The following is a 57,671-nucleotide window of genomic DNA, read 5'->3' as shown; positions in this document are numbered from 1 at the left end:
TGACGGTCGGTGCCGTAGCATCAACAATTTCTACGCCGACATTACCGCCGACGATTGGACCGCTTGGAATATCATCACCAGCGTCGTTGCTACTGACGTCTTCAATGGTAATCAGCTGGCCTTTTGACGGCGTACCGGTAGAGGATTGCTCGGTAATTTCAGCCCCCAGATAGCGGCCTGCATCCGTTGCTGCAATGGTATAGGTATTGTTGCCGTCGTTGTCGATACTCTTCCTATCGGCACCTTTACCGTCGCTGGTGGTAAACCACTTGATGGTCGTTTTACTGCTGTCAACGTCACCTTCTTGATCGATAAAATTGTAATGGAGCAAAATTTTATCGCCCGGCGACATCGCGGCGGAGGAGCCACTTTCATGACCGTTTGAGAAAGAAACGCTGTGCTGTGTTTGACTGGCCCCCGTACCTCTTAATACGGGTATGGTCCCGATCAGCTGACCGGCGGAATCGGTCATATCAGCCAAAGCAACGTGTGAGCAGCCGGCAAATAACAGGCTGGCCAGAAGGGTTTTATTAAACTTTGTCATATCAATATCACTCTGTAAGTTTGTATTCAGTTAATGTATAAAGCAGATTTTTCCAGGACTTAATTGCCTGAGAGACTTTTCAAAAGCTTGGAGCCAGCATCGGATAATTCAAAATCAACTTTCAAATCAAATCCCTGAACGCCGCTTTGTCCTGCCGACGTTAATACCGTGGTGGCCTGTGCATTGGTTTCAGGAATAACCAGGTTTTGGTTATCCGTATTACTGGCGGCATAACCGCCTTTATCACCTTGCGGATTAATGCCGTCAAACAGCCACTTATAATTCACCAGGGAAATAATCGGTGTTTTGTCTGTTTCGGAAATCGTTTCCCGGTCGGTAGGATCCCACTGACCATTTTTATTACTGTCATAGGCCACTCTGAATTTATATTCGTGACCTAATAAAAGATGATTGCCTTTTGTTGCCGTCAGATTCACATCGGGATTCTGTGTATCAACAATAGCCGTGACGATTTCTTTATTTCCGGCATTAAAATCTACAAGAACCTGATTCGTTTGCTGGTTCTCATGATCAACCGGCGTGGCGATAATAGAGAAAATACCCGGCAACGTACTGGCGATGGTGGATTTGCCTTTATCGGGTAAATTCACGTAATAAAGGCCGCCGGTATTTTTATCGCAATCCTCTTTGGAAGCGTGGATTTTAATTTCATGCTCATGGTTTTTATCTGCAACGGCATAAGCGTGGAAATTCATATTCAGATTTTCACCGGTCAACGCCGTCGTTTCGCCTTGCAAACCTGACACCTTGGCACCGCTGGCTTCAAGATCAACGGTGTCTTTGCCGTTTGCGTTGCGTTTCACGGCTTTGTCACTTTGAGTGTCGTTCTTGATTGCCAACTGATAGCTGACCGGAGCTTCGGAAACTTTAATTTTCACCACGTTGGACTGTTTGCTGTCGCCTTTATCATCGCTAAACGTGACGGCTAAATCGTATTCGTTAGCGTGCGGGTCTTTCGAACTGACCCAAGCCGGAAACGTCAGCGTCCAGTGGTTATTGTTACCGGCACTGATATTCGATTTCGGCGACAGCGCCGGTAAGCCCAGCGTATTTTCGGCTGAATATCCGCCGACCGGCACCCAGCGTGCGGAGACGATTTTCCGGTGAGATTTAATATCGGCATTCAATGTCCAGTGACAGCCTTCGTAGGCCTGTGCCTGGTCGGGGTCATCAGCCAGAATACATTGCGGCGCCGTGTTCGTGGGTTTGAGATATACATCAATATCGAGATCTTTAACTTCGCGATATTCCAGAACGATATCGTTGTTACGATCGACAAAATCCATCCGGCTGCCTGCCAGCGTGCGCATATCGGCAACCGCTGACGCATCCAGTTGTTTCGAAAGCGGCGTACCGATGTGGTAGTCAAAACTGATATTCGCGGTCAGTTCGCTCTCATCAGAATTACCTTGTTTATACCCTGCACCTATCGTCACTAATGGCACCGGTGTGTAGTCAACGCCGAGCGTGACGGAAGAAGGATCTTCCTCAAGATTATCGGTGCCGAAAAGCGCAACCTGATCGCCATAATATTGTTCATAAACCAGTGATGAACCTAATTGCGGATACGCTGGCAAATAGGTCTGGAGCCGGACATCCCAACCCTGTGCCGGGCGCTCTTCGTAATTATCGAAGTCTTTTGACGTTTTCCATTGCGAGAGCGGAATATAATAATTCCCGCTGAGTTTTAAGAAGTTCGTCCAGACTTCAGAACCAATACTTCCCCGGCGATGACCACGACTGATGTCGTAGTCATAAAAAGCATTAACACCGAGCAACCAGTCTTTATTCACGTTATAACGAACGCCTGCGCCGATATTAGCAATATTTCGGCCGTCTTTGCTGTGCGCTGAGAACTGATTGAAAATCAGCGTACTTTCACCGGCATACCAGGGAATTAAATAATCCAGTGATGAACCGTCCAGACTGCCGTCATCACCGACATTCAGCGTCGTTTTGACATGACCATAAGGTGACAGCAGTTGTTCAGCCTGTGATTGCACAGCCTGCGTTGCTGCGCCTTTACCGTACTGATACAGCTGACTTTTAGTTCCTTCGACGCTCAGGTTTTGGAAACCCTGCTGCGCTTCGTTTGTTAAAATTTGCTCAGATTTTTTCCCGATACTTTGGCTGTCGTTTTCACTATTACTGGCCGGAGCCTTGTCTGAAAATACATCCTGGCTGCCGAGCGTTGGAAGGATGAAACCTTCTTGTGCGCAGACAGGAAAGCTCATCAAAATACAAAGTGCGATCTTTATATATTTAAATGGCATGTATTTTTTCATAATATAATATTAACTTTAATTAGTTTGAATATTGTCAAATAATTACACGCGTCCAATTATGGACGGTTTGTTTTCCCGGAAGTCTTATTCCGGGGGCATTGTCTTTATTCTTGTGTTTTTTACAATATAAACGTGCTGGAATATATTGCCTGAGGTTAAATCATTTCTTAATTATCTAGCTGGTGAATGAATCATACCCTCATTCATTTTTATTTTGTATGTCCACAAATGGACGTGGTACTTATTTCCCATAAGGGCTGCGGATCCTGTTCACATAAACCAGCATTTCAACGTGTTGCTAAAACAACCAATAGCTAATAAAGTCAAAGACTCATTTACGGCTGTGCAACACGCCAGAACCTTCTTCGTGAGACGTTGATTTCCATGCCTGCTCCCGCTTTACCCGAAAGTTCGTCTTCAAACATCACACTGCGAATTCTCTCCATTCTGGTGTTCAACTTTGCCAACTACCTGACGATCGGCCTGCCGCTGGCGATTTTGCCCGGTTATGTCCACGACCATCTGGGCTTCAGCGCGTTCTGGGCGGGGCTGGTGATCAGCCTGCAATATTTCGCGACGCTGCTGAGCCGGCCGCACGCGGGGCGTTACGCCGATAAAGTCGGGCCAAAGCGGGTTGTGATGCTCGGGCTAAGCGGCTGTCTGCTCAGCGGCGTGTTTTATTTGCTTGCGCTATGGATGGACGCCTCGCCGGTGGCCAGCCTGACGCTGTTATGTCTCGGGCGTTTACTGCTGGGTGCGGGGCAAAGTTTTGCCGGAACCGGTTCGACGCTGTGGGGCATTGGCGTGGTCGGTTCGCTGCATATCGGCAAGGTGATTTCGTGGAGCGGGGTGGTGACGTATGGTGCGATGGCGATTGGTGCGCCGCTTGGCGTGGGGATTTTCAGCCTGGGCGGCCTGACGTTATTGTCTGTGTGTATCATTTTGGTCGCGCTGACGGCGCTCCTGGCGGCGTGGTGTAAACCGCCGGTGGCGGGGAAAGGCTCCGCGCAAATTCCGTTCACTCAGGTGCTGGGAAAAATTTTGCCCTACGGCATGATGCTCGCGCTGGCGTCCACCGGTTTTGGTGTGATCGCCACGTTCATCACGCTGTTTTACGATGCCAAAGGCTGGTCCGGTGCGGCGTTCTCGCTGACGTTTTTCAGCGCGGCGTTTATCGGTATGCGGTTGCTGTTCCCGAACTGCATCAACCGTTTTGGTGGTTTACGCGTTGCGCTGGCCTGCTTTGTGGTGGAAATTGCCGGGCTGATCCTGGTCTTTTTTGCGCCGACGTCGCTGGTCGCCATGGGCGGCGCATTCCTGACAGGTGCGGGCTTCTCGCTGGTCTTCCCGGCGCTCGGCGTGGTAGCAGTTAAAAAATTGCCACAGGAAAATCAGGGCAGCGCACTGGCGACCTATTCTGCGTTTCTCGATTTATCACTGGGAATTACCGGCCCGCTGGCGGGAATACTGATGGCGCAGGCCGGTATTGACTCGATTTATCTGGGGTCGGCGCTGCTGGTATTCATCGCTTTGGCGCTGGTTCTGCGGCATTTACCGCGCGAAGCCCGCGCCTCCGTCTGAACAGATTAAACGCCGTGGATACGCCCCATATGAAGCGTATCTACAAACTCGCCGTCGCGCATGGCGTAGCACGGGCTGCGGCCTTCAATGCTAAAACCATGCTTCTTGTACAGCCCGATAGCGGCCTCGTTATCGGCGTAGACCGTCAGCTCGACGCGTTTCACATTCAGCCATTTGTCGCAGAGTTCCAGCGCGGCTTCGAGCAATTTGCTGCCCACGCCACGCCCCTGAAAGCCGCTATCCACGCCCACGCCGAAAGACGCGACATGGCGGCGGCGCCAGATATCTTCGACCATCAGCGTCAGATTGCCGACGAGTTTGCCGTCAATACAGGCGACCAGCGCAAATCTGCCGGGAGACTGATTGGCCAGACGGTCTTCCCATAGCGAGGCGGGTGGATAAGGAAGCCGGAGGGTGCCGCTGTAAACAGGAACCTGAGCGTACAGGTGTTGAAGCGCTTCGGCGTCTCTGGCTTCAGCGTGGCGGATGACTATTTCGCTCATGGCGACACTCCTCTTTTTGTGGTTACTGTTTGAATATCCTCTACATTTATCAGGAATTGGATAAGAGTCAATCGAATGTTAGGTGAAAAATAATGCTTTACAAGTGCGAATGATAATGATTATTATTGCCATGCGTTCCGGGGATGGCCTCACACCAAGGTCAAACGGGTCCCCATGAATGCACGACATTGCTCACATTGCTTCCAGTATTACTTAGCCAGCCGGGTGCTGGCTTTTTTTTATCCTTTTTTCCTTCATATTTCCGGCTGGTAGTGCGTTGGCTGTACTCGCTCACCCCGGTCACATACTTATGTATGCTCCCGGGGATTCGTTCCCTTGCCGCCTTCTCCCAACCTGAACTATTTTGGAAAAACTTTTTTCTTATCTTTCCCACAACACGAACTATTTCGAAAAAAACGCATCTTTCCTTTTTCTAACTCTTCCACAAATCCTTTGGATTTAATCATCTGCATTTGTTCATATTTTTTGAACAGAGGGGTGAAGTTTTTACGCTTTCTTATTCTCAGGCGTTGACTAGACTAGAGAAAACATTGAGGAGAGTTGAACATGATCTACTTACGTCAGGCACAAGAACGCGGTCACGCAAGTCACGGCTGGCTGGAAAGCTGGCATACCTTCTCTTTCGCCGATTATTACGATGCAAACTTTATGGGCTTCTCCGCGCTGCGGGTGATCAATGAAGATTTCATCGATGCGGGGCAGGGGTTTGGTAAGCATCCGCACAAAGACATGGAAATTCTGACCTACGTGCTCGAAGGTACCGTGGAACATCAGGACAGCATGGGCAATAAAGAGCAGATTCAGGCGGGTGAGTTCCAGATTATGAGTGCCGGAACCGGCGTGACGCACTCCGAGTACAACGGAAACAGCGACCGTAAGCTGCATCTTTATCAGATTTGGATCATTCCGGATAAAAAAGGTCTGGAACCGCGTTACGAACAGCGCCTGTTCGACGCGCCGCAAGGCCGCCAGCTGGTGCTTTCGCCCGATGCCCGCGACGGCTCGCTGAAAGTGTTCCAGGATATGGAGCTCTCCCGCTGGGCGCTGAAAAAAGACGAACAGTCGGTTTATACGATCCGGGCTGAACGCCGTGTATGGATCCAGGTGGTGAAAGGCACCGTGTCCATTAACGGCCAGAAAGCCGGGCCGAGCGACGCGCTGGCGATCTGGGATGAAACGGCGTTGTCCGTGCATGCCGATGAAGACAGTGAAATTCTGCTGTTTGACCTGCCACCGGTCTGATGATTTCTGGCACCCCTGTTGAAGGCGACTCCGGTCGCCTTTTTTGTTTTTGTCCCATAGTCCTTTTCCCCGCATTTGCATTGCTGAATTTTTCCGCTTCGTGATGCTATTCACACCCGCAACAAATCGACCGGCAATTTTTTGACCCTCTTCGCACATTACTTTCGGCACGATGGAAACCGGTTTCCAAAGAGACTCAAATACCCTCAGCAAGAGAAACGGGCAGAACATAAATCATCTGGGAGTAAAGCAAAAATGAAAAGAATCATGCTTTGTTGTTCGGCGGGGATGTCGACCAGTTTGTTAGTTCGCAAAATGAAAGAGGTCGCAGCGCAGCGCGGCGAAGACGTGCAGATTGACGCATTCGGGGCCAGCGAGTTTGACGAAAAATTCCGTGATTATCAGGTGGTGCTGCTCGGGCCACAGGTGCGTTATATGCAGGGCGATTTGTCGGCGAGAGCGGCGGAATTCAATATTCCGGTCGAAGTGATCAACATGATGGATTACGGCATGCAGCGCGGCGATAACGTGCTGGACTTCGCCTTCGGCCTGATCGCACAGGAAGGAAGCCGCGTATGAGTGGCCTTTATCAGGCGATGGTTAACGTCATCGAAAAGCACATCACGCCACTGGCGGGCAGCGTGGGCCAGCAACGGCATGTGATTGCGATCCGCGACGGTTTTATTGCCGCACTGCCTTTCATGATTATCGGGTCGTTCATGCTGGTTTTTATTTTTCCGCCATTCTCGCCGGATACCACCAACGGTTTCGCGCGCGGCTGGCTGGATCTCTCGCTGAAATATCGCGAACAGCTGATGCTGCCGTGGTATCTGAGCATGGGCGTGATGACCTTTTTCATCTCGGTCGGTATCGGCGCGAGCCTCGGTAAATATTACAAACTTGACCCGATCATGACCGGTTTGCTGGCGTTTATGGCCTTTCTGCTGGTCGCCGCGCCGTATCACGACAAACAAATTTCGACGCAATACTTCTCAGGCGAAGGCATTTTTACCGCGATACTGACGGCCATTTACGCCGTCGAAGTGTATGCGCTGCTGAAACGCCGCAATATTACGATCCGCCTGCCAAAAGAAGTGCCGACCGGTGTGGCGCGTTCGTTTGAAATCCTGATCCCCGTGGTGGTGATTGTCGCTACACTGCATCCGCTGAACCTGTTTATTCAGTCCACCACCGGCATGATTATTCCTGAAGCGATTATGCATCTGCTGGCGCCGCTGGTTTCCGCGTCGGATTCCCTGCCTGCCATTTTAATTTCCGTATTTATCTGCCAGGTGCTGTGGTTCGCCGGTATTCACGGTGCGCTGATTGTCACCGGCATTATGAACCCGTTCTGGATGACCAATCTGGCGCTGAACCAGACCGCATTGCAGGCGGGAGAACCGCTGCCGCACATTTATCTGCAAGGTTTCTGGGATCACTATCTGCTGATTGGCGGCGTCGGTTCGACCCTGCCGCTGGCGATTTTGCTGTTGTGCAGCAAGGCCGTACATCTGCGGACGATCGGCAAAATGGGCGTGGTACCGAGCTTCTTTAACATCAACGAACCGATTCTGTTCGGCACGCCGATTATCATGAATCCGGTGTTTTTCCTGCCGTTCACGTTGGTGCCAATGCTCAACGCCGTTTTCGCCTATACCGCCACAAAACTCGGCTGGGTCGCGCAAGTGGTGTCGCTCACACCCTGGACAACGCCTGCGCCGATTGGTGCGTCATGGGCCGCAAACTGGGCATTCAGCCCGGTAATTATGTGCCTGTTCTGTATGGTGTTATCAGCAGTGATGTATTACCCGTTCCTGAAAGCGTACGAACGTACCTTACTGAAACAGGAAGCGGAAAAGGCCGGTGCCCAAACGGCGGGTAACGCCGTACCGGTAAACAGTTAAAACGCAAAGCAACGGACAGCGAGGATGACGATGAAATACGCATTTCCCAAAGAGTTCTGGTGGGGCAGCGCCAGCTCTGCACCGCAAACGGAAGGTGAAACCCTGAGCCACGGTAAAAGCGCGACGGTCTGGGATCACTGGTATTCGCAGCAACCGACGCGTTTCCATAACGACGTCGGCCCGCAGGACACATCGACGTTTTATAAAAACTGGCGCGAGGACATCGCGCTGCTAAAACAGCTCAACCACAACACGTTCCGCACCTCAATTTCCTGGGCGAGGCTGATCCCCGGCGGAAAGGGCGAAGTGAACCCGGAAGCCGTGGCGTTTTATAATCAGGTGATTGACGAAATGCTGGCGCAGGGCGTGCAGCCGTTTATCAACCTGTTCCATTTCGATATGCCGATGGCGATGCAGGAAATTGGCGGCTGGGAAAACCGCGACGTGGTGGAGGCTTACGCAAAATATGCCGATACCTGTTTTGCGCTGTTCGGTGACCGCGTGAAACACTGGTTCACGTTCAACGAACCGGTCGTGCCGGTGGAAGGCGGTTACTTGTATGATTTCCACTATCCGAATGTAGTGGATTTCAAACGCGCCGCGACGGTGGCGTATCACACCATGCTGGCGCATTCGCTGGCGGTGAAAGCCTACCGCGCCCGCCAGCAGGGCGGCGAAATTGGCATCATTCTCAACCTCACGCCGTCGTACCCGCGTTCGCAAAATCCGGCAGATTTGAAAGCCGCGAACATTGCCGACCTGATGTTTAACCGCAGTTTTCTGGATCCGGCGCTGCGCGGTGAATATCCGCAGGAACTGGTGGAATTGCTGAAAAAACACGGCCAGCTTCCGGCGTGTCAGGAAGGCGATGCGGCGCTGTTGCAGCAGGGCGTGGTGGATTTACTGGGGATCAATTATTACCAGCCACGCCGGATCCAGTGCCGCGACAGCATGGTGAATCCTGAAAGTCCGTTTATGCCGGAATGGTTCTTTGATAACTACGTGATGCCGGGACGCAAAATGAACCCGCACCGTGGCTGGGAAATTTACGAGCAGGGGATCTACGATATCCTGACCAATCTGCGCGAAAACTACGGCAATCCGCGTTGTTTTATTTCCGAAAACGGCATGGGTGTGGAAAATGAACTGCGCTTCGAACAGGCGGGGCGGATTGACGATGACTACCGCATCGAGTTTGTCAGCGGACATCTGAAATGGTTACACCGCGCCTTGCAGGAAGGCAGTGGCTGTCTTGGCTACCATATGTGGACATTTATCGACTGCTGGTCATGGATGAATGCGTACAAAAACCGCTATGGTTTCGTGCAGCTGGATCTCGCCACCCAAAAACGGACGGTGAAGAAAAGCGGCGAATGGTTCGCGAACGTGTCTAAAAACAACGGTTTCGATTAACAAAGGAACGGCATGGCAAACATAAACGACGTCTCGCGGCTGGCGAACGTGTCGAAAGCGACGGTTTCCCGTGTCCTGAGTGGCAGCCGCGGAGTAAAAGAGGAAAGCCGCCTGGCCGTGATGCAGGCGGTGGAAACGCTGCAATACAAACCGAGCGTGATAGCGCAGTCGCTGTCTACGCAGTCCACCGGCTGTATTGGCGTGATTTGTGCGGCAGAAAACATCAACCAGTCGACCGGATATCTGCACGCGCTGGAAAAAGAGTTACGGCTGAACCAGAAATATTTGCTGTTGAGATTCGCCACCGATGCGGCGGGTCTGGCGCATTCTGTCAACGAAATCGGCAGAGGGTTATGCGATGCGATGATCGTTATCGGCGCACGTTTTGAACTGCCGCCGTTGCCAGAAAACGTCATTACGATTGATTGTCTGGATGAAGATTCCGAGCGGAGCATTCACTTTGACCGCAGCTTTGCCGCCGAAACCGCCTGCCAGTATGTGTTGCAGCAAGGGCGCAGGCAGATTGCGCTGATAAACGCAGCAAACGGCGAAACTGCCGGACAAATCTTGCAGGGATATCATCAGGCGCTGGAAAAATTCCTGCTGCCGTACGACCGGCGGCTGGTTCACAGTGGCGAACAGGCGCTGACGCAACTGCTGGCGCAAAACGTTCCGTTCAACGCATTGCTGGTGCCGGACGATGCCTGCGCGCAGGATGCCCTGCGGCAACTCGCGCAACACGGGCGCGCCGTGCCCGCCAGCGTGATGGTTTTCAGCCTCGACAGCACGTTGCCGCCGGGGATTTCCGCCGTTCCGGCCATCACGTATCCGCTGGAAACGCTGGCACAAACCGCCATGGCGCTGCTCGCCGGGCAATTTTCAGCGAACGCGGGCGCACCGGTGCGCGGGCAGCTTTCTATCCCTTTCTGACCCACATCTCATGTCGCGCAGCAACGGATACCCGCCTGCGCGATTGTTTGCTACCATTACGCTCTGATCCCCTTAATCCAGTTCATTGAAAAACGTGAAGAAAAAAAGGCCCGTACTCCAGGATGTTGCCGACAAAGTGGGCATCACCAAAATGACGGTCAGCCGTTATTTGCGCAATCCCGAACAAGTTTCCAGCGCCTTGCAGGAAAAGATTTCGGCTGCGCTCGATGAACTGGGTTACATCCCAAACCGCGCCCCGGATATTCTCTCGAACGCCAAAAGTCGTGCCATCGGCGTGTTGCTGCCGTCGCTGACCAACCAGGTGTTCGCCGAAGTGCTGCGCGGCATCGAAAGTGTCACGGATATTCACGGCTACCAGACCATGCTGGCGCACTACGGTTACAGCCAGGAGCGCGAAGAACAGCGCCTCACCTCCCTGCTTTCTTACAATATCGACGGCCTGATTTTGTCCGAACGCCATCACACCGCGCGTACGCTGAAAATGATCGAAGTCGCCGGTATTCCGGTCGTTGAGATGATGGATTGCGTCTCGCCGTGCGTCGATCTGGCGGTCGGTTTTAACAACTTCGAAGCCGCTCGGCAGATGACGCAGCAGATTATTGCGCACGGGCACCGGCATGTGGTGTATTTCGGCGCTCGTCAGGATGAACGCACGATCATCAAACAGCAGGGTTACGAGCAGGCGATGCGGGAATCCGGGCTGGAACCTTACAGCGTCATGACCAGCCGGTCATCGAGCTACAGCGGCGGCGCGGAATTACTGCGTCAGGCGCAAAAAGACTGGCCGCAAATCGACAGTATTTTCTGCACCAACGATGATCTTGCGGCGGGCGCATTCTTTGAATGTTTACGGCAGGGGTTGAGCATTCCGTCACAAATGGCGATTGCCGGTTTCCACGGTCACAACATGGGACAGGCAATGGAGCCACCGCTCGCCAGCGTACTCACGCCGCGCGAAAGAATGGGGCAGATTTCCGCCGAACGCCTGCTGGCGAGGTTGCGCGGCGAAGAAGTCGTACCGAGAATGGTGGATGTTGGTTTCACCATCTCGGCAGGCGGAAGTATTTGATTTGAAACTACTTCCCCTCTCACGAGGGGAAGGCTGGGATGGGGTGTTGGTTTTGCGCATGGCAGCGTTGCCATTAAAACCCCCTCCCGACCTCCCCCTTCGCAGGGGGAGGAGAAAGTCTTACTTCTGTAATGTTTTCAACGCGGCTACGCAGCGATCGACCACCCCTTCAAACTTATGATCGATATTTACGCGCAACACATCCGGCTCATCTTCGCCCGGTTCTTCGAGCGCATCGAACTGGCTTCTCAGTAAATCCGTCGGCATGAAATGCCCGGCGCGTGCTTTCAGGCGTTCGGCAATCACGTCAAAACTGCCTTTCATGTAGATGAAGACCATGCCTTCGTTGTCTTTTCGCAGCGCGTCGCGGTAGCGGCGTTTCAGCGCGGAACAGACGATCACACCGGTTTCATTTTTATGGCGGAGGCTGTAAGCCGCGTCATTCAGACGTAATAACCACGGCGCACGATCGTCGTCATTGAGCGGCGTACCGCTGGCCATCTTTTGAATATTTGCGCGGGGATGAAGATCATCACCGTCGATGAATTTTGCGTTAATTTCACGGGCCAGTGCCGCGCCGACGGTGGATTTACCGCTGCCTGACACGCCCATCAGAATGATGCTTTGTCCTGCCATAAGTATGATCTCTATCCCAAAATGAACATTTCGACTGCGTAGTGAGTCCTAATATTAGCATGTTACCGGTATCATGATACCGGTAACAAATGGAGATGTGACTAATATCACAAAGGAATGCACTGCTGTTTTAGCGGTCGCGGTCTGTACCCGTTGCACTGTTAATTCCTACAACATGTTGAAAATTAAAAACAATGCGTCACCCCACCTGGCCACGATGCCACGATGCCACGGTGACCGCATGAGGGGAAGAATATGCCAATAGTTATTGTAGCGGTGGGCGTTGCACTGCTGTTGTTACTGATGATCCGATTTAAGCTGAACGGCTTTATCGCGCTGATTCTGGTCGCGCTGGCGGTCGGGATTATGCAGGGTATGCCGGTCGATAAAGTCATTACATCGATTAAAAACGGGGTAGGCGGAACGCTGGGCAGCCTGGCGCTGATCATGGGCTTCGGGGCCATGCTCGGTAAAATGCTGGCGGATTGCGGCGGTGCGCAACGTATCGCAACGACGCTGATCGCCAAATTTGGCCGTGAGCACATTCAGTGGGCCATCGTGCTGACCGGTTTTATCGTCGGTTTTGCGCTGTTCTATGAAGTCGGCTTCGTACTGATGCTGCCGCTGGTCTTCACCGTTGCCGCGGCGGCGCGTTTGCCCCTGTTGTACGTCGGTGTGCCGATGGCTGCCGCGTTATCCGTAACCCACGGCTTCCTGCCGCCGCACCCTGGTCCGACGGCAATCGCGACCATTTTCCATGCGGATATGGGGAAAACCTTGCTGTACGGTTCGCTGCTGGCGGTGCCAACGGTGATTCTGGCGGGGCCGGTGTTTGCGCGCTTCCTGAAAGGTATCGATAAACCGGTTCCGGAAGGTCTTTTCAATCCGAAAACCTTTACCGAAGAAGAGATGCCAAGCTTTGGCGTGAGCGTCGCGACGTCTCTGGTGCCGGTGATTCTGATGGCATTCCGCGCCGTTTGCGAAATGATCCTGCCGAAAGGCCATCCGGTTCTGGCTTACGCTGAATTCTTCGGTGACCCGGTGATGGCAACGCTTATCGCGGTGCTGATCGCCATCTTCACCTTCGGCCTGAACCGTGGGCGTAAGATGGAAGACGTCATGGCAACCGTGACCGATTCGATCAAAATCATCGCGATGATGCTGTTAATTATCGGCGGTGGCGGTGCGTTCAAACAGGTTCTGGTCGACAGCGGTATTGAGAAATATATTGCAGCCCTGATGGATGGCAGCAACTTATCCCCGATCCTGCTGGCCTGGTCTATTGCCGCCGTTTTACGTCTCGCGCTGGGTTCCGCAACCGTTGCGGCGATCACGGCAGGCGGTATCGCGGCACCGTTGATTGCGACCACCGGCGTCAGCCCTGAACTGATGGTGATTGCGGTCGGTTCCGGCAGCGTGATTTTCTCGCACGTTAATGACCCGGGCTTCTGGTTGTTCAAGGAATACTTCAACCTGAGCATCGTCGAAACCTTCAAATCCTGGTCCGTGCTGGAAACCATCATTTCCCTGTGCGGTCTGGCAGGCTGCATGTTGCTGTCGATGGTGGTTTGATTAACTGCTGCAGTTATAAAAAAGGCGAGCCACCGGGCTCGCCTTTGTTTGCAGGCATCTGAATATGCCGCCGCATTACGCGAAAACGACTTTCAAGGTGCCGGTGGCTTGCCGGGACTCAGCGATAACGATTTGTACATCCCGGCCTAACTTATTAAGACATTCAATCATCTTCGCTTCGCTGATCCCACGGAACTGACCACGAAGCAATGCAGATACTTTCGGTTGAGTCATGCCAAAAAGTTTCGCGGCCGCAGCCTGGGTCAGACGTCGGTTTTGCATGAGCTCTCCAATTTTCTGAGCAAGCTGAGCTTTAACCAGCATTTCTTCTGCATCGGGTAAGTCGATGTCGGCGTAAACATTCCCGCTGCTGATTTCAACTTCAATTGGGTCTTTCATTTTAATATCCCCTAAATCTTCAAATACGCCCTGATCCCATCTAAGAACATCTGCGTTGAAAGCATGACCAGAATCAGGCCCATCAGGCGTTCGAGGGCGCTCACGCCTTTGTCGCCGAGCAGGCGCAGGAACAGATTGGATAGCAGCAGGATCCCCATCGATAAACCCCAGGCGATGAACAGGGCCAGCGTGAGATGGCTCATCTGATTCGGATACTGGTGCGAAAGCAGCATCAGCGTGGCGAGAATCGACGGCCCGGCGACCAGCGGGATCGCCATCGGCACGAGGAACGGCTCTTCACCGGCAGGCAGGCCGCTGCTGCTTTTCTCTTCCGACGGGAAAATCATTTTGATGGCAATCAGAAACAGAATGATACCGCCGGAAATCGACACGGTTTCGGTACGCAAATTCAGAAACGACAGAATTTTTTCCCCGGCGAACAGGAAAATCAGCATCAGGATCAGGGCAATCAGCATTTCGCGGATCAGCACCACGCGGCGGCGTTTCGGATCAAGATGTTTTAATACCGACATAAAAATCGGTAAGTTGCCCAGCGGATCCATAATTAAAAACAGCAAAATGGTTGCTGAAATCATTTCGGTCATGACTACCTCAGAATGATGAAATTCGGGTTAAAAACGCGTGTTATAAGCTGTGCTGCTATTAATGGCGGCACTATTGATTAAATTCACTTGCCACTTTTAGTACATTTTGTAAGGTGGTAGACCAGCGCGTTAACAGAGCATGGCGCATCATAAAAAGGCGCCAACGTAGTGCAAACGCGCATTAAGCTTTTTAAGCCGTTATCACCCTCAGGGCAGGACAGATATTATGAAAAATGTAGGTTTCGTTGGCTGGCGTGGAATGGTCGGTTCTGTACTCATGCAACGCATGATTGAAGAACGCGATTTCGACGCTATCCGTCCGGTATTCTTCTCCACCTCTCAGCACGGTCAGGCCGCGCCTTCTTTCACGGGCCAGTCTGGAACCTTGCAGGATGCCTATGATCTGGACGCACTGAGTGCGCTGGACATTATCATCACCTGTCAGGGCGGCGATTATACCAATGAAATCTACCCGAAGCTGCGTGAAATCGGTTGGTCTGGTTACTGGATTGACGCAGCATCCTCTCTGAGAATGGAAGATGACGCGATAATCATCCTCGATCCGGTGAACAGCGCGGTTATTCATCAGGGTATCGACAACGGGATCAAAACCTTTGTGGGCGGTAACTGTACCGTCAGCCTGATGCTGATGTCCCTCGGCGGTTTGTTCGCCAATGATCTGATTGAATGGGCGTCTGTTGCGACCTATCAGGCAGCTTCCGGCGGCGGCGCGCGCCATATGCGTGAACTGCTGACCCAAATGGGTATGCTGCATAACAGCGTGGCGAAAGAGCTGGAAAACCCGGCTTCTGCCATTCTGGATATCGAACGTAAAGTGACGGCGCTGACCCGCAGTGGCACGCTGCCGGCCGACAACTTTGGTGTTCCGCTGGCGGGTGGACTGATTCCGTGGATCGACAAACAGCTCGATAACGGCCAGACCAAAGAAGAGTGGAAAGGTCAGGCGGAAACCAACAAAATTCTCGGCACGTCCAGCATTATTCCGGTGGATGGCCTGTGCGTCCGCATCGGTGCGCTGCGTTGCCACAGCCAGGCGTTCACGCTGAAACTGAAAAAAGACGTGTCGATTCCTGAAATCGAACAAATGCTGGCATCGCACAACGACTGGGTTCGCGTCATTCCGAACGACCGCGAACTGTCTATGCGTGAACTGACGCCTGCGGCAGTGACCGGCACCATGAATACGCCGGTGGGTCGTCTGCGTAAACTGAATATGGGCCCGCAATATCTGTCTGCGTTTACCGTCGGTGACCAACTGCTGTGGGGTGCGGCAGAGCCATTGCGTCGCATGTTACGTATTCTGCTGTAACGGCATCACTGCCATGATTTACGCCCAACGGGACACCAGCACGGTGTCCCGTTTTTATTTCTATCATCAATCACTTCACTGCCTATCCGCATTTTCCCAGCGCAACTCTCTGAATTTCATTTTGCGAAAAATTCATCGGTTTCTGGCCGCTGATTTACCGAACCTTTGTCTATGCTTAGTAGAAGACCTCTGCCTCTTTGAGAAGCAGAAACAGAAACTTATTTGTAAATTGTGAACACAAGAGCCATCACGCATTTTTTGGTAAATCGAAATCTCACCAGATCACAAAGTGAAAAGAAAAATTGGAGCACACTGGGGTTACGTTTCGTATTGAATACCTGAATGATTTTATTGATTTAATTAATCATAGGACGAAATACATGTCTGTACTTCCCGATCAGCACGTCATTAATCAAATTATCTCTGGCCATTACGCTGATCCTTTTTCTCTTTTGGGAATGCATTCCGTCAGTGCCGGGCTGGAAGTTCGTGCGCTGTTGCCGGATGCCGATCAGGTCTGGGTCATTGATGTAGAAAAAGGTAAGCAGGTCGCTGAACTGCGTCGTTATGACGATCGCGGTTTTTTCGTCGGCCTTATTCCCCGTCGTAAAAGTGCTTTCCGCTACAAGCTGGAAGTGCGCTGGGGCGACACACTCCATGTGATTGACGACCCGTATCGCTTCGGCACGTTGTTGCAGGAACTAGATATCTGGTTGCTGTCGGAAGGGACACATCTGCGGCCCTACGAAAAACTCGGCGCGCATCCGCAAACGCTCGATGATGTCGATGGTGTCAGTTTTGCCGTCTGGGCACCGAACGCGACGCGTATTTCCGTCGTGGGTGAATTCAACTTCTGGGATGGCCGTCGCCATCCGATGCGTCAGCGCCGTGAAAACGGCATCTGGGAGCTGTTCATTCCGGCCGTCCAGGAAGGTCAGTTGTATAAATTCGAAATTATCGATTGTCGCGGCAATGTCAGTCTGCGCGCTGATCCGTATGCGTTCGAAGCTCAGATGCGCCCGGATACCGCTTCTTGCGTGAGGAAAATTCCGGACGTTGTGCCTTTTTCAGAAACCAGAAAGAAAGCTAACGCGCTGAATCAGCCGGTTTCCGTGTACGAAGTGCACTTAGGTTCGTGGCGTCGTCATACCGACGATAACTTCTGGCTGAGCTACGGCGAGCTGGCGGAGCAACTGGTGTCTTACGCCAAATGGATGGGCTTCACGCACATTGAGCTGATGCCGGTCAACGAGCATCCGTTCGATGGCAGCTGGGGTTATCAGCCGCTGGGAATGTACGCGCCGACCCGCCGGTTCGGTACGCCGATGGATTTCAAAGCGTTTGTCGACGCCGCGCATGACGCGGGTCTTAACGTGATCCTCGACTGGGTGCCGGGGCATTTCCCGAGCGATTCCTATGGGCTGGCGGAATTCGACGGCACCGCCCTGTATGAATATGCTGATCCGCGTGAAGGCTATCATCAGGACTGGAACACGCTGATTTATAACTATGGCCGCCACGAAGTGCGCAACTATCTGGCGGGGAATGGTTTTTACTGGATTGAGCGTTTTGGCATCGACGGCCTGCGTGTCGATGCGGTGGCGTCGATGATTTACCGTGATTACAGCCGCAAACCTGGTGAGTGGATCCCAAACTATTACGGTGGCCGTGAAAATCTCGAAGCGATTTCCTTCCTGAAATACACCAACCAGACCATCGGACGCGAGCTGGGTGGCGCGGTCACGCTGGCGGAAGAATCCACGGATTATCCCGGCGTCACCATGCCGCCGGACGCCAACGGGCTGGGCTTCCATTACAAATGGAATCTGGGCTGGATGCATGATTCGCTCCAATACATGCAGCTTGATCCGGTTCACCGCAAATACCACCACAATCTCATGACGTTCGGCGTGCTTTACGCCTACAGCGAGAACTTTATCCTGCCGCTTTCGCATGATGAAGTGGTCCACGGCAAGAAATCCCTGCTCGACAGAATGCCCGGCGATACCTGGCAGAAATTCGCCAACCTGCGTGCCTATTACGCTTACATGTGGGCACATCCGGGCAAGAAATTGTTGTTCATGGGCGGTGAATTTGCCCAGGGGCGAGAGTGGAATTTCAACGCCAGCCTCGACTGGCATCTGCTTGACGACCCGACCGGCTGGCACAGCGGTGTGCAACATCTGGTGCGTGATTTGAATCTGACGTATCAGGCCAACGCGCCGTTGTATGAGCTCGATTACAACCCGCGTGGCTTCGAATGGCTGGTGGTCGATGACCACGAGAATTCGATTTTTGCCTTTGCGCGCCGCGATGAAAATGGCGGTGAGATTATTGTCATCAGCAATTTCACGCCGGTTCCGCGCGAACACTACCGTATCGGCATCAGCCGTCCGGGGCGTTATCACGAAATTCTCAATACCGATTCGCACTTCTACCGTGGCAGCAACGTTGGCAACGGCGGTGACGTTTACAGTGAAAACATCGGCCATCATCAACGTGAACATTCGATCAGCGTCACCATTCCGCCGCTGGCGACCATTTATTTGCGAAGAGAAGAGGCGTAATGAAACAGCTCGAAACCGGTCAGGCCTGGCCTTTTGGCCCACATCTCAGAGATAACGGCGTTAATTTTTGCCTGTACTCCGCGCATGCGGAAAAAGTGGCGTTATGTCTTTTTGATGAAACCGGCAGCGAGCAGCATCTGTCTTTACCGGGCCGGACCGGCAATCTGTGGCACGGATTTTTGCCCGAGGCGAAAGCCGGGTTGCGCTACGGTTATCGCGTTTACGGGCCTTTTGATCCGCAAAAGGGCCATCGTTTTAATCCAAAAAAAGTGCTGATTGACCCCAGCGCGCGGGCGATTGATGGCGTGCTTCTCGATAACGCCCGGTTCACTGGCGGAAAGGATGCGCCAGACGATAAGGATAGCGCGGTCGTGGCACCGAAATCGGTGGTCGTCGCCGGGAAGTTTGAGTGGGAAGACGATAAACCACCCGCCACGCCGTGGGGCGAAACCGTGATTTACGAAGCGCATGTGCGCGGGCTGACGCGCCGGCATCCGCACATTCCGGCGGCGATCCGCGGCACTTACGCCGGGCTTGCGCATCCGGTCATGCTCGAATATTTGCAGCATCTGGGCGTCACGGCCATTGAGTTATTGCCGGTTCAGCATCATGCCGATGAGCCGCGCCTGCAACGCCTCGGCCTGCGTAATTACTGGGGCTACAACGTGCTGGCACCCTGTGCAGTTGAGCAAAGTTATGCCAGCGGGCTGGGCGGCGTATCGGCGCTGAGCGAATTCAAATCCGCGGTGAAAGCGCTGCATCAGGCCGGGATAGAAGTGATCCTCGACGTGGTGTTCAACCACAGCGCAGAGCTGGATATCGACGGGCCGTTTATTTCGTTTCGCGGTATCGACAATGCCAGCTGGTACTGGCTCAACGACGACGGGTCGGATAACAACATGACCGGTTGCGGTAACGCGATGCGTCTGACAGAGGACGAAGTGATTGCGTGGACGCTCGATTGCCTGCATTACTGGGTGCGTGAATGCCACGTTGACGGTTTTCGTTTTGACTTAGCGACTCTTTTGGGCAGAACGCCGGAGTTCACAGCGCAATCGCCGCTGTTTGAGGCCATTAAGCAGGACGCCGTGCTTTCGCAATGCAAATTGATTGCTGAACCCTGGGACATCGGCACCGGCGGCTATCAGCTCGGGAATTTCCCGGCACCCTTCGCCGAATGGAGCGACACCTGGCGAGATGAAATGCGTCAGTTCTGGCTGCACGGTGATATCTCAATCGGGCAGTTTGCAGGCCGTTTCGCGGCGTCGGCGGACAAATTCAATCCCGCGCAGCGTGAACCTTACGCCAGCATCAACATGCTGACCGCGCACGACGGCTTTACGCTGCGTGATTTAGTGAGTTTTAACCAGAAACATAACCAGGCCAACGGCGAGGAAAACCGTGACGGGCATAACGAAAATTTCAGCCAAAACCACGGCGAGGAAGGGCTGGAAGTGTCTGCTGAAGTCTTGCAGCAGCGTCGTCTCAGCCAGCGTGCTTTGCTGGCGACGCTGTTTCTGTCACAGGGTACGCCGATGTTGCTGGCCGGTGACGAGCAGGGTAACAGCCAGCAGGGAAACAACAACGCCTATTGCCAGGACAACCCGCTGACCTGGCTTGACTGGGAAAATGCCGACGAAGGCCTGACGGCTTATGTCTCCGCGCTGATTGCGCTGCGCCGGAAAATTCCTGCGCTGACGCAAAACCGGTGGTGGCAGGACGGCGGTGATGACGTGCAATGGTTGAATCAGCAGGGGCAACCGATGAGCTCTGGCGACTGGGAGCAGGGGCCGCAGCAATGGCTGCAAATCTGCCTGTCACGGCGCTGGTTGTTGATCGTGAATGCCTCATTGCATGAAGTTGAACTGCAGCTGCCGCCGGGAAACTGGCAGCCGGTTGCGCCGTTCAATAGCGTGCTTTTTGATGAGGAACCCCGGCGCGTCATGGAAGGCTCGCAATGGCGGGCAGCAGCAAAAACCCTCTGTGTCCTACAAGATTTTGCTCCACAGAGCCGGTAACTATAAAAAGAAGGAGTCAGATATGGCGACATTAGATAATCGGGACCCGGTTATGCTGGCGCGACAATTGCCGCTAAAATCCGTGGCGTTGATTCTGGCCGGGGGACGAGGTTCAAGACTGAAAGATTTGACCTCTACCCGGGCAAAACCCGCCGTTCACTTTGGCGGGAAATTCCGCATCATTGATTTTGCCCTGTCGAATTGCCTGAATTCAGGGATCCGCCGCATCGGCGTGATCACACAATATCAGTCGCATACGCTGGTTCAGCACATCCAGCGCGGCTGGTCCTTCCTCAATGAAGAAATGAACGAGTTTGTAGATTTACTCCCGGCCCAGCAACGCCACAGCACTGAACACTGGTACAAGGGCACCGCCGATGCTGTGTATCAGAATCTGGATATTATCCGCCGCTATAACGCCGAATTTGTGGTGATTCTGGCTGGGGATCATATCTACAAAATGGACTACTCGCGGATGCTCATTGACCATGTGCAGAAGGGAGGAGAATGTACTGTCGCCTGTCTCGAAGTGCCAATTTCGCAAGCCAGTGAATTTGGCGTGATGGGCGTGACCGAAGATTACCAGATCACCAGTTTCGTCGAAAAACCCAAAGATCCCCCCGCGATGCCGGGCAACCCGGATGTGGCGCTGGCGAGCATGGGCATCTACATTTTTAATGCAGACTATTTGTTCCGGATGCTCGAAGAAGACATGGCGAGCGAGGAATCCAGCCATGATTTCGGCAAAGACCTGATCCCTAAACTGACCCGTCAGGGTGTCGCTCGCGCGCATCCCTTCGGGTTGTCCTGTGTGACGCAAAACGATGAATCAACGCCGTACTGGCGTGATGTGGGGACGCTCGATGCCTACTGGCGTGCCAATCTGGATCTGGCATCTGTTATGCCGGAGCTGGATATGTACGACCGCAACTGGCCCATCCGCACGCACATGGAACCCTTGCCGCCTGCCAAATTTGTGCAAGACCGGTCGGGCAGCCATGGCATGACCATGAACTCGCTGGTGGCCGGCGGGTGTATTGTTTCCGGTTCGGTGGTGGTGCATTCCGTGTTGTTCCCGCGGGTGCGCATCAACTCTTTCTGCAATATTGATTCGACGATTATTTTGCCGGATGTGAATGTGGGACGTTCATGCCGTTTACGCAAATGTGTGATTGACCGTGCCTGCCAGATCCCGGAAGGCATGGTGATTGGTGAGAATGCCGATGAAGACAGCCGTCGTTTTTACCGTTCGGAAGATGGCGTTGTACTGGTGACGCGCGCGATGCTGGCGAAACTATAAACACACGTTAGAGAGCAGTATTTTTCGTCATCCCGGTGAACGCCGGGGTGACCGGGATAATCAGGAGCGCGAATGCAGGTTTTACATGTTTGTTCCGAGCTGTTTCCGCTGTTAAAAACGGGTGGACTGGCGGATGTCGCGGGGGCGTTGCCCGCCGCTCAGATCGCTGAAGGCGCTGACGTCCGCGTACTTATTCCGGCTTTCCCCGATATCAAAAAAGGGTTGGGAGAGACCAAAGTCGTTTGCACGCTGGCGACGTTTGCCGGACATGTCACCCTTTCACTGGGCTTCTTCGACGGCGTGGGTATTTACATCATTGATGTGCCCGGTTTGTACGACCGTCCCGGAAGCCCTTATCACGATCAATCGTCTTTCGCTTATGCGGATAACCATCGTCGTTTTGCCCTGCTGAGCTGGATGGCGTGTGAACTGGCGCTGGGCTTTGACCCGCACTGGCAGCCGAATATAGTGCATTCTCATGACTGGCACGCCGGGCTGGCATCGGCGTATATCCGCGCCCGCCATGCGCCGGTGCGCACCGTCTTTACCGTACACAATCTGGCGTTTCAGGGGCTGTTCGGCGGGCACCATCTCGATGAGCTTTATATCCCGCGCGAATTCTTCCAGATGCACGGGCTGGAATTCTACGGCCAGATTTCCTATCTGAAAGCCGGGCTGTTTTACTCCGACCATGTGACGACCGTCAGCCCGACGTACGCCAAAGAAATTACCCGTCCGGAATTTGGTTATGGCATGGAATCTCTGCTAAGGGAACGTGAAATGCAGGGGCGTCTGACCGGTATTCTCAACGGCGTCGATGAAGCGATCTGGCAGCCGCGCGATGACGTCCTGCTTTCTGCCCGTTATGACGCCGACGATTTGCGCTCCAAGGCCATCAATAAAGCCTATCTGCAACGGGCGATGGGGCTGGATGTTGACGATTCGCGGCTGGTTTTTGCCGTGGTCAGCCGACTAACCAGCCAGAAAGGGCTGGATCTGGTGCTGGAAGCATTGCCCGATTTGCTCGAACGTGGCGGCCAGCTGGCGCTGCTGGGCGCGGGCGATGCGGTGTTGCAACAGGCATTCCTGGCGGCGGCGGCCGACAATCCGGGGCAGGTCGGCGTTCAGCTCGGTTATCACGAAGCGTTCTCCCACCGCATCATCGGTGGCGCTGACGTGATCATGGTGCCGAGCCGGTTCGAACCTTGCGGATTAACCCAACTTTATGGACTGAAATACGGCACGTTGCCGCTGGTGCGCCGGACCGGTGGGCTGGCGGATACGGTCGTGGATTGTGCGCTGGAAAATCTGGCCGACGGAACGGCCAGTGGTTTTGTCTTTGAAGAAGCAACGGGGAAATCGCTGGGAAATGCGATCCGCCGGGCCTTTGTTTTGTGGAGCCGTCCTAAGCACTGGCGACACGTGCAACAACACGCCATGGGTATTGATTTCGGCTGGAAGGTGGCAGCGCAGGAATATCTCACGCTGTACAACCGTCTGTTGTCCTGAACCCTGAACATAGCTCACCAGATCGGGAATGTAACGTTATGACTTCACCGTTTAATTACAACTCACCGACAGTCAGTGTCGAAGCGCTAAAACACTCTATTGCCTATAAATTGATGTTTATTATCGGCAAAGATCCTTCCATTGCCACGCAACATGACTGGCTGAATGCCACCTTGTTTGCGGTGCGCGATCGTATGGTGGAACGCTGGCTGCGCTCCAACCGGGCACAAACCTCGCAGGACGTACGGCAGGTTTATTATCTGTCGATGGAGTTTCTGATTGGACGTACTCTCTCCAATGCGCTGCTGGCGATGGGCATTTATGATGACCTCAAAAGCGCGCTCGATGAAATGGGTTTTGATCTCGAAGAACTGATCGGCGAAGAGAATGACCCCGGTTTAGGCAACGGCGGTCTGGGGCGTCTGGCGGCCTGTTTCCTCGATTCGCTGGCCACGCTGGCACTGCCTGGGCGCGGTTACGGCATCCGCTATGAATACGGCATGTTCGCGCAAAACATCGTGAACGGTGAGCAAAAAGAATCGCCGGATTACTGGCTGGAATACGGTAACCCGTGGGAGTTCCAGCGCTACAACACCCGTTATAAAGTGCGTTTCGGTGGACGCGTGCAGCATGAGGGTGTGAAAACGCGCTGGCTGGAAACGGAAGAAGTTATCGCCTGCGCTTACGATCAGGTGATTCCCGGCTACGATACCGACGCCACCAACACGCTCCGGCTGTGGGGCGCGCAGGCCAGTAACGAAATTAATTTGGGTAAATTCAATCAGGGCGATTACTTCGCGGCGGTGGAAGATAAAAACCATTCCGAGAACGTATCGCGCGTCTTGTACCCGGATGATTCTACCTATTCAGGACGTGAGCTGCGTCTGCGTCAGGAGTATTTCCTGGTGTCGGCGACCGTGCAGGACATTCTCAACCGCCATTACACCACGCACCATACTTATGACAATCTGGCCGACAAAATTGCCATTCACCTCAACGACACGCACCCGGTGCTGTCGATTCCTGAGCTGATGCGGCTGCTGATCGACGAGCATAAATTCGAGTGGAAAGACGCGTGGGAAACTGTGTGTCGGGTGTTCTCTTACACTAATCACACGCTGATGAGCGAAGCGCTGGAAACCTGGCCGGTGGACATGATCGGCAAGATCCTGCCACGTCATCTCGAAATTATTTTTCAGATTAACGATCACTTCCTCAAAGAAGTCGCGGAACAGATCCCTGGCGATAATGGCCTGTTGTCGCGCGTGTCTATTATTGATGAAGCGAACGGACGTAAAGTGCGGATGGCCTGGCTGGCGGTGATTGCCAGCCATAAAGTGAACGGCGTATCTGCGCTGCATTCCGATCTGATGGTGCAGTCGCTGTTTGCCGATTTCGCGCATATTTACCCGGATCGTTTTTGCAATAAAACCAACGGTGTGACGCCACGTCGCTGGCTGGCGCTGGCCAATAAACCGCTGTCGGCGGTCATTGATGACGCCATCGGCCAGACCTGGCGTTCTGATCTCAGCCAGCTTGCCGAGCTGAAACAGAATCTGGATTACGAGAGTTTTCTGCAGGCGATCCGCAAAGCCAAGCTGGATAACAAAAAACGGCTGGCGCTGTTTATCGCTCAGAAACTGAATATTGTTGTCGATCCGAAAAGCCTGTTCGATGTGCAGATTAAACGTATCCACGAATACAAGCGCCAGCTGATGAACGTGCTGCACGTTATCACGCGATATAACCGCATTTTGGAAGAGCCGGATGCAAGCTGGGTGCCGCGCACGGTGATTTTCGCCGGTAAAGCGGCGTCGGCGTATTACGCGGCGAAACAGATTATCCGGCTGATCAATGACGTGGCGGCGGTGATCAACAACGATCCGCGTATCGGCAATAAACTGAAGGTCGTTTTTATTCCGAACTACAGCGTCAGTCTGGCGCAAATGATCATTCCGGCGGCCGATCTTTCCGAGCAAATCTCGCTGGCGGGGACTGAAGCATCGGGAACCAGTAACATGAAATTTGCGTTAAACGGTGCGCTGACAATCGGCACGCTGGACGGCGCGAACGTCGAAATGCTCGAGCACGTGGGCGAGGAAAATATCTTTATCTTCGGCAATACCACGCCACAAGTCGAAGAACTGCGACAAAAAGGCTACAACCCGCATACGTACTTTGAGCAGGACGCCGAACTGCACCAGGTGCTGACGCAAATCGCCACCGGTGTATTCAGTCCGGGAGAACCAAAGCGTTACACGAATCTGTTCGATACGCTGGTCAATCTGGGTGACCACTATCAGGTGCTGGCGGATTACCGCAGTTACGTCGATACGCAGGATAAAGTCGACGATCTGTATAAACTGCCGGAAGAGTGGACGCGGCGCACGCTGCACAACATCGCCAATATGGGATATTTCTCGTCAGACCGTACGATTCAGGAATACGCGGATGAGATCTGGAACATTAAGCCGGTGAAGTTATAAGAATACTGAAGAAAGACGGGAAGGGTGTTTTGGCTCCTCCCCCTGCGAAGGGGGAGGCTGGGAGGGGGTTTAGGCGACAAAACAGTGGGTTATGCTCACTTAAAATATGTTTTTTTGACCTTAATACCTCACCCCATGCCTCCCCTTCGCAGGGGAGGGAGCGGATTGAAGTCGCTTTTAAGACGCCAGCGACAAATGTTTCTTCTGCTGTTTGTGCGTTTCCAGCCATTCGGCGACGCGCTGTTGCTGCGCTTTATCCAGCCACATACCGAGTTTGGTACGACGCCAGATGGCGTCATCGAGCTGTGAAACCCACTCTTTTTCCACCAGATAGCGCAATTCGGCTTCATATAAACCGTGACCGAAATCTTCGCCCAGCGATTCGATGCCGGTCGCGTCATTCAGGAACAGTTCCGTCTGGCTGCCGTAGGTGCGCGCATAACGGCGTGCCAGTGATTCCGGCAACCATTTGAAGCGGTTGCGCAGATTTGCACTGTACGTATCGCGATCGCCATTCAGCTTACCGCCAGGCAGAACGGCGGTTTTCGTCCAGGCCGGGCCGGCTTTCGGGTAGTACTTCACCAGTTTTTCCAGCGCGTGCTCGGCCAGTTTACGGTAGGTAGTCAGCTTGCCGCCAAATACCGAAAGCAGCGGCGCTTTGCCATCCTGATCGTGAACATCCAGCGTGTAATCGCGGGTGACCGCCTGCGGAGAATCGGACTCATCGTCGCACAGCGGACGAACGCCGGAGTAAGTCCAGACGATATCTTCCGTGGTCAGCTGCTTTTTAAAGTGGTCGTTATACACTTTCAGCAGATAGCTCACTTCGTTATCGTCGATTTTCACGTCTTTCGGATCGCCGTGATATTCCACGTCGGTGGTGCCGATGATCGAGAATTCATCCAGCCACGGGATCACGAACACAATACGGTGATCTTCGTTTTGCAGAATGTAAGCCTGTGGCTGATTGTGCGCGCGCGGAACCACAATATGGCTGCCTTTGATCAGGCGAATGCCGTAGGGCGATTTCAGCTTCAGGCCGTCGTCGAAGAAATGTTTTACCCACGGGCCGGTGGCATTCACCAGACCTTTGGCGCGCCAGGTGAAGGTTTTGCCGGTATCGATATCTTCGGCTTCCACCACCCACAAACCGTTTTCACGCCATGCACGGGTGACGCGGGTGCGGGTACGGACTTCGCCGCCGCGCTCTTCGACTTCCTGCGCGTTCACGACGACTAAGCGCGCATCGTCAACCCAGCAATCTGAGTATTCAAAACCTTTGGTCAGTTCTGGCTTCAGTACCGATTCGCTGCCGAATTTCAGGCCTTTACTGGCGGGCAGGCTGGTACGTTTGCCCAGATGGTCGTACAGGAACAAACCGGCGCGGATCATCCAGGCCGGACGCAAATGCGGCTGATGCGGCAGACGGAAACGCATCGGGAAGGCAATATGCGGTGCCATTTTTAACAGCACTTCACGTTCAGCCAGCGCTTCGCTGACCAGACGGAATTCGTAGTGTTCCAGGTAACGCAGGCCACCGTGGATCAATTTAGAACTGGCCGAAGAGGTCGCGCAGGCCAAGTCTTGCGCTTCAAGCAGCAGAACAGACAGCCCGCGGCCAGCTGCATCGACTGCGATGCCGGTACCATTAATACCGCCACCAATTACGATCAAGTCTTTGGTTTCCACGTCATCTTCCTCCAGATGTTCGCAATAGCTCTTTTATGTTCGTTTTCGCTCACGATTGTAATCGAGATTCGACAAACAAGCCAAGAGTTAACCAAATAAAAACAATTATGCGTGATGAAGGTAACATTTTTGTGTCAGTCACGCGCAAAACGGTAGTGTGAAGACAAAACCGAACGCAACAGCGCGTGGAATTTTTCGAAATTGTTCGTTTTACGCAGAGGCTGGGAAGGGAGATAAAACAGGAGCGCACAGGCGGCGCTCCCTGAAAGACCCGGAAATCAGCAAAGCTCGAGGTGTACGTCGTACTTATCGATGATTTGCTTCACGCTCTCCGGCGGCTGTTTGTCGGTAAACAGATAGTGAATCAAATCCATTTTACCGAGGTTAACCATCGCGTTACGACCAAATTTGGAATGGTCAGTCACCAGCATCACGCAGCGGGAGTTTTCGATAATCGCGCGCTTGGTTCGCGCTTCGTGATAGTCGAATTCGAGCAGCGAGCCGTCCATATCAATGCCGCTGATGCCGAGAATGCCGTAATCGAGGCGGAACTGAGAGATGAAATCGAGCGTCGCTTCACCCATCACACCGCCGTCGCGGGCGCGGACTTCGCCACCGGCGAGGAACAGACGGCAATCGTCTTTGGCGCTGAACAATGTCGCCACGTTCAGGTTGTTGGTGACAATCCGCAGATCTTTATGATTGAGCAGTGCGTACGCCACCGCTTCCGGCGTGGTGCCGATATCGATAAACAGCGTGGAACCGTCGGGGATCTGGCCCGCGACGCGTTGAGCAATGCGCGCTTTCGCTTCTGACCACATCACTTTGCGATCGTTATAGGCCGCATTAACGGAACTCGACGGCAGCGCTGCACCGCCGTGATGCCGGTGGATTTTGTTCTGTTCAGCCAGATCATTGAGGTCGCGGCGGATGGTTTGCGGGCTGACCGCAAAATGATCAACCAGTTCTTCGGTGCTGACATAACCCTGCTGGCGAACTAACTCGATAATCGCGTCATGGCGTTGTGTTTGTTTCACCCAAATCCCCTACTTGCGTTTTTTGCGCGGTGAGCGCGTATCAACAAATGCCATCACCAGACCCAGACCCAGGCCGAATGTGTGGGCAGCATTGGCTACCGCTGCACCCCCTGTGGCATAGCCGATGAACATGAAGATCAGCGAAATAGCCAGTAATCCTCCGGGAACGTACAACCGGCTTTCGGGTTTCAACACACCGGTCAGCCAGACATAACCCATCAGAGCGTAGACCACGCCGGACAAACCGCCGAACCACGAACCGTTGACCATCGACTGGCCCCAGCCGCTGATCAGCGCCGCAATCAGCGTAACGGTGAATAATTTTCCGCTGCCGAGATGCTGTTCAATCTGACTGGCCATATACCACCACCAGGCCAGATTGATGAGCAATGAAAATAATGAAAAATTCATCAGAGCAGGCGTAAACCAGCGCCAGACCTGCAAATACCGCGAGCTGTCCGGCCATGCCAGCCAGTCCATCACCTGCTCAAAACCGACCATCTGCTGAAGAATATAGACGGCGATACATAGCACGATCATGCCAATCGTCAGCGGGCCTGCACGGCTGCGCAGCGTTTTCATAAAGGGGGTATGGGACATATGTAAACCCGGCTGCGCTTTGCCGGTTTGCCAGCTGGCGGCCTGATAGCGGGGGTGAAGAGGGTCACGAACAAACAGCGCGACCTGCTTCTCCGCTTCTTCCAGACGTGATTCGTCTTCCAGCCAGAGCTGGACTTCCTGACTTTCGTGTTTAATTGTCAGCGTAAAGCCCTGCGTGGCCATGTAATCGACAAAGGCCTGAGCGAGGCGAGGGTTGTTCAGGTTAAGAATGCGCACCATAGCGTTAAGTGATTTCCCTAATTGTTTGATTTGTAAATTTCATTTCACATAGCGATGTATTCGTCACCTGATTATCTGTCAGCATCATCATGGTTAACAGGCTCATGCTAACCTAAATGCTGACGACATCGCATTTTGCTCACGGGAAGACACCCCAATTTTGCTGGCAAGGGTCGGCCACTGTCTGACAATTTGCTGGCAGTGACGAATAATCTCCTGTGCATCACTGTTTGAAATCCGAAAAACTGGCGCGACAGAAAGCGCTAAATCCAGATCCATAGCGTTATCGGCTTCGCTGATATTCAGTTTTAATCCTGCACTTTGCGCCACCGGATTCATGTCATACGCCGGTGAAAGCCGCCAACCTTTTCCCGGTTCCAGCAGAAAACCATGATTGCGCAGGTGATCTTCAGTATTGGAAACCAGCAAGTTAAAAACAATTCGTGACCACAGTTCACGCAAATCCCTGTTCGGCTGTGCGCCCTGATTAATGAGCACAGCAGCCAGTTCAAGATAACTGACACCGGTGGACGCGTCTTCGCCATCCTGGTGCCCGGTCAGAGTCATCGCCGAAGCGAAGTGTCTACGCTGGCCCCGCAATGTTCGGTCAAAACGTTTCACTAAAAAACAGTGATGGGGATTGGCATAACGGCGGGCAAGGCTTTCGGGCACGTTCAGGCCACAGGCTTTTGCCAGCGTATTGACGACCAGTTCCCACGCGCCAACGTTGTATTCATCATTAATGCTGGGGAATTTCGCGATCCAGAGATGACCATCTGGTGCACAGACGCTGGCTTTGGGGCGTGCGCCGCCGAGAGAGCCGCCCGGCGCAATCAGCAACCGAAGCCATTCATCTGCATCCGGGGCCAGATTTTCACTATCTTTTTCCAGCGCGAGGCTGGCGGCCTCAAGCTCGCGAATTTGTATGAAAGGCGGAGCGGCGACATCGTGCCGGTCATCCAGAAAATGGCCTTCATCATTAAGCCTGAAGCGCAGCGCACCGATGCGGTAATTATCATGAACGCCGAGCAGATAGTCGGATTCATGCAGTCGCTGTGTGGCAATCGCTAATCCTGCACGTTTTTCACGTTCCAGCCGCCTTTTCATTAACAACCGGCCCCAGCGGTCAGGGCTGCTATCGGCGAAGGCGCCAAAAATTTGCTGGCCTTGTGCGGGATATTGCGGGCCGGTGAACAGGCCAATCCAGGGATCGAGCTGGAGATTAGCCAAGTCAGGATGTACCAGTGCCTGATGGTCGAATTCCCAGGCAAACACTTCACGCCCGGCGGCCTGATGCACATTCAGGAAACCGAGGCGCAAAGGCGCAGCAAGTGGCTCCCAGTCAGCGTACACGGCTATCCTTACCGTCATTTTTTAGTCCTTTTTTTCTTATTCTTGTCCGTCTTTTCATCACGGGTGAGCAGTGAGGCTAAAGATTCTGCGCTGAGGAAATCTTCATCTGCCCAGTGACTTTGCTCATCAGGATCAACAGGATTTAAAGGTTGTTGATCAGCCGCTATTGATATGGGCGTTTTTTTAGCGCGAGGTTTGCGTGGCGCAGGTTTGCCGGGCAGCAATTTGGCATCCTGCAACTGACGCCCGAAGGGATCATCCTTCAGGAGAAGATTTAAATCTTCTTCCACACCTAATACCTGCATGACAGCGAGATACGCACCAATGGTCACCCCCACACTGCCACGTTCAAGATTTCGCAGTGTCATCGGAACCATCCCCGCCCGCTCTGCGACCTGTGCCGCGGTCAGCTTACGGCGATATCTCGCCAGACGAAGGCGCTCACCAAATGCCACTAATAGTGATTCTGTTGCCGGGAGTAATGGAGATGTTTTTCTGGGCATGGGCGCAGCCAATGTGGAAGCTAAACTGTCACTATTATGGCGATATTACACGAATATCGCCATAATAATTACACATTGATGCGCCGAAGTTGTGATGTGGCGCGCTAAAGAAACGGAGAATTAAAGCCCTTCCAGCGCCTGTTCCAGATCGGCAATCAGGTCGTCGGTGTCTTCGATACCGATACTGATGCGCACCAGCCCGTCGGTAATCCCGCTCTGGCGGCGGACTTCCGGCGCGACGGCGCTGTGAGTGGTCGAGGCCGGATGACAGGCCAGCGAGTCGGTATCGCCGAGAGAAACCGCCTGCGTGATGATGTTCAGTTTATCCAGGAAAGTCCGTGCAGCGTTCAGCCCGCCTTTCAGCTCAATCGCCATAATCCCGCCGAACAGTTTCATCTGACGCGCCGCGACGGCATGGCCCGGATGTTCCGGCAGCCCCGGATAAAATACTGTGCCGACTGCGCTGTGGCCGTCGAGGAATTCCGCGACAGCCTGTGCGCTCAGTGAGCTGGCTTCCACGCGCAATGGCAGGGTTTTCAGCCCGCGGATCAATAAGCTGGCTTCGAACGGGCTCAGGCAACCGCCGAACTGTTTCAGGCTCAGTGTGCGGATTGGTGTAATGAATGCCGCAGAACCGGCCACCACGCCGCCGGTCGCATCGCCGTGACCGCTGATGTATTTGGTCGCCGAATGCAGAACGATATCGATGCCCAGCGCCAGCGGACGCGTCAGGTATGGCGTCGCGAAGGTATTATCCACCACGCTGATTGCGCCAGCTGCTTTGGATAAACGCGCGATTTCCGCCAGGTCGGCAATGTCCAGACCCGGATTTGCCGGTGTCTCAACCAGCACGACTTTGGTGTTTTTCGTGAACGCGGCTTCCAGCTCGCCGACGTTTGCGACGTGAACCGGTTTGATGCCATAACGTGGCAGAAGATTACGCACCACGCCTTCGGTTCCGCCGTACAGCGTGCCGACATGAATAATTTCATCGCCCGGCACCAGCAGGGCAAATAATGTTGCGCTGATCGCCGCCATGCCGCTTGCGCAGGCCACGGAGGTTTCTGCGCCTTCCAGCGCGGCCAGTTTCTGCTCGAAAACTGTCACTGTCGGGTTAGCAAAACGGCTGTACATGTAGCCCGGTTCTTCACCGCTGAAACGGCGCGCACCGCTGTCAAAATCCGGATACGAGAACGCGGAAGAGGCTGTAATCGGTGTCGCGACGGCACCGGTCTGGGCATCGGGCTGCTGGCCACCGTGAACGGCGAGTGTACGCATGCCCAGAGAACGTGTTGTGTTCAGTTGTTTCATCTTGAAATCCTGTCGATAGTAGGCGGAAATTATATCAACACTGGAGAAAGGTAGCTTTTTCGGCTTAAGAACATTTTCGGCGCAAACCGGATAGCCTGGTTATAAAGACTCGGTTTTTGAAGACTCTGGTCTGCGCCGGAGAGAAGGGGATCAGGCTTCGATATCGTGCGGGAAGGTTTGTGACCAGGCTTCAAAGCCGCCGTCAACGCTGTAAACAGACTCAAACCCCTGACTTATCAGGAATTGCGCCGCGCCACGGCTGCTGATGCCGTGATAGCACATGACCAGAACCGGCGTTTTGGCATCGGCCTTTTCCATAAAGGCGCGCATGCTTTCATTGCTCAGATGGAATGCGCCGGGCGCATGTGCGGCACCAAAACTTTGCGGGTCACGGATATCGACCATCACCGCTTCGCCGGATTTCAGACGGGTATGCGCCTGTTCAACGCTGATTGCTTCAAATTGTTCCATTCTGATCGAGCCTCATAAAATGTTATGCCGCCATTCTACCTAATAATTGCCTGACGAAGACCCGATGGATTGCAGGGATAAAGGTTAAACCAAAATCACTTTCACACCTTTAAGGCGTAATTTTTCGATAATTTCGACATCGGCTTCTTTACCGGTGATCAGCACATTGATTTGTTCCGTGCGGCTGAACAGCATACCTGCGCGTTGCCCGACTTTGCTGCTGTCGACGAGTACCGCCAGATTTCCGACGTAATTCAGCATCTTCTGTTCGGCCATTGCGGTCAGCATATCGGTTTTATACAGGCCGTCTGGCGTCAGCCCTGCGCCGCTGGTAAACATCCAGTGCCCGGCGTACAGACTGGCGTCGCCATCCTGCGGTGCCAGCGTAATCGACTGACTTTTATTGTACTGCCCGCCCATAATGACCACGCTGTCGTGCTCCTGTTCAATCAGGTAATTGGCCAGCGGCAGATAGTTAGTGATCACCTGAATGTCTTTCCCGCACATTTCGCGCCCGAGCAAAAACGCGGTTGAGCCGCAGTTAATCACCACGCTTTCGCCCGGCTGGCACAATTCGGCCGCGGCTTTGGCGATACGCATTTTTTCGTTGAGATTATGGGTCTGGTGAATATTAAGCGGAGTCCAGTTCTGGCGCGGCTGGTTAACGGCTTCAGCGCCGTTGCGCACTTTGCGCAATTTTCCCAACTCATTAAGTTTCGTAATATCGCGACGCGCAGTGGCCGGTGAAATATCAAAATGATCAATGATATCAGCGACAGAAATCTGGCCCTGACGCTGCAAAAGATCAAGGATGGCATTGTGGCGTTGTGGCTCTGTCATGGTGTCTCCGCGGGAATGAATGATTACCGCGTGATTATAAACGAGCAGTAATGCGAATAACATTGTTTCTGAAAAGGCGGAGAGAATAGTCTCCGCCTTTTCTCACAATGCTTTAGAGGAACGATTTAAACGGTAAGTCGGTGTCTGTCGTAAAGCAATCTTCGAATCCACGCGGGTAGTGATATTCGAAATTGTCTTTGTCATTCGGATACGTGAATTTGCCGCCAACCTGCCAGATGAAGGGCTTGAAGCCATATTTCAGGCGGTCTTTTTTCATCTCCCACAGCACGCGGATTTCCTGCGGATCCGCCTGGAAATTCGACCAGATATCATGGTGGAACGGGATCACGACTTTGGTGTTCAGCGATTCCGCCATACGCAGCATATCGACGCTGGTCATTTTGTCGGTCACACCCCGTGGATTCTCGCCGTAGGAGCCCAGTGCGACGTCAATTTTGTACTCATTGCCGTGTTTCGCGTAGTAGTTGGAATAGTGCGAATCCCCGCTGTGATAGAGGTTTCCACCCGGCGTTTTGAACAGATAATTCACCGCGCGCTGATCCATCATGTCCGGCAGAACGCCCGCGGCTTTCTGGTCGGCAGGCAGGGTGATCAGTACCGTGCGGTCGAAAGAGTCCAGCGCGTGGATTTCCACATCTTTGATTTTCACCACTTTGCCCGGCGTCATGACGATGCAACGTTCTCTCGGTACACCCCAGCTGATCCACAAATCCACGCAGGTTTGCGGGCCGATAAACGGCACATCGGAAGCGCAGTTTTGCATCACGGCGGCCGCGACGTTCACATCAATATGATCGTTGTGATCGTGGGTGGACAGGACGGCGTCGATCTCTCTGATCGCAAACGGATCAAGCACGAACGGCGTGGTACGCAGGTTCGGTTGCAGCTTTTTCACGCCTGCCATGCGTTGCATCTGGTGGCCGGTTTTCATCAGCGGGCTGCTGTGATTTTGCTTGCCCACGCCACACCAGAAGTCGACACAAATGTTCGCGCCGCCCTCAGATTTCAGCCAAATCCCCGTACAGCCCAGCCACCACATCGCAAAAGTGCCTGGCGCGACTTTTTCCTGCTCGATTTCTTCGTTCAGCCAGGTGCCCCATTCCGGGAACGTGTTGAGGATCCAGGATTCGCGGCTGATCGTTTCTACTTTGCTCATTGTATTCCCTCATCTGAGTTTGGTTTGAATGATTAAATCACAATAAATCATTTAATGATTAAATATGATTTGATTGTGAGAAACTTATCATCGAAATTTTGTCATGACAATGATTTTCATTGGCGTTTTTTTGACCGGTTATTGGCGGTAATAAGGCAAGGTAACGGAATAAGCAGGAAAGGTAGGTCATGAAAATATTTGTTTATTCACATGATAAATATACAAAATATTAATTTATCGCGTTATCCCGTGAAGGATGGGATGACGATATCTTGCGAGACCGCTCACAAATAATCATTATGAATCTTTATCTGATTTAATGTGAGCATTAGAGTGCATCTGTCCCTCACTGTTTAGTGCAGAGTCCTGCGCTGAAGAGATCAAACAAGGTCAGACGGAGAGTTTTATGGAATTCCTCTACACCCTCTTTACCGTATTTTTTAATCAGGTAATGACCAACGCGCCGTTATTGCTGGGGCTTGTGACCATGCTCGGTTACATCCTGCTCAGGAAGAGCGCGACGGTTATCATCAAAGGCACTATCAAAACCATCATCGGTTTTATGTTGCTGCAGGCGGGATCCGGCATTTTGACGGGCACATTCAAACCTGTGGTGGCCAAACTTTCGGAAGTCTACGGCATTAACGGCGCGATTTCTGACACCTACGCCTCAATGATGGCGACGGTAGAACGCATGGGCGATGCCTACAGCTGGGTCGGCTATGCGGTCCTTATCGCGCTCGCGCTGAACATCCTGATGGTGGTTTTTCGCCGGATTACCGGCATCCGCACCATCATGCTGACGGGCCACATCATGTTCCAGCAGGCGGGGCTGATTGCCGTTTTCTTTTACATTATCGGCTGGCCGATGTGGACCACCATCTGGTCGACGGCGATTCTGGTTTCGCTGTACTGGGGGATTACCTCCAACATGATGTACAAACCGACGCAGTCCGTGACCGAAAACAGTGGTTTTTCTATCGGACACCAGCAGCAGTTTGCGTCATGGATTGCCTGTAAAGTTGCGCCGTATCTCGGCAAAAAAGAGGACAGCGTTGAAAACCTCAAACTGCCCGGCTGGCTGAATATTTTCCACGACAATATCGTTTCCACCGCCATCGTGATGACCGTGTTCTTCGGCATTATCCTCAGCTCGTTCGGACTCGATACGCTGCAAAAAATGGCCGGTAAAACACACTGGACAATTTACATCCTGCAAACCGGGCTGATGTTTGCGGTTGCCATTTTCATCATCATTCAGGGCGTGCGGATGTTCGTCGCTGAACTGACTGAAGCCTTTAACGGTATTTCCCAACGCTTAATTCCTGGTGCCGTTCTGGCTATCGACTGCGCGGCGATTTACAGCTTCGCGCCGAACGCCGTGGTCTGGGGCTTTATGTGGGGCACTATCGGCCAGCTGATTGCCGTCGCCATTCTGTTTGGCGTGGGCTCTTCCATCATGATCATTCCCGGCTTTATCCCGATGTTCTTCTCTAACGCCACCATCGGCGTATTTGCTAACCACTTCGGTGGCTGGCGCGCTGCGCTGAAAATTTGTCTGGTGATGGGAATGATCGAAATCTTCGGCTGCGTCTGGGCCATCAAACTGACCGGCCTCAGCGCCTGGATGGGCATGGCCGACTGGTCAATTCTGGCACCGCCAATGATGCAGGGATTCTTTAGCGTTGGCATGGCCTTCATGGGCGTTATTGCCGTGATCGCTGTGCTGTATATGTTCTTCGCCGGCCGTACGCTTCGCGCCGAAGAAGATGCCGAAAAACAAGCTCTTAATGAGTCCACTTCCCACTAATCAACGAGGTTCCCATGACAGTACGAATTCTGGCAGTTTGCGGTTGCGGGCAAGGCAGTTCGATGATCATGAAGATGAAAATTGGCCAGTTCCTGACACAGGAAGGCGTGGATCACACCATGAACAGCTGCGCAGTCGGTGAGTACAAATCTGAGCTGAGTGGCGCGGACATTATTGTGGCGTCCACGCACGTTGCTGACGAAATCACCGTCAGCGGCAACAAATACGTCGTGGGTGTGCGCAACATGCTTTCGGCAGCGGATTTCGGCCCGAAGGTCATGGAAGTCATTAACGCCCACTTCCCGACGTCGCTGAAAAAGTAAGGAGCGCGCAATGAAACTGCGAGATTCGCTGGCCGAGAATAACTCGATTTGCCTGAACGCCGAGGCAGAAACCTGGCAGGAAGCGGTAAAAATTGGCGTCGATTTGCTGGTCGCCGCCGACGTCGTCGAGCCGCGTTATTACCAGGCGATTCTGGACAGCGTTGCGCGTTTTGGCCCGTACTTTGTGATTGCGCCGGGCCTGGCAATGCCGCATGGCCGCCCGGAAGAGGGCGTCAAAAAAACCGGTTTTGCGCTGGTTACGCTGAAAAAACCGCTGGTGTTTAATCATGAAGATAACGATCCGGTGGATATCTTAATCACGCTGGCCGCCGTGGATGCCAATGCGCATCAGGAAGTGGGCATCATGCAGGTCGTGAATCTGTTTGATGACGAAGCCAACTTCGACCGCCTGCGCGCCTGTACCACCGCTCAGCAGGTGCTGGATTTAATCGACCTGACGTCCGCTTCGGCGGTTCACTGATTCATTATTTAGTCACCAGAGAAGGAATTCATTATGTCTCATTCATTACCGATGTTGCAGGTTGCGCTGGATAACCAGTCCATGGACGACGCTTACAAAACCACGCGTCTGATTGCCAATGAAGTCGACATTATTGAAGTCGGCACCATCCTGTGCGTGGCAGAAGGCGTGCGTGCGGTGCGTGACCTGAAAGCGCTTTATCCGGAAAAAATCGTGCTGGCCGACGCCAAAATTGCCGACGCGGGTAAAATCCTTTCGCGCATGTGTTTTGAAGCCAACGCTGACTGGGTCACCGTGATTTGCTGCGCTGACATCAACACCACCAAAGGTGCGCTGGACGTGGCGAAAGAATTTGGCGGCGACGTACAGATTGAGCTGACCGGTTACTGGACGTGGGAACAGGCGCAGGAATGGCATGACGCGGGCATCCAGCAAGTCGTTTATCACCGCAGCCGCGACGCACAGGCCGCCGGTGTGGCATGGAGCGATGCCGATATCACGGCAATTAAACGCCTTTCCGATATGGGCTTTAAAGTCACGATCACCGGCGGTCTGGCGCTGGAAGACCTGCCGCTGTTCAAAGACATTCCGGTACACGTTTTCATCGCAGGGCGCAGTATCCGTGACGCCAAAGACCCGGTAGACGCGGCGCGTCAGTTCAAAAAATCCATCAGCCAGCTCTGGGGCTAAGGAAAATCGTATGATGCATAAAGCCGTTCCACTCGGGATCTATGAAAAAGCGTTGCCTGCGGGTGAAGACTGGCTGATGCGCCTGACGCTGGCGAAAGAGCTGGGGTTTGATTTCGTCGAAATGTCGGTCGATGAAACCGATAGCCGGTTGGCGCGGCTTGACTGGTCACGCGAGCAACGTCTGTTAGTCGTCGATGCGATTTCGCGCACCGGCATCCGCATTCCGTCGATGTGCCTGAGCGCACACCGGCGTTTCCCGCTGGGCTCTGAAGACGATGAAACCCGTCATCAGGGGCTGGAAATCATGCGTAAAGCTATCGTGCTGGCGCAGGATTTAGGCATCCGCGTCATTCAGCTCGCCGGTTATGACGTCTACTACCAGCAGGCCAACGATCATACCCGTGAGCGTTTCCGTGCCGGTTTGCAGGAATCCGTCGAAATGGCCAGTCGGGCGCAGGTCACGCTGGCGATGGAAATCATGGATTACCCGCTGATGAATTCAATCAGCAAAGCGTTGGGATATACGCATTACCTGAATAACCCGTGGTTCCAGCTGTATCCGGACATCGGCAATTTATCGGCCTGGGACAACGACGTGCAGATGGAACTGGCGAGCGGTGCCGGGCATATCGTCGCGGTACACATTAAAGATACGCAGCCGGGTGTATTCAAAAATGTCCCGTTCGGCAGCGGCGTCGTGGAATTTGAGCGCTGCTTCGAAACGCTACAGAAAAGCGGCTATCGCGGGCCTTATCTCATCGAAATGTGGAGTGAAACCGCTGCTGACCCCATGCAGGAAGTCCGCAACGCGCGCGCGTGGGTCGTGGATAAAATGCAGAAAGCCGGGCTGGATATGGGAGACGTGGCATGACGGAATCACTGAAACAACGCGTTTTTGAAGCGAATATGGCGCTTCCGGCGTACGGTCTGGTGACATTCACCTGGGGTAACGTCAGCGGCATCGACCGCGAGCGCGGGCTGGTGGTCATCAAGCCGAGCGGTGTGGAATACGAGAAAATGCAGGTCAGCGATATGGTGGTCGTGAATTTGCGCGGGGAAGTGGTTGAGGGGCGTTACAGGCCGTCTTCGGATACCGCCACGCACCTTGAGCTTTACGCGCGTTTTCCTGAACTCGGCGGCATCGTGCATACCCATTCGACTCATGCGACGTCGTGGGCACAGGCCGGCGTTGCCATTCCCGCATTAGGCACCACGCATGCGGATTATTTTGCGGGCGCGATCCCGTGTACCCGCGCGCTGTCGCGTGAAGAAGTGGCCGGAGAATACGAACTGCAAACCGGCCGGGTGATTGCCCAAACGCTGGAAGGCATTAATCCGCTGCACATGCCCGGTATTTTGGTGGCACAGCACGGCCCGTTCTGCTGGGGAACCACGCCGGAGCAGGCGGTGCATAACGCCGTTGTGCTGGAAGAAGTCGCGAAAATGGCGTGGATCACCGGCACGCTGCAACGCTCGCAGCCTCCGATGGATGATTATCTGCTGCAAAAACACTTCAGCCGCAAACACGGGCCGGATGCCTATTACGGGCAGAAATAGACCTATTACTGCCAAAAATAGAAAAGCATTACATAAGTTCTGAATCGCCAGCCAAACCCCCTCCCAACCTCCCTTCGCAGGGGAGGGTTGGGAGGGGGTATTAATGACATCTCCGGCCATGCCGAAATTCCCTCAGACATGATTTCATGCATTTTTTGCCGTTCAGGCAGTGAGCATTTTTTCGACATAGGGTTTATACATAAAGATGCCCAGATCACATTTTTCATCACATTTGCATTTTTTCTCACGGAAACATTCCGTCCCCACTGACAGAAAAGAGACTGCCCTATGTCGAAAATCACGCTCAAGCAGGATGTTTTTTTGGCGGCGCTAACCCGCCAGTGGCAAGCGTTTGGACTCACTTCAGCCAGGGACATGACCCGGCATCAATGGTGGCACGCGGTCAGCGCCGCCGTGGCTGAACAACTCCCGCCGCAAAACGAGTCCGTGAGCAGTAAAAGTAAAAAGATCACCCGCCACGTTAACTACATTTCGATGGAATTTCTGGTCGGGCGTCTGACCGGAAATAACCTGATTAACCTCGGCTGGTATGAAAAAATAGCCAGCGCGCTTGAGCCGTTTGATATCAACCTGACAGACCTGCTGGAAGAAGAAATCGACCCGGCGCTCGGCAACGGCGGGCTCGGGCGTCTGGCGGCCTGTTATCTCGATGCGATGGCGTCGGTCGGGCAACCGGGCACCGGCTATGGCCTGAATTATCAGTACGGTCTATTCCGCCAGCGCTTTGTCGAGGGCAAACAAAAAGAGTCGCCGGATGACTGGCACCGCAGTGAATATCCGTGGTTCCGCCATAACAGCTCGCTGGCGGTGAGTGTCGGTATTGGCGGGAAAATCGTGAAGAACGAGCAGGGCGTTTCCCGTTGGGAACCCGAATTCACGCTGCGCGGCGAAGCCTGGGATTTACCGGTGATAGGGTATCGCAACGAAATTACGCAGCCGCTGCGTTTATGGGAAGCCACGCATCCGCACCCGTTTGATCTCGAAAAATTCAATGACGGCGAGTTTCTCAAAGCCGAGCAGCAGGGCATTGATGCGGCCAAACTCACCAAAGTGTTGTATCCGAATGACAACCATCAGGCCGGTAAACGCCTGCGCCTGATGCAACAATATTTCCAGTGCGCCTGTTCGGTGGCGGATATTTTACGGCGTCACCATTTCCTGGGCCGCAAAATCAGCGAGTTGCCAGATTACGAAGTGATTCAGCTCAACGATACCCATCCGACCATCGCCATTCCGGAAATGCTGCGCATACTGATCGACGAACATCAGCTGAGCTGGAACGATGCGTGGCACATTACCAGCCGCACGTTTGCGTATACCAATCACACGTTAATGCCCGAAGCGCTGGAAACCTGGGACGAAAGTCTGGTGCGCAGCCTGCTGCCGCGACATTTCCAAATCATCAAACAAATCAACGCCAACTTCAAAAAGCGGGTCAGCAAAACCTGGCCGGGGGATGAGGCGGTTTGGGCGAAACTGGCCGTACATCACGACAAACAGGTACGGATGGCGAATCTCTGCGTGGTCGCCGGTTTTGCGGTAAACGGCGTGGCGGCGCTGCATTCTGATCTGGTGGTCAAAGACCTGTTCCCGGAATATCACCAGCTGTGGCCGGAAAAATTCCACAACGTTACCAACGGCATTACACCGCGCCGCTGGCTGAAACAGTGTAATCCGGCGCTTTCCGCCCTGATTGATGAACGCCTCAAAACAGATTCCTGGGTGAATAATCTGGATCTGCTGAAAGGTCTGGAAGACGGCGTTAAAGATAAAAAATTCTGTAAGCACTACCGCAAAATCAAGCACGACAACAAAGTCCGGCTGGCGGAATACGTCTGGCATCGCATGGGAATCAGACTTAATCCGGATGCCATTTTCGATGTGCAGATTAAGCGCCTGCACGAATACAAACGTCAGCATCTCAATTTACTGCACATCCTTTCGCTTTACCGCCAGATCCGCGACAACCCGAAACTCGACATCGTGCCGCGTGTTTTCCTGTTTGGTGCCAAAGCGGCGCCGGGCTATTACCTGGCGAAAAATATCATTTATGCGATCAATCAGGTCGCAGAGAAGATCAACAACGATCCGATCGTGGCCGATCGAATCAAAGTGGTGTTTATCCCGGATTATTGCGTGTCGGTCGCGGAACTGATGATCCCTGCGGCGGATGTTTCCGAGCAGATTTCAACGGCTGGGAAAGAAGCGTCGGGCACCGGCAACATGAAGCTGGCGCTTAACGGCGCGCTGACCATCGGCACCCTGGACGGGGCGAATGTCGAAATTGCCGAGCAGGTGGGCGAAGACAATATCTTCATCTTTGGCCTGACCGTGGATGAAGTGAAAGCCGAGCTGAAGAAAGGCTATAAGCCGAAAGCCGTGGTGAAAAAAGACAAACATCTCAAGGCGATTCTGGATGAACTGGCCAGCGGTTTTTATGCCAACGGCGATAAAAAGGCCTTCGATCTGATGCTCAGCAGCCTGCTTGATGGCGGCGATCCGTATCTGGTTCTGGCGGATTTTGCGCAGTATTGCGAAGCGCAAAAACAGGTCGATAAATTGTACCGCAACGCGGACGAATGGACGCGCCGCACGCTGCTCAACACCGCGCGTGTCGGGATGTTCAGCGCAGACCGTTCCATCCGCGATTATCAGCAGCGTATCTGGCAGGCAAAACGTTAGGAGCAGGCATGGAGGATAAGCAACTTGTTGAGGCCGCGCGCCGGGCAGGTATTTTAGACAGCTTTATAAATATGTCGGATGAAGTGGAAACGGTGTCCAGCGAAACGCGGGCATCGCTGCTGGCGGCTATGGGGCGTGATCCGGAAGATGTGCCCGAGGTCACGCCTTTGCCTGCGGTAAAAGTGTTTACGGAAGGCAAAAACGTGCTGCTGACCCCGGAAGGCAGCGGCGCATTCGGCTGGCAATTCACGCTTGAAAATGGCGACCAGACGGAGGGCATCGTTGAGGTTGGCAAAGCCCTGAATCTCAGCGCCGGATTGCCAACGGGTTACCATCAGCTGACGTTATCGCAAAACGGCAAAATCTGGCCGTGCCGGATTATTGTTGTACCGCAACGCTGTTATGAGCCGCCCGTGCTGCTTGCCGGTAAAAAATTGTGGGGCGCGACGATTCAGTTATACACACTGCGGTCGGAAAATAACTGGGGCGTCGGCGATTTTGGCGACCTGAAAAAAATGGTGGAAGAAGTCGGCCAGCGCGGCGGCGCGTTCGTCGGGCTGAACCCGATACACGCGCTGTATCCGGCCAATCCTCTCAGCGCCAGCCCGTACAGCCCGTCGTCACGCCGCTGGCTGAATCTGGCGTACATCGACGTGAATGCGGTGGAAGAATTTACCGCCAGCGATGTAGCGCAAAGCTGGTGGCATTCCATCGAAACGCACGATGCATTGTTGCAGGCGCGCAGCACCGAGTTTGTCGATTATCCGCTGGTGATGCGGTTGAAATTAAACGCGCTGAAACTGGCCTGGCCGTACTTTGACGAACTGCCGGAAGCCAGCCAGCGCAAGCGGGATTTTCGACGCTTTGTGCTGCTGGGCGGAGAAAGCTTGCGGCAACAGGCGCTGTTCGATGCGCTGCATGTTCATCTGCGGGATTTAGATCTCGGATTGTGGGGCTGGCCGGTGTGGCCCGATGCGTATCGGGACAGCAAGGGGGCAGACGTGGCGGAATTCAGCCAGCGTTATACCGGTGAAATTGAGTTCTATCAGTGGCTGCAATGGCTGGCGCATACGCAATTTTCAGAATGTTATCAACGCAGTGTGGAACTGGAGATGCCGCTGGGTTTGTACCGTGATCTGGCGGTCGGCGTGGCGGAAGGCGGTGCGGAAACCTGGTCAGATCCGTCGTTGTATTGTCTGAATGCGACGATTGGCGCGCCGCCGGATATTCTGGGGCCGCAGGGGCAAAACTGGGGGCTTCCGCCCATTGATCCTCACGAAATGAAAGCCCGTGCCTATCAGCCGTTTATCGATTTGCTGCGTGCGAATATGGCAGAATGCGGGGCTTTGCGTATCGACCACGTAATGGGGTTGCTGCGCTTGTGGTGGATCCCTTTCGACCAAGAGGCGGGCAACGGCGCGTATGTCCGTTATCCGCTGGAAGACCTGCTCGGCGTGTTGGCGCTGGAAAGTCAGCGGCATCAGTGCATGGTGATTGGCGAGGATCTGGGAACCGTGCCGAAAGAAATTGTCGCCAGCCTGCGTGACAGCGGCGTCTATTCCTACAAAGTGCTGTATTTCGAGCACGATAAAACTTTCACCTATCGGCCGCCTGAAAACTATGTCGTTCAGGCGATGGCGACGGTGACCACGCATGATTTACCGACCTTGCGCGGTTACTGGGAAGGCGGGGATTTAACGCTCGGCGCGACGCTGGGCGTATACCCGGATCCGCAGGTGCTGGAAAAGCTGCGCGCCGAACGCGAGCGCAGTAAGCAGGGGTTGCTGGATGCGTTGCATCTGACGCGTTGCGTGCCGAAATCCACCGGGCAAACGGCGGCAAAAATGCCGATGACGCCTGAGCTGAACCGGGGGATTCAGCGTTATCTGGCGGGCAGCGCCAGTGCATTACTCGGGCTGCAACCGGAAGACTGGCTGGATATGGCGACGCCGGTTAACGTGCCCGGCACGAACACTGAATACCCCAACTGGCGGCGCAAACTGACGCACACGCTGGAAGCGTTGTTCAGCGATGAGCACATTAATCTGCTGCTGGCAGATTTGAACCGGAGACGGTTAGCGACCGCTGAGTCGTTTGCTAAACCCCCTCCCAACCCCCCTTTTCGCAGGGGGAGGAGCTAAAAGCAAAACCTCAAAGGCGGCTTCGGGCAGCTCCCTCCCCTGCGAAGGGGAGGGTTGGGGTGGGGTATTAATGGCGACGCCCGTATTCAAACCATAAAAAAAGCACCCAACGGAAGGGTGCTTTTTACATTCTGTCTGATCAACGGTTAATCAGTAGAAAGAGTGCTCGCCGCGCTGGTGTTCAGTCAGATCGCGAACGCCTTTCAGTTCCGGGAAGTTTTGCAGCAGTTCTTTTTCGATGCCGTCTTTCAGGGTGACATCAATCATAGAACAGCCGTTACAACCGCCGCCGAACTGGAGAACCGCGATGCCGTCGTCGGTGATTTCCATCAGGGAAACACGACCGCCGTGGCTGGCCAGCTGCGGGTTAATCTGCGACTGCAACTGATATTCAACACGTTCCATCAGCGGTGCATCGTCAGACACTTTGCGCATTTTAGCGTTAGGCGCTTTCAGCGTCAGTTGGGAACCGAGCTGATCGGTGACAAAGTCGATCACCGCGTCCTGCAAATAAGGCGCGCTGAGTTCGTCAATGAAAGCGGACAGTTTTTCGAACTTCAGTTCGGTATCCGTCGCTTCAATGGCGTCAGGTGGGCAATAGGAGACACCGCATTCTGCGGTCGGCGTACCGGGATTGATCACGAATACGCGGATTTGGGTGCCTTCTTCCTGGTTTGCCAGCAATTTGGCAAAGTGCTCTTGGGCAGCATCGGTAATAAGGATCATAACATTCGCTCAATAGTTGACTACTCTAGTTGGTTATAATACGCCCTTTGTTTTTAACCGTCACCCTTCACGTTGCCAGAGTGTTAGCAGCAGGTGCTCACGTCTGTAATGTCCGGCAGATACACGCGATTTGTACCGAAGCAACACCCTGACTGACGAGCATTTTGCTGATTTCCCGCACCGTACTCCCGGTGGTGACCACATCATCGAGCAGCATCACGTTTTTACCGCGTAAATCGGCATGGCAGCTAAACGCTTTGCGCAGATTCCACTTTCTTTCCCGTTCGCTCAGGCTTTGCTGTGACACGGTGCGCCGGTCGCGGCTCAGGGCGTACGGGCGGTATTCGCAGTGAAGCCAGCGGGCCAGCGGCCGGGCAAGCAATTCACTTTGATTGTAACCCCTGGAAAAATAACGTTTCTGATGCAGCGGCACGCTGAGAATGATGTCCGGGCGCGGCAGAGTGCCAGACCGCCAGCGCGCCAGCCAGCGCAGCAGAAACAGGCGCGCCAGCGTAGTATCCAGCTCGGGAAGATTGGCGAATTTGAGCCGCAGCACCAGTGCGCTGACCGGCGGTTCATACGGGCTGGCGAAAACCAGCGCGTCCCACGGCGGAGGTTTCAGCAGGCAGCGTCCGCAATCAAGATTTCCCCCGGCGCCGGGCAAACCGCAGCGCGGGCAGCAGGGCGGTGCGGTGGGCAGATGTCTGAGGCACAGACTGCAAATTCCCTGTATCGCCAGGTGCAGCGGACACTGACATAGCCAACAGCGGCTGGCAATTGTTAGCATAGTGGCGGGTTCCTTTTGCCATTTTCATGGGTTGAACAATCAGACTGACACGGACAATACGCTATGAATGAGCTTTACCGGGAGACAATCGGCGAAGGAGATCGCCATCTTGTGCTGCTTCACGGATGGGGACTGAACGCAGAGGTCTGGCGTTACACGGCGGAGCGACTTGCGCCGCATTTTTGTCTGCATCTGGTGGATTTGCCGGGCTATGGCCGCAGTGAAAACTTTGGCGCGATGACACTGGCGGAGATGGCCGAAATTGTGCTCGACGGCGCACCGGAAAAAGCGTCGTGGATGGGCTGGTCTCTGGGCGGACTGGTCGCCAGCCAGATTGCGCTGAGCGCGCCGCAGCGGGTGGAAAAGTTGATCACCGTTTCTTCCTCGCCGTGTTTCTCTGCGCAGGAAAACTGGCCGGGGATCCGCCCCGAAGTGCTGCACGGTTTTCAGCATCAGCTAAGCGAGGATTTTCAGCGCACCGTGGAACGTTTTCTGGCGCTGCAAACGCTCGGCAGCGACAGCGCGCGGCAGGATGCGCGGTTGCTGAAATCCGTCGTGCTGGGCCAGCCTGTACCGTCTGTGGAGGTGCTGAACGGCGGGCTGGAGATTTTACGGCAGGTCGATTTACGCCTGGCGATGACGGAACTTTCCGTTCCGTTTTTACGCATTTATGGCGCACTGGACGGACTGGTGCCGAGAAAAATCGTGCCGTTGCTGGATGCGTTACTGCCGGATTCGTGTTCGGAAGTCATTGAAAAATCAGCCCACGCTCCGTTTATTTCGCACCCTGAAAGGTTTTGTGAAATTGTCGAACGCTTTCTGATTGCGAACTGAAAGTGAATGTAAAAAAAGTTGTCTAATTTCTGGCTAATTCTCAAGGGTGATTAATACTTAAGCCGATGATGACCGGGTAAGGCTGGCGTAAGTTTTTACGTGTACCTGTTTGCGTCTCTGGGGAGTTTACTGGTGTTTAACCATGAAGGTCATGCCAGCGCAAATGTACCTGCGGTTCATATTTTGACAGCTTTCTTTGAAAATTATTCATCCAATTTAGAGGTAATGTCATGAAATCAAATAAAATTATCATTGCGGCCGTGCTGGCAGGGTTATTCTCGGTCAACGCAATGGCGGCTGATCTGATTACGAAAGAAGAAGCGAAAGAAAAAGGCTATACCAGCCTGGGCGTGGTCACGACTTCTAATCAATACACCGCGCCAATGGACGCCCGTGAAGAACTGGCAAAACTGGCGGATGAAAAAGGCGGTAAATACTTCGTCATTATCGCCGCTCAGGAGAAGAAGAAAATCAGCGCAACCGCTGAAGTGTTCAAATAATCCCTTCTTTCCGCTGAAAAATCCGGGGGATGCCTGTGCGCATCCCTTTTTATTTTCTTTAATTCTGCGCTACCTCACTTTTTATCCCCACTATCATTCTGATTTTAAAATATTTTCCTGAATCATTACTCTGAGAGTAACGAAGTGTCTGTCCGCTTAATTGATAGGGCAGGCGAAGATTCCTACACTTAGCAGGCTACTTAAGCAGGTCAAATGTGATGCAACCGCCACTTGACTGAACTTCCCACCGTCCTCTTAGTTTCATCACGCCGGGAAAAATTCAGCAAGCTCAACCCAGGGAGGTTTGGCATGCCGCAACATCCGCAGACCACGAAAGCGTGGGACACCCGCCGCACTGAAAAACAACGGCGTCTCGACAGTGTCCGTTCCGTGGCCGAGGGTAAAGTCTTACCCACAGATAAAATTATTCCTGTCCTCGAAACGCTGATTGCCTCCGGCGACCGCGTGGTGATGGAAGGTAACAACCAAAAACAAGCTGACTTCCTTTCCCGCTCACTGGCGAAAGTGAACCCTGAAAAGCTGCATGATTTGCACATGATCATGCCTAGCGTCAGTCGCGCAGAACATCTGGATCTTTTCGAACGTGGCATTGCCCGTAAGCTCGATTTTGCCTTCTCCGGCCCGCAAAGCTTGCGTATCGCGCAGTTGCTGGAAGATGGTCAGATGGAAATCGGCGCGATCCACACGTACATCGAACTGTATTCCCGTCTTTATGTCGATTTGGTGCCGAACATTGCCCTGATCGCCGCCTTCAAGGCTGACCGCAAAGGCAACCTGTATACCGGCGCAAGCACCGAAGATACGCCCGCGCTGGTCGAAGCCGCGGCCTTTAAAAACGGTATCGTCATCGCGCAGGTTAACGAACTGGTCGAAGACGACTGCGACCTGCCGCGCGTTGATATTCCGGGCGACTGGATTGATTTCGTGGTCGTCGCCGACAAGCCCTTCTTCATCGAACCGCTGTTCACCCGCGACCCGCGTCTGATTAAACCGGTTCACGTGCTGATGGCGATGATGGCGATCAAAGGCATTTACGCCAAACACAACGTGCAGTCGCTGAACCACGGTATCGGTTTTAACACTGCGGCGATCGAACTGCTGTTGCCGACTTACGGCGAACAACTCGGCCTGCGCGGCAAAATCTGTAAACACTGGACGCTCAACCCGCATCCGACGCTGATCCCGGCCATTGAAAGCGGCTGGGTCGACACCGTCCACTGCTTCGGCGGCGAACTCGGGATGGAAGAGTATATCCGCGCCCGTCCGGACGTGTTCTTCACCGGCTCTGACGGTTCCATGCGGTCTAACCGCGCGTTCTGCCAGCTGGCAGGCCAGTACGCGGTGGATATGTTCATCGGTTCCACCTTGCAGGTCGATGGTCTGGCGAACTCCTCAACCGTGACCCGTGGCCGTCTGGCCGGTTTCGGTGGCGCACCGAACATGGGGCATGACCCGCACGGTCGCCGTCACTCAACGCCTGCGTGGCTCGACATGATTGAAGAGCCGGACCCAATGGCGCGCGGTAAAAAACTGGTCGTGCAGATGGTGGAAACCTTCCAGGCCGGTGGTAAACCGACGTTCGTTGAAAAACTGGAAGCGGTCGATGTGGGTAAAGAATCCGGGATGCCGCTGGCGCCTGTGATGATTTACGGCGATGACGTCACGCACGTGCTGACCGAAGAAGGGATTGCGTATCTGTATCGCGCCCGTTCTCTGGAAGAACGCCGCGCCATGGTCGCTGCGGTTGCCGGTATCACTGATATTGGTCTGGGCGTTGACGCCAAACGCGTTGCCGACCTGCGCCGTCAGGAACTGGTGGTCTTCCCGGAAGACATGGGGATTCGCCGCACTGACGCCACCCGTTCATTACTGGCGGCTGGCAGCGTGAGCGAGCTGGTTGACTGGTCCGGCGGTTTGTATAACCCGCCTGCCAAATTCCGCAGCTGGTAACTGATTATGCCGCAGACTTTAGCGATTGGCGCTGTACTCACAGCGGAAGAGCTGGCCGAAAGGCTGGCAGACACGGCGACGCAGGCGCTGATCGACGAAGCGCGGCTTAGCCCGAAACCGGGGCTGGTGGACAGCCGGAGTTCCGGCGCACATCAGGATCTCACGTTGGACCTGATGGTGCGTTCGGCATGCAGTCTGACCCCGACTTTTTATGCGCTGGCGTTACACAGCTGGCAGCGCCCGGCGGATATCGCCCTGCGTCAGGAAGTCGGTCGTCTGGGCCGTGCAGGTGAAGCACAAATGATGGCGGAAACCGGCGGAGTGAATACTCACCGGGGCGCTATCTGGGCGATGGGGCTGCTGGTCAGCGCTGTCGCCATGCAGCCGGAAAATCTGATGCCGCAGCACATTGCACAACGTGCCGCGAAAATCGCGAAATTACCCGACGCCTTCAGCCCGAAAAAATTCAGTAAAGGTTCGCACGCCGTGCAGCGTTATCAGGTGCCCGGTGCGCGCGAAGAGGCGCAGAGCGGCTTCCCGCATATTATCGATTGTGCGCTGCCGCAGCTTCATCACAGCCGCACGCGCGGTGCCAGCGAAAGCGAAGCACAGGTCGATGCGTTGCTGGCAGTGATGACCCGGCTTTCCGATACCTGCGTGTTATCGCGCGGCGGATTACCGGCGCTGGATGCCATGCATCAGGGCGCGCAGGCCGTGCTGGATGCCGGCGGACTTCAGACGCGCGAAGGCAAGCAACGGCTGCGCCATCTGGAACAGCGGATGCTGGCCGATAACACGTCGCCCGGCGGTGCCGCCGATTTACTGGCTGCCACCCTGTTTCTCGACCGCGTCAGCGTGGCCTGACTGAACCGGATACGCATTAACTAACATCAGTACAAAGAGGTGTTATGGAACGTTTTGAATTTAACTACCCGGCGGCAAAAGCGCTGCCAGGCCGCGCCGAAGCCGGCGTGGTGGGTTCCGGCGATTTAGAAGCGCTGTATGAACCAAAAGCAGAAGCTGAGCTTAAAATTATTGTCACCACCTCCGTCGATGGCAGCCACAGCCTGTGGCAGCACTTTTTCGACCGTCTGAACGCGCTGCGCGAATTACCGGCGGGCCGTCTGGACATTAATGATTTTGGCGCCACACCAGGGGTTGCCCGTCTGCGTATCGAACAGGTCTTTGAGGAGGCTGAAAATGCCAACTGATACTGATCAGAGCTTTATCGAACTGAGCGCCCGTCAGCGCGCCCGCAAATTGCTGGACGCCGGGACTTTCCGCGAACTGCTGGGGCCGTTCGAACGCATTATGTCGCCGTGGCTGGAACCGCAGGGCATCGTCCCGCAGGCCGATGACGGTATGGTTGTCGCGAAAGGCCAGATCAACGGTCAGCCCGCGGTGGTTGTCGCGATTGAAGGCGGCTTCCAGGGCGGCAGCATGGGTGAAGTGTCCGGTGCCAAAATGGCCGCTGCGCTGGAAATGGCGGCAGAAGATAACCGTAATGGTATCCCGACTCAGGCAGTGCTTTTGCTCGAAACCGGTGGCGTGCGTTTGCAGGAAGCCAATCTGGGCCTCGCGGCTATCGCGGATATTCACGCCGCCATCGTCGATTTACGCCGTTATACGCCGGTGATTGGCGTGGTAGCGGGCACCGTCGGCTGTTTCGGCGGGATGTCCATCGCCGCCGCCTTATGCAGCTATCTGATTGTCACCCGTGAAGCGCGTCTGGGGCTGAACGGCCCGCAGGTTATCGAACAGGAAGCCGGTATCGACGAATACGATTCCCGCGACCGTCCGTTTATCTGGAGCATGACCGGTGGCGAAGTGCGTTATCACAGCGGTTTTGTGGATGCGCTGGTCAAAGACTCCCTGAGCGAAGTGAAAGATAACGTGCTCGCCTTCATCAAAAAAGGCGTTCCGGCGACACATCGTTCTGATAATTATGATTATTACCTGCCAAAACTGACCGGTTTTGACACCGCGCAGCAGGCCAGCCGCGAAGTGACTGAAGCCCTGTTTAACCGGGAGGACCGCGCATGAGCAACGTAGAAAACAACACCGTCAGCCGGGGTGATTACTGGTTTGCCGAACTGACCCAAGACGCCACACCGGTGACTGGCCTTTGCCCTTCGGTGAAAGCCGCCGATGGCAAACTCAACGATCAGGCTGTCCGTTTCATTACCGTCGTGCCGGATAAAAATAATCACTATCCGCGCGCAGCGGGCGGTGAAGTGGGGTTGCTGGAAGGCTGGACGCTGGCAAAAGTCGTTAACGACGCCATTGCCGCTGACGCGAATTCCGACACCAAACGCGCCATCGTGGCAGTGATTGATGTGCCAAGTCAGGCTTATGGCCGCCGCGAGGAAGCGTTTGGTATTCATCAGGCGCTGGCCGGTGCCGCAGGCGCTTACGCCAAAGCCCGTCTGGCCGGACATCCGGTGATCGGTCTGATTGTCGGTAAAGCGATGTCCGGCGCGTTTCTGGCGCACGGTTATCAGGCCAACAAGCTGATCGCCTTCAAAAACAACGGCGTCATGATCCACGCGATGGGGAAAGAATCCGCCGCACGTATCACGTTACGCTCAGTGGAGGCGCTGGAAAAACTGGCCGCCACCATCCCGCCGATGGCTTACGACATCGAAAACTACGCCACGCTGGGGCTGCTGTCGCAATTACTCGACATTGCTAACCCGGACAGCGCAACACCCGACGACATCACCCGCGTACAAGACGCAGTATGGCAAAACATCCAGGACGCGCGCAAAGAAGGCGTTAGCCTCAGCAACCGTCTGGGTGCAGAAAATCGCGCAAGTTCGCAGCGCGTTCGCCAGCAGATGCGTCAGGAATGGTAATTCGTTAACAACTTTCAGTCTCAACCGGTAACGCACCTGCAAGCAGCGTGACGCAGCCGCATTTGCAGGTTCCCGCCCCTGGCGTTCAGGAGCGAGAGCCTGCTGTTGTCTGCAACTGGACTGTCATACTAAAAAAACATCGCACCGGCGCCGACTGAGCATTCATACTTTGCCTCAGGAAAAACGCTATGACTTACGTAATATTGCACGCGCTCGCCCCTATTTTCGTCATCATGATCCTCGGTTTTTATGCCGGGAAAGCGAAAATGGTGGATAACCAGAACGTCTCTTTACTGAATATTTTTGTGATGGATTTTGCTTTACCCGCTGCGCTGTTTGCAGCCACCGTACAAACGCCGTGGGCCGGCATTGTTGAACAGTCACCGCTGATTCTGGTGCTGGTTCTGGCGATGTGGATCACCTACGCCGCGATTTACTTTATTTGCACCAAAGTGTTTAAGAAATCTGCCCAGGATGCTGCTGTTCTGACGCTGACTGTGGCGCTACCAAACTATGCGGCACTCGGCCTGCCGATTCTGAGCAGCGTAATGGGCGATGCACCGTCAACATCCTTGTCCGTGGCGGTGTCTATCGCCTGTGGTTCCGTGCTGATGACACCGTTCTGCCTGCTGATTCTGGAACGTGAAAAAGCGCGTCTGAGCGGCGAAAATCAGGGATCATCTCTGGCGCTGTTGCCGGTTCTGATGTGGCGTTCAGTGAAGAAACCTATCGTCTGGGCACCGCTTTTGGGTGTGATTCTGGCGGCATTTGGCATTAAAATGCCGGAAATCTTCCTGGCCTCGATCAAACCGCTGGGTCTGTCAGCGACCGCGTCTGCGCTGTTCCTGACCGGTGTGATCCTGTCAGCCCGTAAGCTGAAAATTAACGGTCCGGTGCTGTTGTCCTGTGTCGCGAAAAACCTGATTCAGCCGTTTATCGCGTGGGGTCTGGTTCTGGCGTTCGGCCTGAGTGGTCAGGTTGCGGTGACCGCAATCCTGATGATTGCGCTGTCTGCCGGTTTCTTCGGTATTGTGTTCGGCAACCGTTTCGGCGTTCAGTCTCCGGATGCAGAAGCTTCACTGCTGATCAGTTCCGTGTTGTGTATTGTGACATTGCCGCTGTTCATCTCTCTGACGGCTGCACTTCACTGATAAGACAGGATTTATAAAGATGTCCGACCCGCGTGCCCATGATTTTGTCTGGATTAGCGACCGTTCCGCGCTGGAAAGCGACAACGTTTTACCCGACTGGGTCAACAGCAGCTGGCGCACCGCGCTGCCGCTGGTGGTCCGTCGCGACCAGCGTGCGGACGGGGCGATTCCGGTTGGGGTACGCGGGTTGACCCGCATTCAGCGCGCGGCGGCCTGGGTGAACCCGGCCGCTGTGGTGCGGGTTGCGACGCCGGAATCGCTGGCCAGTGACGTCAACGTACTTTTGCAATCGCCGTTCGTTTCACAGCAACCGGTGCAGGCATTGATTACGTTAAGTAGCCTGCAATGGCCTTTCCCGTGGGGCGTGACGGGCAGTTGTGCGTTTGCGCTGGCCAGTGATATTCCTGTGATGCATGCTGACAGCGATCTGGATTTGCTGGTGCGCTGCGATGTTCCGGCGACACCCGCGCAGTTTCTCGATTTTTACGACCAGCTTCAGCGGCTTCCGTGCCGTGCCGATGTTCAGATCAATACGCCGCAAGGGGGATTTGCCCTCAGCGAATGGCTGCGTGGCGGTGATGTGATGCTGAAAACCGCGACCGGCCCGTTCCGGGTGCGTGACCCGTGGCAATCGCTGACAGGCTGATGTCTGGCAAAAGCAGCAAGGAGCACGATGAAAATCTTATTTACCTTCCCCGGTCAGGGCCCGCAGGTGCCGCAAATGCTGCACAATTTGCCCGATAATGCCCTGACACACTCCCTGATTGAACAGGCCAGCCTGGCGCTTGGCGAAGATGTTCTCCTCCTTGATAACGCTGACGCTTTTCATTCCACGCGCGCGGTTCAGCTTTGTCTGCTGATTGCCGGTGTGGTGTGGGCAAAACAGTGTCAGGCCGAAGGCATCGACGCCGATTTTTGCAGCGGGCTGTCGATCGGGGCATTTCCTGCCGCCGTGATTGCGGGCGCGCTGGAATTTTCCGATGCCGTAAAACTGGTCGCCCTGCGCGGCGAATTAATGCAACAGGCTTATCCGCAGGGCTTTGGCCTTTCTGCCATCACCGGCCTGCGTCAGGCGCAAATTGAAACACTGGTGGCGCAGGTTAACAGCGGCGAGCTTCCGGTTTATCTCGCCAATATTAACGCGGAGGATCAGCTGGTTATCGCGGGCAGCGATGCGGCGATGAAACAGGTGATGCTGCTTGCGAAAGAGCAGGGCGCCCAGAAAACGCACCGGCTGGCGGTCACGGTGCCGTCGCATTGCGCGCTGCTTGATGAACCCGCCGCCAGAATGGTGGAAGCCTTTAAACAGGTGAACATTTCCCGCCCGGTTTGCGGTTATCTCAGCGGAACCACCGGACGCGTTTACTGGCAACCGGAGAAAATCGCCGATGATTTAGCGATGAACATGGCGCGCACCGTGAACTGGCGAGATGCCATGGTCGCGGCCTATCAGCGCGACGTCCGTCTCGCACTCGAAATGCCGCCCGGCTGCGTGCTGACCGGCCTGACAAAACGCGCCATGGATCAGGGCGAAGCGCTGTCCGTATGCCAGTCCGGCATGCAGGTTGCGGGACGTCTCGCAGCCCGGTTACGGGAAAACGAGCGTTAGAAATTAGTGTGATAGGTTGGTCATGAACTGATGTTCTTGTTGCGTTACGCTTACATGTAACTTGATGAAGTACAAAAGAAAATTATATATTCCGCATTCCTTTTCGTAGAAATATTGCGCAATATGTTATTGTCCAACCACGCTTCAATTGTTGACTGAAGCGTTGCCTCTTTACATGAAGGGATATCATGCCAGTTTTAATTCGCGGGGATTCAAAAATGATAGTGCTCGACAGATCGTACAGCACAGCGACCCTGGCCCGACGGTTTGAAGTCATTGATGAGATACATTTCAACAATGTCGACATGTTGGTCATTTATGATGAAAAAATTCCGTTTATAGCCATTGCAGAAGCCCAAACCAGAACAGACAACCGGGGCGAAAAACGACACCACGTAGTCGCTACGCTGGAACTTGCCCGCCGGAAGCATGACGATGAAATTCTCGAGGTTCGTGAATTTTGGGAAGACGATAAAGCATTTCAAATCGAAGGTGTCGTCGTCAATTCTGGAATGCGAGATTACCGTTTAGCGACCTTGTTGTATGAAACGCTGGTCACTAAAAAAGATCTCACCCTGATGAGCGATAATGAGCAATATACCGGTGGCCGTGCGTTGTGGAAACGGCTTGCTCAGGACTCAGCCGGATTAGTGATTTTCGTTCTGGATACCGCGAAAGGCCAATTTTATCCTTACGACGGTACAAAAATGCGTTACGACGGCGTGAGCATTCCTGAATCCGCCATCTGGAGCGATCATCCGGATAAAACGCACAGGCCAGTGGTTTTAATTGCGCAAAACAGCGAGCGCCTTTCAGCGCTTGCGGCTCGCTAGCGCATACATCCGGCTTTCTGCCGCCAGCGCGAGTAAATTCGGATCGTGTTCGCGGCTGTGCGGGAACACCAGCGCGATGGTCTGGCGCATCTGATAGGCTTCGGCCAGCGGCAAAAGCCTGACCGTATTTTCATACACCCCTTTCATCCTGCCGGGGATCAACGTATACCCGACGCCCGCCTGTACCAGACTTAGCATCGAGAAAATATCATTCACGCGGGTGACGATATCGGGTTCGAAACCGGCCACCTGAAACGCTTCCTGAAATCCGTGATATGTCGCGAAACCTTCCGCCAGCGAGACAAATTTCTTCTTTTTGAAATCACGTAAATCGGCGGTGCCTTCACATGCCAGATCCGAACTGGCAGGCGCGGCGAGGAAAATATCATCCTGAAATAATGGCAGCTGATCGTAACGCTGGGCATCGACGTTGGAATCGCTGGTGGAAATCAGAATGGCATCCAGTTGCCCGTCTTCCAGTTTTTGCAGCAGGTCGTTGTTCGACCCCATCACCAGTTCCAGTTCAAGCTCCGGACGGCGCATTTTCAGCCCCATGATTAAACGGGGAATGGTTTCCAGCGTCAGCGAATAGAGCGTGCCCACTTTAAGCCGTTTATCACCAAAACCGGCGGCACGCTGCGTGGCTATAATACCGTGCTCCATCTGCTCGATGACTTGCGTGGCGTGTTCGAGCAACGCCTCGGCGGCAGGCAACGGCAGCAGGTTGCGGCCGCGATGGACAAACAGCGGACAGCGCAACCCCTCTTCCAGAGAATGCAAAGCGCGATGCACGCTGACGCTGCTCAGCCCGAGCTGTTCGGCTGCGCGGGTGATGTTTTGCTTTTCCATGTAGGCGAGGAAAATTTCAAGTTTACGGAAGGTAATTTCACTGTCGATCATGCAGGCTCCTGCGGCGCACTCATGGCCGTTGCGACCTGTGGATGATAGCTGAATAGCCGCAGTGCGACTATTCAGTAAGGGCGAAACCCGGTGTTAGCAGATGACGGAGATTAGCTAATGAGCGTGTAGGAAACCGTCAGGCATTTTTTGCCGTCGGCGCAGCTTTTACAACTGCCGCTCAGGCAACTGTCATCGGCGTCAATCGTTTTGGCTTTATGCATGGCGACCAGCTTTTCGAGCATGGCCTCAACCAGCGGCTGAGGCGTATTCAACTGGCGGCTGAGCTGGCGGGCATCTGCCCGCCCGGCCAGCGCAAGGCTGTCGCGTACCTGAATCAGACTGGCCATTATCTCTCCTAGTGGCAATCGCTGCCGGTAGCGGGTTCACAGCAGGCTGCGACATTGCGCGGTTGCAGGTGAACGCTGACCCGGCTGCGTGCTTTACGCAGGCTGGTGAGCACCACAGCGTTGAAGATCAGCACGATCAATATGATGAGCGCGCTGTGCCCCGGATGATCGCTGAACGTAGCCGCCTGATAGAACAGCGTAGCCAGCGAGTAGGCAACATTCAGCCCCCAGAAGATGGAGAACGTCATCCAGCTGCGGCTGGTTTCGCGGGCGATT

General features: G+C 54.1%; 53 protein-coding genes (2 of these 53 running past the window's edge). 33 read left to right on the top strand and 20 right to left on the bottom strand.

The features are described 5' to 3' along the window. On the bottom strand, positions 1 to 544 hold the 5' portion of the coding sequence (locus tag ACM5QY_RS03470) for a SinI family autotransporter-associated protein (RefSeq protein WP_416119213.1). The gene continues 347 nt to the left of window position 1, outside the view; the window shows 544 of its 891 coding nt (coding positions 1-544); it begins with the start codon at positions 542 to 544; the stop codon falls past the left edge of the window. A gap of 59 nt (positions 545 to 603) precedes the next feature. Further along, positions 604 to 2,838, bottom strand: coding sequence for an inverse autotransporter beta domain-containing protein (locus ACM5QY_RS03465; RefSeq protein ID WP_416119212.1), 2,235 nt, complete (start codon positions 2,836 to 2,838; stop codon positions 604 to 606). Between the two features lie 396 nt (positions 2,839 to 3,234). On the opposite strand from ACM5QY_RS03465, the gene ACM5QY_RS03460 reads away from it, so the two are divergent. Further along, entirely contained in the window at positions 3,235 to 4,431 is a 1,197-nt protein-coding gene (locus tag ACM5QY_RS03460) for an MFS transporter (protein WP_416119211.1), read from the top strand. Between the two features lie 5 nt (positions 4,432 to 4,436). Here the strand turns inward: ACM5QY_RS03460 and ACM5QY_RS03455 are convergent, their stop codons facing one another. Beyond that, positions 4,437 to 4,934 (bottom strand): GNAT family N-acetyltransferase, encoded by a 498-nt coding sequence (locus tag ACM5QY_RS03455; protein ID WP_416119210.1) that lies wholly within the window; start codon positions 4,932 to 4,934, stop codon positions 4,437 to 4,439. A gap of 567 nt (positions 4,935 to 5,501) precedes the next feature. On the opposite strand from ACM5QY_RS03455, the gene ACM5QY_RS03450 reads away from it, so the two are divergent. The 6 genes from ACM5QY_RS03450 to gntR all read left to right on the top strand — a co-directional run bounded on the left by ACM5QY_RS03450 (position 5,502) and on the right by gntR (position 11,534). Next, on the top strand, positions 5,502 to 6,197 hold the full coding sequence (locus ACM5QY_RS03450; RefSeq protein ID WP_416119209.1) for a pirin family protein: 696 nt from the start codon (positions 5,502 to 5,504) through the stop codon (positions 6,195 to 6,197). Between the two features lie 255 nt (positions 6,198 to 6,452). Then, a complete protein-coding gene (locus ACM5QY_RS03445; protein ID WP_101077532.1) occupies positions 6,453 to 6,776 on the top strand; it encodes a PTS sugar transporter subunit IIB in 324 nt (107 codons plus the stop codon). Then, a complete protein-coding gene (locus tag ACM5QY_RS03440; protein ID WP_104923706.1) occupies positions 6,773 to 8,101 on the top strand; it encodes a PTS sugar transporter subunit IIC in 1,329 nt (442 codons plus the stop codon). The genes ACM5QY_RS03445 and ACM5QY_RS03440 overlap by 4 nt, the downstream gene beginning before the upstream one ends. Positions 8,102 to 8,131: 30 nt before the next feature. After that, entirely contained in the window at positions 8,132 to 9,514 is a 1,383-nt protein-coding gene (locus ACM5QY_RS03435; protein ID WP_416119208.1) for a glycoside hydrolase family 1 protein, read from the top strand. Positions 9,515 to 9,526: 12 nt separating this feature from the next. Next, on the top strand, positions 9,527 to 10,444 hold the full coding sequence (locus ACM5QY_RS03430) for a LacI family DNA-binding transcriptional regulator (protein ID WP_416119207.1): 918 nt from the start codon (positions 9,527 to 9,529) through the stop codon (positions 10,442 to 10,444). A gap of 94 nt (positions 10,445 to 10,538) precedes the next feature. Further along, positions 10,539 to 11,534 (top strand): gluconate operon transcriptional repressor GntR, encoded by a 996-nt coding sequence (gene gntR, locus ACM5QY_RS03425; RefSeq protein WP_410149855.1) that lies wholly within the window; start codon positions 10,539 to 10,541, stop codon positions 11,532 to 11,534. Positions 11,535 to 11,654: 120 nt separating this feature from the next. On the opposite strand, the gene ACM5QY_RS03420 is transcribed toward gntR, so the two are convergent. Next, entirely contained in the window at positions 11,655 to 12,170 is a 516-nt protein-coding gene (locus tag ACM5QY_RS03420) for a gluconokinase (RefSeq protein ID WP_416119206.1), read from the bottom strand. Between the two features lie 255 nt (positions 12,171 to 12,425). Between ACM5QY_RS03420 and gntT the strand changes: the two genes are divergently transcribed. Then, entirely contained in the window at positions 12,426 to 13,742 is a 1,317-nt protein-coding gene (gntT, locus tag ACM5QY_RS03415) for a gluconate transporter (RefSeq protein WP_416119205.1), read from the top strand. A 75-nt stretch (positions 13,743 to 13,817) separates the two neighbouring features. Here gntT and ACM5QY_RS03410 read toward each other — a convergent pair whose 3' ends face one another. Both ACM5QY_RS03410 and ACM5QY_RS03405 read right to left on the bottom strand, forming a co-directional pair. Then, on the bottom strand, positions 13,818 to 14,141 hold the full coding sequence (locus tag ACM5QY_RS03410) for a helix-turn-helix domain-containing protein (RefSeq protein WP_416119204.1): 324 nt from the start codon (positions 14,139 to 14,141) through the stop codon (positions 13,818 to 13,820). An 11-nt stretch (positions 14,142 to 14,152) separates the two neighbouring features. Beyond that, positions 14,153 to 14,746 carry a YhgN family NAAT transporter gene (locus ACM5QY_RS03405; RefSeq protein ID WP_104923699.1) on the bottom strand — a complete coding sequence of 198 codons (594 nt, stop codon included), beginning with the start codon at positions 14,744 to 14,746 and terminating at the stop codon, positions 14,153 to 14,155. A gap of 226 nt (positions 14,747 to 14,972) precedes the next feature. Here ACM5QY_RS03405 and asd point away from each other — a divergent pair, with 226 nt between their 5' ends. The 6 genes from asd (at position 14,973) to glgP (ending at position 25,956) form a co-directional block, all read left to right on the top strand. Continuing rightward, the gene (gene asd, locus ACM5QY_RS03400) at positions 14,973 to 16,076 is read left to right on the top strand and encodes an aspartate-semialdehyde dehydrogenase (protein WP_416119203.1); all 1,104 of its coding nucleotides are present in this window, start codon (positions 14,973 to 14,975) and stop codon (positions 16,074 to 16,076) included. Between the two features lie 380 nt (positions 16,077 to 16,456). After that, positions 16,457 to 18,643: a 1,4-alpha-glucan branching protein GlgB gene (gene glgB, locus ACM5QY_RS03395; RefSeq protein WP_416119202.1), complete on the top strand. Its 2,187-nt coding sequence runs from the start codon at positions 16,457 to 16,459 to the stop codon at positions 18,641 to 18,643. Next, positions 18,643 to 20,661, top strand: coding sequence for a glycogen debranching protein GlgX (gene glgX, locus ACM5QY_RS03390; RefSeq protein WP_416119201.1), 2,019 nt, complete (start codon positions 18,643 to 18,645; stop codon positions 20,659 to 20,661). Before glgB ends, glgX begins: the two co-directional genes overlap by 1 nt. A gap of 22 nt (positions 20,662 to 20,683) precedes the next feature. After that, on the top strand, positions 20,684 to 21,961 hold the full coding sequence (gene glgC / locus ACM5QY_RS03385; RefSeq protein WP_416119200.1) for a glucose-1-phosphate adenylyltransferase: 1,278 nt from the start codon (positions 20,684 to 20,686) through the stop codon (positions 21,959 to 21,961). A gap of 72 nt (positions 21,962 to 22,033) precedes the next feature. Next, on the top strand, positions 22,034 to 23,470 hold the full coding sequence (glgA, locus tag ACM5QY_RS03380) for a glycogen synthase GlgA (protein ID WP_416119199.1): 1,437 nt from the start codon (positions 22,034 to 22,036) through the stop codon (positions 23,468 to 23,470). 38 nt (positions 23,471 to 23,508) lie between these two features. Beyond that, complete coding sequence (gene glgP, locus ACM5QY_RS03375; protein WP_416119198.1) at positions 23,509 to 25,956, top strand: glycogen phosphorylase; 2,448 nt, start codon at positions 23,509 to 23,511, stop codon at positions 25,954 to 25,956. Positions 25,957 to 26,133: 177 nt separating this feature from the next. Here the strand turns inward: glgP and glpD are convergent, their stop codons facing one another. The 9 genes from glpD to ulaG all read right to left on the bottom strand — a co-directional run bounded on the left by glpD (position 26,134) and on the right by ulaG (position 35,177). Continuing rightward, positions 26,134 to 27,645: a glycerol-3-phosphate dehydrogenase gene (gene glpD / locus ACM5QY_RS03370; RefSeq protein WP_416119197.1), complete on the bottom strand. Its 1,512-nt coding sequence runs from the start codon at positions 27,643 to 27,645 to the stop codon at positions 26,134 to 26,136. A 278-nt stretch (positions 27,646 to 27,923) separates the two neighbouring features. Next, entirely contained in the window at positions 27,924 to 28,682 is a 759-nt protein-coding gene (locus tag ACM5QY_RS03365) for a DeoR/GlpR family transcriptional regulator (RefSeq protein ID WP_104923688.1), read from the bottom strand. 9 nt (positions 28,683 to 28,691) lie between these two features. Next, positions 28,692 to 29,522, bottom strand: a complete 831-nt coding sequence (gene glpG, locus ACM5QY_RS03360; RefSeq protein WP_416119196.1) for a rhomboid family intramembrane serine protease GlpG — start codon at positions 29,520 to 29,522, stop codon at positions 28,692 to 28,694. A 102-nt stretch (positions 29,523 to 29,624) separates the two neighbouring features. Continuing rightward, positions 29,625 to 30,893: a type II toxin-antitoxin system HipA family toxin gene (locus ACM5QY_RS03355; RefSeq protein WP_416119195.1), complete on the bottom strand. Its 1,269-nt coding sequence runs from the start codon at positions 30,891 to 30,893 to the stop codon at positions 29,625 to 29,627. Continuing rightward, complete coding sequence (locus ACM5QY_RS03350) at positions 30,890 to 31,378, bottom strand: helix-turn-helix domain-containing protein (RefSeq protein ID WP_416119194.1); 489 nt, start codon at positions 31,376 to 31,378, stop codon at positions 30,890 to 30,892. Before ACM5QY_RS03350 ends, ACM5QY_RS03355 begins: the two co-directional genes overlap by 4 nt. Before the next feature lie 120 nt (positions 31,379 to 31,498). Next, positions 31,499 to 32,689, bottom strand: coding sequence for a trans-sulfuration enzyme family protein (locus ACM5QY_RS03345; RefSeq protein ID WP_416119193.1), 1,191 nt, complete (start codon positions 32,687 to 32,689; stop codon positions 31,499 to 31,501). 150 nt (positions 32,690 to 32,839) lie between these two features. Beyond that, entirely contained in the window at positions 32,840 to 33,160 is a 321-nt protein-coding gene (gene glpE, locus ACM5QY_RS03340) for a thiosulfate sulfurtransferase GlpE (RefSeq protein ID WP_416119192.1), read from the bottom strand. Between the two features lie 84 nt (positions 33,161 to 33,244). Next, positions 33,245 to 34,000: an HTH-type transcriptional regulator UlaR gene (gene ulaR, locus ACM5QY_RS03335; RefSeq protein ID WP_416119191.1), complete on the bottom strand. Its 756-nt coding sequence runs from the start codon at positions 33,998 to 34,000 to the stop codon at positions 33,245 to 33,247. 112 nt (positions 34,001 to 34,112) lie between these two features. After that, entirely contained in the window at positions 34,113 to 35,177 is a 1,065-nt protein-coding gene (gene ulaG / locus ACM5QY_RS03330; protein ID WP_165060948.1) for an L-ascorbate 6-phosphate lactonase, read from the bottom strand. Positions 35,178 to 35,583: 406 nt separating this feature from the next. Here ulaG and ulaA point away from each other — a divergent pair, with 406 nt between their 5' ends. From ulaA to malQ, 8 genes are all read left to right on the top strand, one after another. Continuing rightward, the gene (gene ulaA, locus ACM5QY_RS03325; protein WP_416119190.1) at positions 35,584 to 36,987 is read left to right on the top strand and encodes a PTS ascorbate transporter subunit IIC; all 1,404 of its coding nucleotides are present in this window, start codon (positions 35,584 to 35,586) and stop codon (positions 36,985 to 36,987) included. A gap of 14 nt (positions 36,988 to 37,001) precedes the next feature. After that, positions 37,002 to 37,310, top strand: a complete 309-nt coding sequence (gene ulaB, locus ACM5QY_RS03320; RefSeq protein ID WP_104923679.1) for a PTS ascorbate transporter subunit IIB — start codon at positions 37,002 to 37,004, stop codon at positions 37,308 to 37,310. A gap of 10 nt (positions 37,311 to 37,320) precedes the next feature. Beyond that, a complete protein-coding gene (gene ulaC, locus ACM5QY_RS03315) occupies positions 37,321 to 37,791 on the top strand; it encodes a PTS ascorbate transporter subunit IIA (RefSeq protein ID WP_416119189.1) in 471 nt (156 codons plus the stop codon). A gap of 33 nt (positions 37,792 to 37,824) precedes the next feature. After that, entirely contained in the window at positions 37,825 to 38,481 is a 657-nt protein-coding gene (locus tag ACM5QY_RS03310) for a 3-keto-L-gulonate-6-phosphate decarboxylase UlaD (RefSeq protein WP_416119188.1), read from the top strand. A 10-nt stretch (positions 38,482 to 38,491) separates the two neighbouring features. Further along, on the top strand, positions 38,492 to 39,352 hold the full coding sequence (locus ACM5QY_RS03305; RefSeq protein WP_416119187.1) for an L-ribulose-5-phosphate 3-epimerase: 861 nt from the start codon (positions 38,492 to 38,494) through the stop codon (positions 39,350 to 39,352). After that, a complete protein-coding gene (locus ACM5QY_RS03300) occupies positions 39,349 to 40,038 on the top strand; it encodes an L-ribulose-5-phosphate 4-epimerase (protein WP_416119186.1) in 690 nt (229 codons plus the stop codon). Before ACM5QY_RS03305 ends, ACM5QY_RS03300 begins: the two co-directional genes overlap by 4 nt. Positions 40,039 to 40,326: 288 nt before the next feature. Further along, the gene (gene malP / locus ACM5QY_RS03295) at positions 40,327 to 42,741 is read left to right on the top strand and encodes a maltodextrin phosphorylase (RefSeq protein WP_416119185.1); all 2,415 of its coding nucleotides are present in this window, start codon (positions 40,327 to 40,329) and stop codon (positions 42,739 to 42,741) included. A gap of 8 nt (positions 42,742 to 42,749) precedes the next feature. Then, positions 42,750 to 44,882, top strand: a complete 2,133-nt coding sequence (gene malQ, locus ACM5QY_RS03290) for a 4-alpha-glucanotransferase (RefSeq protein WP_416119184.1) — start codon at positions 42,750 to 42,752, stop codon at positions 44,880 to 44,882. Between the two features lie 150 nt (positions 44,883 to 45,032). On the opposite strand, the gene nfuA is transcribed toward malQ, so the two are convergent. Together nfuA and gntX are read right to left on the bottom strand one after the other, a co-directional pair. Next, on the bottom strand, positions 45,033 to 45,608 hold the full coding sequence (nfuA, locus tag ACM5QY_RS03285) for a Fe-S biogenesis protein NfuA (protein WP_416119183.1): 576 nt from the start codon (positions 45,606 to 45,608) through the stop codon (positions 45,033 to 45,035). Between the two features lie 97 nt (positions 45,609 to 45,705). Continuing rightward, positions 45,706 to 46,395: a DNA utilization protein GntX gene (gntX, locus tag ACM5QY_RS03280; protein ID WP_416119182.1), complete on the bottom strand. Its 690-nt coding sequence runs from the start codon at positions 46,393 to 46,395 to the stop codon at positions 45,706 to 45,708. A gap of 63 nt (positions 46,396 to 46,458) precedes the next feature. On the opposite strand from gntX, the gene bioH reads away from it, so the two are divergent. The 11 genes from bioH to ACM5QY_RS03225 all read left to right on the top strand — a co-directional run bounded on the left by bioH (position 46,459) and on the right by ACM5QY_RS03225 (position 56,148). After that, positions 46,459 to 47,229: a pimeloyl-ACP methyl ester esterase BioH gene (bioH, locus tag ACM5QY_RS03275; protein ID WP_416119181.1), complete on the top strand. Its 771-nt coding sequence runs from the start codon at positions 46,459 to 46,461 to the stop codon at positions 47,227 to 47,229. 230 nt (positions 47,230 to 47,459) lie between these two features. Next, positions 47,460 to 47,729, top strand: coding sequence for a YdgH/BhsA/McbA-like domain containing protein (locus tag ACM5QY_RS03270; RefSeq protein WP_416119180.1), 270 nt, complete (start codon positions 47,460 to 47,462; stop codon positions 47,727 to 47,729). Between the two features lie 309 nt (positions 47,730 to 48,038). Next, complete coding sequence (gene mdcA / locus ACM5QY_RS03265; RefSeq protein WP_416119179.1) at positions 48,039 to 49,700, top strand: malonate decarboxylase subunit alpha; 1,662 nt, start codon at positions 48,039 to 48,041, stop codon at positions 49,698 to 49,700. A 6-nt stretch (positions 49,701 to 49,706) separates the two neighbouring features. Continuing rightward, positions 49,707 to 50,564: a triphosphoribosyl-dephospho-CoA synthase gene (locus ACM5QY_RS03260; RefSeq protein WP_416119178.1), complete on the top strand. Its 858-nt coding sequence runs from the start codon at positions 49,707 to 49,709 to the stop codon at positions 50,562 to 50,564. A gap of 44 nt (positions 50,565 to 50,608) precedes the next feature. After that, positions 50,609 to 50,911 carry a malonate decarboxylase subunit delta gene (locus ACM5QY_RS03255; protein ID WP_410149880.1) on the top strand — a complete coding sequence of 101 codons (303 nt, stop codon included), beginning with the start codon at positions 50,609 to 50,611 and terminating at the stop codon, positions 50,909 to 50,911. After that, positions 50,901 to 51,743: a biotin-independent malonate decarboxylase subunit beta gene (locus ACM5QY_RS03250; protein WP_416119177.1), complete on the top strand. Its 843-nt coding sequence runs from the start codon at positions 50,901 to 50,903 to the stop codon at positions 51,741 to 51,743. The genes ACM5QY_RS03255 and ACM5QY_RS03250 overlap by 11 nt, the downstream gene beginning before the upstream one ends. Then, a complete protein-coding gene (gene mdcE / locus ACM5QY_RS03245; RefSeq protein ID WP_416119176.1) occupies positions 51,740 to 52,555 on the top strand; it encodes a biotin-independent malonate decarboxylase subunit gamma in 816 nt (271 codons plus the stop codon). The genes ACM5QY_RS03250 and mdcE overlap by 4 nt, the downstream gene beginning before the upstream one ends. A gap of 188 nt (positions 52,556 to 52,743) precedes the next feature. After that, positions 52,744 to 53,706 carry an AEC family transporter gene (locus ACM5QY_RS03240; RefSeq protein WP_416119175.1) on the top strand — a complete coding sequence of 321 codons (963 nt, stop codon included), beginning with the start codon at positions 52,744 to 52,746 and terminating at the stop codon, positions 53,704 to 53,706. Between the two features lie 19 nt (positions 53,707 to 53,725). Next, on the top strand, positions 53,726 to 54,352 hold the full coding sequence (locus ACM5QY_RS03235; RefSeq protein ID WP_416119174.1) for a malonate decarboxylase holo-ACP synthase: 627 nt from the start codon (positions 53,726 to 53,728) through the stop codon (positions 54,350 to 54,352). A gap of 27 nt (positions 54,353 to 54,379) precedes the next feature. Then, the gene (gene mdcH, locus ACM5QY_RS03230) at positions 54,380 to 55,315 is read left to right on the top strand and encodes a malonate decarboxylase subunit epsilon (RefSeq protein ID WP_416119173.1); all 936 of its coding nucleotides are present in this window, start codon (positions 54,380 to 54,382) and stop codon (positions 55,313 to 55,315) included. Between the two features lie 188 nt (positions 55,316 to 55,503). Next, positions 55,504 to 56,148 (top strand): hypothetical protein, encoded by a 645-nt coding sequence (locus tag ACM5QY_RS03225; protein WP_104923660.1) that lies wholly within the window; start codon positions 55,504 to 55,506, stop codon positions 56,146 to 56,148. On the opposite strand, the gene ACM5QY_RS03220 is transcribed toward ACM5QY_RS03225, so the two are convergent. From ACM5QY_RS03220 to feoB, 3 genes are all read right to left on the bottom strand, one after another. Beyond that, entirely contained in the window at positions 56,128 to 57,048 is a 921-nt protein-coding gene (locus tag ACM5QY_RS03220) for a LysR family transcriptional regulator (RefSeq protein ID WP_416119172.1), read from the bottom strand. The genes ACM5QY_RS03225 and ACM5QY_RS03220 overlap by 21 nt on opposite strands. Positions 57,049 to 57,158: 110 nt before the next feature. Next, a complete protein-coding gene (locus ACM5QY_RS03215; protein WP_416119171.1) occupies positions 57,159 to 57,395 on the bottom strand; it encodes a FeoC-like transcriptional regulator in 237 nt (78 codons plus the stop codon). A gap of 8 nt (positions 57,396 to 57,403) precedes the next feature. Next, positions 57,404 to 57,671, bottom strand: the 3' end of a protein-coding gene (gene feoB / locus ACM5QY_RS03210; protein ID WP_416119170.1) for a Fe(2+) transporter permease subunit FeoB. 2,051 nt of this gene lie beyond the right edge of the window; the window shows 268 of its 2,319 coding nt (coding positions 2,052-2,319); its start codon lies beyond the right edge, outside the window — the gene reads right to left on this strand; it ends in the stop codon at positions 57,404 to 57,406.

Origin of the sequence: Rahnella sp. PCH160 (assembly GCF_047784855.1) — a bacterium.
Classification (GTDB): Bacteria; Pseudomonadota; Gammaproteobacteria; order Enterobacterales; family Enterobacteriaceae; genus Rahnella.
The sequence above is the reverse complement of the archived record's forward strand: the minus strand, read 5'-3'. Positions and strand labels throughout refer to the sequence as shown.

What these genes read in the sequence shown, in the direction of transcription:
- ACM5QY_RS03465 (WP_416119212.1), bottom strand. Translation starts at nt 2,838, where the DNA reads ATGCCATTTAAATATATAAAGATCGCACTTTGTATTTTGATGAGCTTT.
- ACM5QY_RS03460 (WP_416119211.1), top strand. Translation starts at nt 3,235, where the DNA reads ATGCCTGCTCCCGCTTTACCCGAAAGTTCGTCTTCAAACATCACACTG.
- ACM5QY_RS03455 (WP_416119210.1), bottom strand. Translation starts at nt 4,934, where the DNA reads ATGAGCGAAATAGTCATCCGCCACGCTGAAGCCAGAGACGCCGAAGCG.
- ACM5QY_RS03450 (WP_416119209.1), top strand. Translation starts at nt 5,502, where the DNA reads ATGATCTACTTACGTCAGGCACAAGAACGCGGTCACGCAAGTCACGGC.
- ACM5QY_RS03445 (WP_101077532.1), top strand. Translation starts at nt 6,453, where the DNA reads ATGAAAAGAATCATGCTTTGTTGTTCGGCGGGGATGTCGACCAGTTTG.
- ACM5QY_RS03440 (WP_104923706.1), top strand. Translation starts at nt 6,773, where the DNA reads ATGAGTGGCCTTTATCAGGCGATGGTTAACGTCATCGAAAAGCACATC.
- ACM5QY_RS03435 (WP_416119208.1), top strand. Translation starts at nt 8,132, where the DNA reads ATGAAATACGCATTTCCCAAAGAGTTCTGGTGGGGCAGCGCCAGCTCT.
- ACM5QY_RS03430 (WP_416119207.1), top strand. Translation starts at nt 9,527, where the DNA reads ATGGCAAACATAAACGACGTCTCGCGGCTGGCGAACGTGTCGAAAGCG.
- ACM5QY_RS03420 (WP_416119206.1), bottom strand. Translation starts at nt 12,170, where the DNA reads ATGGCAGGACAAAGCATCATTCTGATGGGCGTGTCAGGCAGCGGTAAA.
- gntT (WP_416119205.1), top strand. Translation starts at nt 12,426, where the DNA reads ATGCCAATAGTTATTGTAGCGGTGGGCGTTGCACTGCTGTTGTTACTG.
- ACM5QY_RS03410 (WP_416119204.1), bottom strand. Translation starts at nt 14,141, where the DNA reads ATGAAAGACCCAATTGAAGTTGAAATCAGCAGCGGGAATGTTTACGCC.
- ACM5QY_RS03405 (WP_104923699.1), bottom strand. Translation starts at nt 14,746, where the DNA reads ATGACCGAAATGATTTCAGCAACCATTTTGCTGTTTTTAATTATGGAT.
- asd (WP_416119203.1), top strand. Translation starts at nt 14,973, where the DNA reads ATGAAAAATGTAGGTTTCGTTGGCTGGCGTGGAATGGTCGGTTCTGTA.
- glgB (WP_416119202.1), top strand. Translation starts at nt 16,457, where the DNA reads ATGTCTGTACTTCCCGATCAGCACGTCATTAATCAAATTATCTCTGGC.
- glgX (WP_416119201.1), top strand. Translation starts at nt 18,643, where the DNA reads ATGAAACAGCTCGAAACCGGTCAGGCCTGGCCTTTTGGCCCACATCTC.
- glgC (WP_416119200.1), top strand. Translation starts at nt 20,684, where the DNA reads ATGGCGACATTAGATAATCGGGACCCGGTTATGCTGGCGCGACAATTG.
- glgA (WP_416119199.1), top strand. Translation starts at nt 22,034, where the DNA reads ATGCAGGTTTTACATGTTTGTTCCGAGCTGTTTCCGCTGTTAAAAACG.
- glgP (WP_416119198.1), top strand. Translation starts at nt 23,509, where the DNA reads ATGACTTCACCGTTTAATTACAACTCACCGACAGTCAGTGTCGAAGCG.
- glpG (WP_416119196.1), bottom strand. Translation starts at nt 29,522, where the DNA reads ATGGTGCGCATTCTTAACCTGAACAACCCTCGCCTCGCTCAGGCCTTT.
- ACM5QY_RS03355 (WP_416119195.1), bottom strand. Translation starts at nt 30,893, where the DNA reads ATGACGGTAAGGATAGCCGTGTACGCTGACTGGGAGCCACTTGCTGCG.
- ACM5QY_RS03350 (WP_416119194.1), bottom strand. Translation starts at nt 31,378, where the DNA reads ATGCCCAGAAAAACATCTCCATTACTCCCGGCAACAGAATCACTATTA.
- ACM5QY_RS03345 (WP_416119193.1), bottom strand. Translation starts at nt 32,689, where the DNA reads ATGAAACAACTGAACACAACACGTTCTCTGGGCATGCGTACACTCGCC.
- glpE (WP_416119192.1), bottom strand. Translation starts at nt 33,160, where the DNA reads ATGGAACAATTTGAAGCAATCAGCGTTGAACAGGCGCATACCCGTCTG.
- ulaR (WP_416119191.1), bottom strand. Translation starts at nt 34,000, where the DNA reads ATGACAGAGCCACAACGCCACAATGCCATCCTTGATCTTTTGCAGCGT.
- ulaG (WP_165060948.1), bottom strand. Translation starts at nt 35,177, where the DNA reads ATGAGCAAAGTAGAAACGATCAGCCGCGAATCCTGGATCCTCAACACG.
- ulaA (WP_416119190.1), top strand. Translation starts at nt 35,584, where the DNA reads ATGGAATTCCTCTACACCCTCTTTACCGTATTTTTTAATCAGGTAATG.
- ulaB (WP_104923679.1), top strand. Translation starts at nt 37,002, where the DNA reads ATGACAGTACGAATTCTGGCAGTTTGCGGTTGCGGGCAAGGCAGTTCG.
- ulaC (WP_416119189.1), top strand. Translation starts at nt 37,321, where the DNA reads ATGAAACTGCGAGATTCGCTGGCCGAGAATAACTCGATTTGCCTGAAC.
- ACM5QY_RS03310 (WP_416119188.1), top strand. Translation starts at nt 37,825, where the DNA reads ATGTCTCATTCATTACCGATGTTGCAGGTTGCGCTGGATAACCAGTCC.
- ACM5QY_RS03305 (WP_416119187.1), top strand. Translation starts at nt 38,492, where the DNA reads ATGATGCATAAAGCCGTTCCACTCGGGATCTATGAAAAAGCGTTGCCT.
- ACM5QY_RS03300 (WP_416119186.1), top strand. Translation starts at nt 39,349, where the DNA reads ATGACGGAATCACTGAAACAACGCGTTTTTGAAGCGAATATGGCGCTT.
- malP (WP_416119185.1), top strand. Translation starts at nt 40,327, where the DNA reads ATGTCGAAAATCACGCTCAAGCAGGATGTTTTTTTGGCGGCGCTAACC.
- malQ (WP_416119184.1), top strand. Translation starts at nt 42,750, where the DNA reads ATGGAGGATAAGCAACTTGTTGAGGCCGCGCGCCGGGCAGGTATTTTA.
- nfuA (WP_416119183.1), bottom strand. Translation starts at nt 45,608, where the DNA reads ATGATCCTTATTACCGATGCTGCCCAAGAGCACTTTGCCAAATTGCTG.
- gntX (WP_416119182.1), bottom strand. Translation starts at nt 46,395, where the DNA reads ATGCTAACAATTGCCAGCCGCTGTTGGCTATGTCAGTGTCCGCTGCAC.
- bioH (WP_416119181.1), top strand. Translation starts at nt 46,459, where the DNA reads ATGAATGAGCTTTACCGGGAGACAATCGGCGAAGGAGATCGCCATCTT.
- ACM5QY_RS03270 (WP_416119180.1), top strand. Translation starts at nt 47,460, where the DNA reads ATGAAATCAAATAAAATTATCATTGCGGCCGTGCTGGCAGGGTTATTC.
- mdcA (WP_416119179.1), top strand. Translation starts at nt 48,039, where the DNA reads ATGCCGCAACATCCGCAGACCACGAAAGCGTGGGACACCCGCCGCACT.
- ACM5QY_RS03260 (WP_416119178.1), top strand. Translation starts at nt 49,707, where the DNA reads ATGCCGCAGACTTTAGCGATTGGCGCTGTACTCACAGCGGAAGAGCTG.
- ACM5QY_RS03255 (WP_410149880.1), top strand. Translation starts at nt 50,609, where the DNA reads ATGGAACGTTTTGAATTTAACTACCCGGCGGCAAAAGCGCTGCCAGGC.
- ACM5QY_RS03250 (WP_416119177.1), top strand. Translation starts at nt 50,901, where the DNA reads ATGCCAACTGATACTGATCAGAGCTTTATCGAACTGAGCGCCCGTCAG.
- mdcE (WP_416119176.1), top strand. Translation starts at nt 51,740, where the DNA reads ATGAGCAACGTAGAAAACAACACCGTCAGCCGGGGTGATTACTGGTTT.
- ACM5QY_RS03240 (WP_416119175.1), top strand. Translation starts at nt 52,744, where the DNA reads ATGACTTACGTAATATTGCACGCGCTCGCCCCTATTTTCGTCATCATG.
- ACM5QY_RS03235 (WP_416119174.1), top strand. Translation starts at nt 53,726, where the DNA reads ATGTCCGACCCGCGTGCCCATGATTTTGTCTGGATTAGCGACCGTTCC.
- mdcH (WP_416119173.1), top strand. Translation starts at nt 54,380, where the DNA reads ATGAAAATCTTATTTACCTTCCCCGGTCAGGGCCCGCAGGTGCCGCAA.
- ACM5QY_RS03225 (WP_104923660.1), top strand. Translation starts at nt 55,504, where the DNA reads ATGCCAGTTTTAATTCGCGGGGATTCAAAAATGATAGTGCTCGACAGA.
- ACM5QY_RS03220 (WP_416119172.1), bottom strand. Translation starts at nt 57,048, where the DNA reads ATGATCGACAGTGAAATTACCTTCCGTAAACTTGAAATTTTCCTCGCC.
- ACM5QY_RS03215 (WP_416119171.1), bottom strand. Translation starts at nt 57,395, where the DNA reads ATGGCCAGTCTGATTCAGGTACGCGACAGCCTTGCGCTGGCCGGGCGG.